47 protein-coding genes, 1 rRNA gene and 1 pseudogene (1 of these 49 running past the window's edge) are annotated in these 57,671 nt (G+C 43.4%); 15 read left to right on the top strand and 34 right to left on the bottom strand.

Annotation, left to right across the window (positions count from 1 at the left end; translation table 11 throughout):
- Positions 1-94, top strand: a 5S ribosomal RNA gene (gene rrf / locus BM329_RS02545); the annotation flags it as partial.
- Positions 95-257: 163 nt separating this feature from the next.
- Here rrf and BM329_RS02550 read toward each other — a convergent pair.
- Positions 258-923 (bottom strand): GntR family transcriptional regulator, encoded by a 666-nt coding sequence (locus BM329_RS02550; RefSeq protein WP_422643799.1) that lies wholly within the window; start codon positions 921-923, stop codon positions 258-260.
- Between the two features lie 533 nt (positions 924-1,456).
- Here BM329_RS02550 and BM329_RS02555 point away from each other — a divergent pair.
- From BM329_RS02555 to BM329_RS02570, 4 genes are all read left to right on the top strand, one after another.
- A complete protein-coding gene (locus BM329_RS02555; protein WP_092548462.1) occupies positions 1,457-2,224 on the top strand; it encodes a LamB/YcsF family protein in 768 nt (255 codons plus the stop codon).
- 43 nt (positions 2,225-2,267) lie between these two features.
- Complete coding sequence (locus tag BM329_RS02560; protein WP_092548465.1) at positions 2,268-3,866, top strand: 5-oxoprolinase subunit B/C family protein; 1,599 nt, start codon at positions 2,268-2,270, stop codon at positions 3,864-3,866.
- Positions 3,863-5,632: an ATP-binding protein gene (locus tag BM329_RS02565; protein WP_092548468.1), complete on the top strand. Its 1,770-nt coding sequence runs from the start codon at positions 3,863-3,865 to the stop codon at positions 5,630-5,632. Before BM329_RS02560 ends, BM329_RS02565 begins: the two co-directional genes overlap by 4 nt.
- Before the next feature lie 152 nt (positions 5,633-5,784).
- Positions 5,785-7,845: a TonB-dependent receptor domain-containing protein gene (locus BM329_RS02570; RefSeq protein WP_092548471.1), complete on the top strand. Its 2,061-nt coding sequence runs from the start codon at positions 5,785-5,787 to the stop codon at positions 7,843-7,845.
- Between the two features lie 80 nt (positions 7,846-7,925).
- On the opposite strand, the gene frdD is transcribed toward BM329_RS02570, so the two are convergent.
- The 4 genes from frdD to frdA are packed head-to-tail and all read right to left on the bottom strand — an operon-like array spanning position 7,926 to position 11,229.
- On the bottom strand, positions 7,926-8,279 hold the full coding sequence (frdD, locus tag BM329_RS02575) for a fumarate reductase subunit FrdD (RefSeq protein ID WP_092548473.1): 354 nt from the start codon (positions 8,277-8,279) through the stop codon (positions 7,926-7,928).
- Between the two features lie 16 nt (positions 8,280-8,295).
- Complete coding sequence (frdC, locus tag BM329_RS02580; protein ID WP_092548476.1) at positions 8,296-8,691, bottom strand: fumarate reductase subunit FrdC; 396 nt, start codon at positions 8,689-8,691, stop codon at positions 8,296-8,298.
- A gap of 14 nt (positions 8,692-8,705) precedes the next feature.
- Positions 8,706-9,440 carry a succinate dehydrogenase/fumarate reductase iron-sulfur subunit gene (locus BM329_RS02585; protein ID WP_092548480.1) on the bottom strand — a complete coding sequence of 245 codons (735 nt, stop codon included), beginning with the start codon at positions 9,438-9,440 and terminating at the stop codon, positions 8,706-8,708.
- Entirely contained in the window at positions 9,433-11,229 is a 1,797-nt protein-coding gene (gene frdA, locus BM329_RS02590) for a fumarate reductase (quinol) flavoprotein subunit (protein ID WP_092548483.1), read from the bottom strand. Before frdA ends, BM329_RS02585 begins: the two co-directional genes overlap by 8 nt.
- A 297-nt stretch (positions 11,230-11,526) precedes the next feature.
- On the opposite strand from frdA, the gene epmA reads away from it, so the two are divergent.
- Complete coding sequence (epmA, locus tag BM329_RS02595; protein WP_092548486.1) at positions 11,527-12,504, top strand: elongation factor P--(R)-beta-lysine ligase; 978 nt, start codon at positions 11,527-11,529, stop codon at positions 12,502-12,504.
- Between the two features lie 47 nt (positions 12,505-12,551).
- Here epmA and glpQ read toward each other — a convergent pair whose 3' ends face one another.
- From glpQ to galE, 4 genes are all read right to left on the bottom strand, one after another.
- Complete coding sequence (gene glpQ / locus BM329_RS02600) at positions 12,552-13,631, bottom strand: glycerophosphodiester phosphodiesterase (RefSeq protein WP_092548489.1); 1,080 nt, start codon at positions 13,629-13,631, stop codon at positions 12,552-12,554.
- Between the two features lie 27 nt (positions 13,632-13,658).
- Positions 13,659-13,829, bottom strand: a complete 171-nt coding sequence (locus tag BM329_RS15265) for a winged helix-turn-helix domain-containing protein (protein WP_422643801.1) — start codon at positions 13,827-13,829, stop codon at positions 13,659-13,661.
- Between the two features lie 110 nt (positions 13,830-13,939).
- Positions 13,940-14,173 (bottom strand): hypothetical protein, encoded by a 234-nt coding sequence (locus BM329_RS14950; protein ID WP_245758991.1) that lies wholly within the window; start codon positions 14,171-14,173, stop codon positions 13,940-13,942.
- Positions 14,174-14,492: 319 nt separating this feature from the next.
- Positions 14,493-15,512 (bottom strand): UDP-glucose 4-epimerase GalE, encoded by a 1,020-nt coding sequence (gene galE, locus BM329_RS02610; protein WP_092548492.1) that lies wholly within the window; start codon positions 15,510-15,512, stop codon positions 14,493-14,495.
- Positions 15,513-15,659: 147 nt separating this feature from the next.
- Here galE and BM329_RS02615 point away from each other — a divergent pair, with 147 nt between their 5' ends.
- The gene (locus tag BM329_RS02615) at positions 15,660-16,403 is read left to right on the top strand and encodes a 4'-phosphopantetheinyl transferase family protein (protein ID WP_245758992.1); all 744 of its coding nucleotides are present in this window, start codon (positions 15,660-15,662) and stop codon (positions 16,401-16,403) included.
- Between the two features lie 88 nt (positions 16,404-16,491).
- Here BM329_RS02615 and speB read toward each other — a convergent pair whose 3' ends face one another.
- From speB to BM329_RS02630, 3 genes are all read right to left on the bottom strand, one after another.
- Positions 16,492-17,418, bottom strand: a complete 927-nt coding sequence (speB, locus tag BM329_RS02620; RefSeq protein ID WP_092548495.1) for an agmatinase — start codon at positions 17,416-17,418, stop codon at positions 16,492-16,494.
- 94 nt (positions 17,419-17,512) lie between these two features.
- A complete protein-coding gene (locus BM329_RS02625; RefSeq protein WP_092548498.1) occupies positions 17,513-18,859 on the bottom strand; it encodes an NCS2 family permease in 1,347 nt (448 codons plus the stop codon).
- A gap of 121 nt (positions 18,860-18,980) precedes the next feature.
- The gene (locus BM329_RS02630; RefSeq protein WP_092548501.1) at positions 18,981-19,163 is read right to left on the bottom strand and encodes a hypothetical protein; all 183 of its coding nucleotides are present in this window, start codon (positions 19,161-19,163) and stop codon (positions 18,981-18,983) included.
- A 200-nt stretch (positions 19,164-19,363) separates the two neighbouring features.
- On the opposite strand from BM329_RS02630, the gene glk reads away from it, so the two are divergent.
- On the top strand, positions 19,364-20,332 hold the full coding sequence (gene glk / locus BM329_RS02635) for a glucokinase (RefSeq protein WP_092548504.1): 969 nt from the start codon (positions 19,364-19,366) through the stop codon (positions 20,330-20,332).
- A gap of 257 nt (positions 20,333-20,589) precedes the next feature.
- On the opposite strand, the gene BM329_RS02640 is transcribed toward glk, so the two are convergent.
- The 3 genes from BM329_RS02640 to BM329_RS02650 form a co-directional block, all read right to left on the bottom strand.
- Positions 20,590-21,780 (bottom strand): MFS transporter, encoded by a 1,191-nt coding sequence (locus BM329_RS02640; protein WP_092548507.1) that lies wholly within the window; start codon positions 21,778-21,780, stop codon positions 20,590-20,592.
- Positions 21,781-21,940: 160 nt separating this feature from the next.
- Positions 21,941-23,152 carry an L-tyrosine/L-tryptophan isonitrile synthase family protein gene (locus tag BM329_RS02645; RefSeq protein WP_092548510.1) on the bottom strand — a complete coding sequence of 404 codons (1,212 nt, stop codon included), beginning with the start codon at positions 23,150-23,152 and terminating at the stop codon, positions 21,941-21,943.
- 831 nt (positions 23,153-23,983) lie between these two features.
- The gene (locus BM329_RS02650; RefSeq protein ID WP_092548513.1) at positions 23,984-24,508 is read right to left on the bottom strand and encodes a single-stranded DNA-binding protein; all 525 of its coding nucleotides are present in this window, start codon (positions 24,506-24,508) and stop codon (positions 23,984-23,986) included.
- 251 nt (positions 24,509-24,759) lie between these two features.
- On the opposite strand from BM329_RS02650, the gene uvrA reads away from it, so the two are divergent.
- The 3 genes from uvrA to BM329_RS02660 all read left to right on the top strand — a co-directional run bounded on the left by uvrA (position 24,760) and on the right by BM329_RS02660 (position 28,708).
- Positions 24,760-27,591: an excinuclease ABC subunit UvrA gene (gene uvrA / locus BM329_RS02655; RefSeq protein WP_092548516.1), complete on the top strand. Its 2,832-nt coding sequence runs from the start codon at positions 24,760-24,762 to the stop codon at positions 27,589-27,591.
- Between the two features lie 385 nt (positions 27,592-27,976).
- Entirely contained in the window at positions 27,977-28,129 is a 153-nt protein-coding gene (locus BM329_RS14960) for a DUF5993 family protein (protein ID WP_422643803.1), read from the top strand.
- Positions 28,130-28,141: 12 nt separating this feature from the next.
- A complete protein-coding gene (locus BM329_RS02660; protein WP_092548519.1) occupies positions 28,142-28,708 on the top strand; it encodes a disulfide bond formation protein B in 567 nt (188 codons plus the stop codon).
- A gap of 198 nt (positions 28,709-28,906) precedes the next feature.
- Here BM329_RS02660 and BM329_RS02665 read toward each other — a convergent pair whose 3' ends face one another.
- From BM329_RS02665 to glpT, 5 genes and pseudogenes are all read right to left on the bottom strand, one after another.
- Entirely contained in the window at positions 28,907-30,100 is a 1,194-nt protein-coding gene (locus BM329_RS02665; RefSeq protein ID WP_092548522.1) for an amino acid aminotransferase, read from the bottom strand.
- A 65-nt stretch (positions 30,101-30,165) separates the two neighbouring features.
- On the bottom strand, positions 30,166-30,336 hold the full coding sequence (locus BM329_RS02670; protein WP_092548524.1) for an alanine racemase C-terminal domain-containing protein: 171 nt from the start codon (positions 30,334-30,336) through the stop codon (positions 30,166-30,168).
- Positions 30,337-30,340: 4 nt separating this feature from the next.
- Positions 30,341-30,520, bottom strand: a pseudogene (locus BM329_RS02675) (alanine racemase); the annotation flags it as partial.
- A gap of 108 nt (positions 30,521-30,628) precedes the next feature.
- Positions 30,629-32,038 (bottom strand): replicative DNA helicase, encoded by a 1,410-nt coding sequence (gene dnaB / locus BM329_RS02680; RefSeq protein WP_092548527.1) that lies wholly within the window; start codon positions 32,036-32,038, stop codon positions 30,629-30,631.
- Between the two features lie 373 nt (positions 32,039-32,411).
- Positions 32,412-33,764: a glycerol-3-phosphate transporter gene (glpT, locus tag BM329_RS02685; RefSeq protein WP_092548530.1), complete on the bottom strand. Its 1,353-nt coding sequence runs from the start codon at positions 33,762-33,764 to the stop codon at positions 32,412-32,414.
- A gap of 962 nt (positions 33,765-34,726) precedes the next feature.
- Here glpT and BM329_RS02690 point away from each other — a divergent pair.
- The 3 genes from BM329_RS02690 (at position 34,727) to proS (ending at position 40,209) form a co-directional block, all read left to right on the top strand.
- Positions 34,727-37,897: a thioester reductase domain-containing protein gene (locus BM329_RS02690; protein ID WP_245758995.1), complete on the top strand. Its 3,171-nt coding sequence runs from the start codon at positions 34,727-34,729 to the stop codon at positions 37,895-37,897.
- Positions 37,894-38,076: an MbtH family NRPS accessory protein gene (locus BM329_RS02695; protein WP_092548533.1), complete on the top strand. Its 183-nt coding sequence runs from the start codon at positions 37,894-37,896 to the stop codon at positions 38,074-38,076. The genes BM329_RS02690 and BM329_RS02695 overlap by 4 nt, the downstream gene beginning before the upstream one ends.
- Before the next feature lie 411 nt (positions 38,077-38,487).
- Positions 38,488-40,209: a proline--tRNA ligase gene (gene proS, locus BM329_RS02700; protein ID WP_092548536.1), complete on the top strand. Its 1,722-nt coding sequence runs from the start codon at positions 38,488-38,490 to the stop codon at positions 40,207-40,209.
- An 89-nt stretch (positions 40,210-40,298) separates the two neighbouring features.
- Here proS and nlpE read toward each other — a convergent pair whose 3' ends face one another.
- Complete coding sequence (gene nlpE / locus BM329_RS02705; protein ID WP_339351601.1) at positions 40,299-41,003, bottom strand: envelope stress response activation lipoprotein NlpE; 705 nt, start codon at positions 41,001-41,003, stop codon at positions 40,299-40,301.
- A 318-nt stretch (positions 41,004-41,321) separates the two neighbouring features.
- On the opposite strand from nlpE, the gene rof reads away from it, so the two are divergent.
- Positions 41,322-41,591: a Rho-binding antiterminator gene (rof, locus tag BM329_RS02710; protein WP_092548539.1), complete on the top strand. Its 270-nt coding sequence runs from the start codon at positions 41,322-41,324 to the stop codon at positions 41,589-41,591.
- A gap of 137 nt (positions 41,592-41,728) precedes the next feature.
- Here the strand turns inward: rof and tilS are convergent, their stop codons facing one another.
- The 13 genes from tilS to cdsA all read right to left on the bottom strand — a co-directional run.
- Positions 41,729-43,078, bottom strand: a complete 1,350-nt coding sequence (gene tilS, locus BM329_RS02715; protein ID WP_092548542.1) for a tRNA lysidine(34) synthetase TilS — start codon at positions 43,076-43,078, stop codon at positions 41,729-41,731.
- Between the two features lie 33 nt (positions 43,079-43,111).
- Positions 43,112-44,029 (bottom strand): DMT family transporter, encoded by a 918-nt coding sequence (locus BM329_RS02720; RefSeq protein WP_092548545.1) that lies wholly within the window; start codon positions 44,027-44,029, stop codon positions 43,112-43,114.
- A gap of 291 nt (positions 44,030-44,320) precedes the next feature.
- Positions 44,321-45,280: an acetyl-CoA carboxylase carboxyl transferase subunit alpha gene (accA, locus tag BM329_RS02725; protein WP_092548548.1), complete on the bottom strand. Its 960-nt coding sequence runs from the start codon at positions 45,278-45,280 to the stop codon at positions 44,321-44,323.
- A 12-nt stretch (positions 45,281-45,292) separates the two neighbouring features.
- Positions 45,293-48,775 (bottom strand): DNA polymerase III subunit alpha, encoded by a 3,483-nt coding sequence (gene dnaE / locus BM329_RS02730; RefSeq protein ID WP_092548551.1) that lies wholly within the window; start codon positions 48,773-48,775, stop codon positions 45,293-45,295.
- Between the two features lie 15 nt (positions 48,776-48,790).
- Positions 48,791-49,381: a ribonuclease HII gene (gene rnhB, locus BM329_RS02735; protein WP_092548554.1), complete on the bottom strand. Its 591-nt coding sequence runs from the start codon at positions 49,379-49,381 to the stop codon at positions 48,791-48,793.
- A complete protein-coding gene (gene lpxB / locus BM329_RS02740; protein WP_092548558.1) occupies positions 49,381-50,565 on the bottom strand; it encodes a lipid-A-disaccharide synthase in 1,185 nt (394 codons plus the stop codon). The genes rnhB and lpxB overlap by 1 nt, the downstream gene beginning before the upstream one ends.
- A 4-nt stretch (positions 50,566-50,569) precedes the next feature.
- Complete coding sequence (gene lpxA, locus BM329_RS02745) at positions 50,570-51,367, bottom strand: acyl-ACP--UDP-N-acetylglucosamine O-acyltransferase (RefSeq protein ID WP_092548561.1); 798 nt, start codon at positions 51,365-51,367, stop codon at positions 50,570-50,572.
- 3 nt (positions 51,368-51,370) lie between these two features.
- Positions 51,371-51,823 carry a 3-hydroxyacyl-ACP dehydratase FabZ gene (gene fabZ / locus BM329_RS02750; protein WP_092548564.1) on the bottom strand — a complete coding sequence of 151 codons (453 nt, stop codon included), beginning with the start codon at positions 51,821-51,823 and terminating at the stop codon, positions 51,371-51,373.
- Positions 51,824-51,960: 137 nt separating this feature from the next.
- Complete coding sequence (lpxD, locus tag BM329_RS02755; RefSeq protein ID WP_092548567.1) at positions 51,961-52,989, bottom strand: UDP-3-O-(3-hydroxymyristoyl)glucosamine N-acyltransferase; 1,029 nt, start codon at positions 52,987-52,989, stop codon at positions 51,961-51,963.
- Between the two features lie 4 nt (positions 52,990-52,993).
- The gene (skp, locus tag BM329_RS02760; protein ID WP_092548570.1) at positions 52,994-53,491 is read right to left on the bottom strand and encodes a molecular chaperone Skp; all 498 of its coding nucleotides are present in this window, start codon (positions 53,489-53,491) and stop codon (positions 52,994-52,996) included.
- Positions 53,492-53,596: 105 nt separating this feature from the next.
- Positions 53,597-55,978 (bottom strand): outer membrane protein assembly factor BamA, encoded by a 2,382-nt coding sequence (bamA, locus tag BM329_RS02765; protein WP_092548573.1) that lies wholly within the window; start codon positions 55,976-55,978, stop codon positions 53,597-53,599.
- Between the two features lie 34 nt (positions 55,979-56,012).
- Positions 56,013-57,368, bottom strand: a complete 1,356-nt coding sequence (rseP, locus tag BM329_RS02770) for a sigma E protease regulator RseP (protein WP_245758997.1) — start codon at positions 57,366-57,368, stop codon at positions 56,013-56,015.
- A 6-nt stretch (positions 57,369-57,374) separates the two neighbouring features.
- A protein-coding gene (gene cdsA, locus BM329_RS02775) for a phosphatidate cytidylyltransferase (RefSeq protein WP_092548579.1) crosses the window boundary here: on the bottom strand, positions 57,375-57,671 show its final stretch. 567 nt of this gene lie beyond the right edge of the window; the window shows 297 of its 864 coding nt (coding positions 568-864); its start codon lies beyond the right edge, outside the window; the stop codon is at positions 57,375-57,377.

The raw sequence follows: 57,671 nt of genomic DNA on the forward strand, positions 1-57,671 counted from the left end.
TCCCACCTGACCCCATGCCGAACTCAGCAGTGAAACGCCGTCGCGCCGATGGTAGTGTGGGGTCTCCCCATGCGAGAGTAGGGCACTGCCAGACAATTATTTGCCAGAGAAGCCATCCTTCACCGGATGGCTTTTTTGCGTTTTAGAACTTAACAGCCAATTAAACTACCGCCTCCCCACATTTCTTTAACCCTGCTTAGAAGTTTTTGCGAAAAAAACGCAAGTTAAAACATATAATCACTTGATTTAACTTGGTCTTATGATTTTTGACTATTTTTACGTGCATAAGCTGCCAATATTGTTCTTTCTGATAACTCCAGATAGTCTTTCATTTTTTTAGCAGCAAGTTCATTTTGCCCAGAATTAAGAAGTTCCAGAATATGGGTGTTTTTATCGATATAGGGTGCATATAAAAGTTCTGGATCGTTCAAAATACCAAAAGCCAGTCGAAGTTCCGCAGAGATATTGCGATAGAAGGCAATCAACCTTTCACTATCAGTTAATTCCACAATTGCGGCATGAAAACGCATATTGGCCGTTCCGGCACCAATCCAGTCTTTTTTATTACGGCATTGTTCGGCTGTTTCGACGGCTTTTGTCATCTTGGCAACACCGGGATGTATTGAATAAGCTTGAGCAAGTGCCTGACACTCAACCAGTTGTCGAACCCGATAGATATCAATAATTGATGCGATGTCGGGAGTCGCAACAAATACACCACGGTTAGGCTCATGTTTGAGCAGGCCCTCTTGAGTCAGCAGCCGAAATACTTCACGTAATGTATTCCGTGAAATTTCAAGCTGTTCGCTCAGAGTGGCTTCTGATAATCGCTGTCCCGGTAATAATTCCCCAGCAACCAACTTATTTCTTATAGTTTCGGCGATTCTGTTGCTCAAAATCTGGGGGAAATGGTTTTTTTTCATAGTCATCCATTAGGTTAGTTGCTGATAACGAACACCTTCGAAGCATAATAAACAAAAATCCTCACATATTCCTTGGAACCCAGCAAGTTATCGCTATTGAACCAATATAGGGCGATTTCACTGTATGCCTTGGACCTAGATTGTGCATCTTGGCAATAAATTCAACAATAAATGTTAATAAAGTGATCTCCATTGGACTTTTGCAATTGATAGCATAATTTTGTTTGCTTATTTACTCACCAGATATTATTTATTGTTCAACAATATGTTTTCTTTGATTAAACAATTCTCTAATTTTGTTCCAAAATGGTACGGATATTGCTTAGAAGATAATAAGTATAATAACGATGACAGGGGAGAATGAGCAATCTTTGTTTATGCTGACTGGAAACGCACTGATTTGATGGAAGGGTATGTTTACCCACGCTGGCTTCTGTGGTCAAGTGCAATGACTTGTGTGCTGACATGGTACATGGGTGTGATATCTATCGATTCAATCTTTGAGTTTTTGAAATCAGCTTAAGGGAATCATCATGATAAAAACAATCGATTTAAATAGTGATCTCGGTGAAAGTTTTGGTCAATGGTGTATGGGAAATGATGAAGCAATATTGGAGATTGTCAGTAGTGCTAACGTTGCCTGTGGTTTTCATGCGGGAGATCCGGTAGGAATTTTGCGTACCCTAAAGTTTGCCCAAAAAAATAATGTGGTGATTGGTGCTCATGTTTCTTACCCTGATTTGGTTGGTTTTGGACGGCGTAAAATGGATATCGCTGCACATGAACTTACAGCAGATGTTATTTACCAGATTGCTGCCTTGCAAGGATTGGCTAAAGTAGTAGATACAAGAGTGAGCTATGTCAAACCTCATGGTGCGCTTTATAACACAATTGCACATGATGAATATCAGGCGATTGCTGTTATTGAAGGTATTTTAGCGATTGATCCTAACCTTACTTTGGTTGGTTTGGCGGGATCAAGCATCTTAAGATTAGCTCAAGAAAGAGGGTTGAAAACCATCGCAGAAGCATTTGCTGATCGTGCCTATACTTCTAAGGGGGAATTAGTCTCCCGTCGTGAAACGGGTTCTGTTCTGCATGATGCAGATCTTGTCGCTCGACGCATGTTGCAATTGGTGACAGAAGGAGGTGTTGAATCGATTGATGGAAAATTCACATCCATTCAGGCGGATTCTATTTGCGTACATGGTGATAACCCTGATGCGGTAGAGATGGCAAAACAGGTCAAAACCGTTTTGCAACAGGCCGGAGTTACCATCCGATCATTTGTTCATCCATAAACATAGTTTGAACTGACACGGTTGATAATTTAGGGGGATAGCCTTGCGTTTTTTACCTGTTAATTTTAATACTATCATGGTTGAGCTAAGTGGGTTGCCAGAAACACTGGCGCTGTTAGATTCACTGAGTGTGTCTCCTATTTTTGGGATTGAAGAAATTATTCCGGCAGCGAGAACGTTGATGATTCGTTTTCGGCCGGCAAAAATATCAGCCCAGCAACTAGTGACAGAAATCAGTTGTCGTGATTTGCAGGCACGTGGTCATGCAATAGGAAAACAGATTGAAATCCCGGTGCACTATAACGGTGATGATCTTACAGCAGTTGCAGAAATATTGGGGATAACTGTTCAGGAAGTTGTTCGTCAACATACGGAAAATGAATATACTGTAGCCTTTACTGGGTTCGCTCCCGGCTTTGCTTATCTGGCATCGGATGCCTCGCAGTGGAATATTCCCCGCCGAAAAACACCAAGAACACGTATTCCGGCAGGTGCCGTTGCCTTGGCGGGAGAGTTCAGTAGTGTTTACCCACAAGCAAGTCCTGGAGGGTGGCAAATTATCGGTATTACAACCGAACGGATGTGGGATCTTTCCCGTTCATCCCCCGCCTTATTGCAACCGGGTTATCGTGTTAACTTTCGGGATACCGGGCATCTTCCTACAACAATAAGTTTGCCAGAAGTGCCTATCAAGCATGCAGTTTCATTACCAGAGTCCTCTTGTTATTTGGAAATTTTGTCTGTGGGATTACAAACCCTGTTCCAGGATTTGGGGCGCGTTGGTCAGTCAGGGTTAGGGATATCAGAATCTGGGGCGATGGATAAAAGTGCCTTGCGCAGTGCAAACCGCATTGTTGGCAATGTTTCTGACCAAGCTTGTCTGGAAATAGTACAGGGCGGGTTCAAGGCTATTGCACATGGACAAATAGTGATTGCGATCACGGGAGCACCATGCCCGATAGAGATTAAGACTCCAGAGGGTGAAACGCTCTATGTGAATACTTACCAACCTATTGATCTGAACGACGGCGATGAAATTTCGTTGGGGACTCCAGCTGCTGGCATGCGTTCTTATCTGGCTGTGAGAGGCGGTTTTGTTGTTCCGGCCATTTTATCCAGTCACTCATTTGATACACTTTCTAATATCGGGCCATCACCGCTAAATGTGAGGGATAAACTAGCCGTCAGAGGAACATCCCACTGCGCAGCGGTATCTTTTTCTGAAACTCCGGCTTTTGCTATGCCAAATAAAGATGATGTTGTGATATTGGATATCATTCTTGGTCCCCGCACAGATTGGTTTACCCAAGAAGCCATCGATTTATTGAGCGACCAAATTTGGCAGGTAACTCCTCAATCTAACCGTATTGGCTTGCGATTAAGCGGTAAGCGTTCACTATCACGCCTTAAGCAACAAGAACTACCCAGCGAAGGAACTTGTGCGGGAGCGATTCAAATTCCTGCCAGTGGGCAGCCTGTCTTATTTCTAGCTGATCATCCACTCACGGGCGGATATCCGGTTATTGCCTCAGTAGCCGATTATCATCTTGATCTTGCTGGTCAGGTGCCTGTCAACGCCAAAATTCGCTTTAACCCCATCAGCCAATTCCAAGAAATCCAAGGGAGCAAAGATTTTTCATGAGTACACTGAATAATAAACCGAAGAAAGTGTTGATTGCCAACCGTGGTGAAATTGCCGTCCGTATTATTCGCGCTTGTCGTGATTATGGCATACAGACAATCGCTGTGTATGCGGATGTTGACGTTAACGCACTACATGTGCAATTGGCTGATGAAGCTTATCGTTTAGGTGGAAATACGCCTGCGGAAACTTACCTTCATATTCCGCGTTTACTGGAGATAGCAAAGCAGTCGGGAGCGACAATGGTGCATCCGGGATACGGTTTCCTGTCTGAAAGAGCGGAATTTGCCCGTGCAGTGATTGATGCGGGATTAATTTGGATTGGCCCGCATCCTGAAACTATTGATGAACTGGGTGACAAGGTTAAGGCGCGTAGAATTGCTCAGAAAGTGGGAGCACCTTTGGTCATTGGCACAGCAGAACCGGTGAAGGATGTACAAGAAGTTGTCGCTTTTGCGGAAACTCACGGTTTGCCAATTGCGATTAAAGCGGCATTTGGTGGTGGTGGTCGGGGTTTGAAAGTCGCTTGGCGATTGGATGAAGTGGCAGAACTTTATCATTCGGCAGTGCGTGAGGCGACAGCTGCATTTGGGCGGGGCGAGTGTTTTATTGAGCAATTTTTGGATAAACCTCGTCATATAGAGGCGCAAGTGATTGCGGATAGACAGGGTAACGTTGTGGTGCTGGGAACCCGAGATTGTTCCTTGCAGCGTCGAAATCAAAAACTGGTGGAAGAAGCTCCGGCTCCATTTTTAACGCAGTCACAAAGAGAACGTATTCATCAGTCAGCAAAAGCCATTTGTGTGGAAGCCAATTATGTTGGGGCTGGCACAGTAGAGTTTTTACTCAGCGCAGATGGAACACTGTCTTTCCTGGAAGTCAATACTCGTTTACAAGTTGAGCATCCGGTGACAGAAGAAACAACGGGTATCGATCTGGTTATCGAACAGTTGCGAGTAGCGGAGGGTTATCCGTTGAGCATTCGGGAAACACCAGTACCAAGAGGACATTCGTTTGAATTTCGCATTAATGCGGAAGACGCAGGTAAAGGTTTCTTGCCGACATCTGGCATAATCAGCGAATTTATCCCGCCTTCTGGCCCCGGTATTCGTCTGGATTCAGGAGTGATAACGGATTCCACCATTCCTGCTACTTTTGACTCATTGATGGCTAAATTAATCGTCACGGGGGCGACCCGTGAACAGGCAATTTCCCGTGCTCGTCGTGCATTACGGGAATTTAAAATCAGTGGTGTGGCATCGGTATTGCCTTTCCATCAAGCGGTGATGGAACATCTTGATTTTATTTCCAGTGATGCGTTTCACGTCCATACCCGCTGGATAGAAACAGATTTTGCCAATGAACTGGAAAGCTCGCCACGTCAGGTTGTAACAGAAGATAAAAACATCACCCGCACATTTATCGAGATTGATGGCCGCAGGCACGAGTTGGGATTACCGTCGAATTTATTGACTGGATTGGCGCAGTTAGTCCCTGTGAGTAAGCAGTCATTTTTTCAGTCCCAATTTTCCACAAAGGAAAAAACACCGGCAGATCCCCATCAGGTAAAAGCACCTATATCCGGTATCTTGCATTCATGGCTAGTCACAGAGGGCGAGCAAGTCAGTGAGGGGGATGTGATCGCCGTGATGGAAGCGATGAAGATGGAAGTACAAATCAGTGCTCATCATTCGGGAAAAATCACATTCTGCGTACGAGTGGGTGATTATCATGATGCAGAAAGCATACTGGCTACTATTGAATAGTTGAACAACCGGGTAGTGAATTCATGCGGTCCCATAAGGCTGAACATTCTGATTTGAATTATTTTTTATTTACGCATCGTGAAAGTTATTTACATTTATCATCTAAATGGGAATAATAACGATTCTCATGGTATTTTTTTTATAAAAGAAAAATGGCAAAACTCACTAAAATTTCCGTAAGCTTGGCTAAAAATGGCTTGTGTGTTCCTTTGATGTCAGCATCTATGTTGACCGCTCTTATTTCCAGCAACGCACTCGCAACCACGGAAAACAAAATCCAAAAATCGAATACAACTGGCGACACGATTGTTGTTATTGCAAGTAATAATGCAGAACAAGAGAGTGGAAAAGTCGGTCGTAACGAAATCAAAGTCAAACAGGCACAAAGTGTCGGCGAAATTCTAAAGAATGTACCGGGTGTACAAGCAGGTCACCCTAGTGCTTTAGGTCAGCGTTTTAAAATTCGTGGCATGGATGATCAATTCATCAACGTAACAGTTGATGGTGCAAGGCAAGAAGGCTATCACTTCCATCATGCAGGAAACTACAGCATCGATCCTGAAATGCTGAAGCAAATTGATATTAATGTTGGGACTAACAGTATCACCTATGATACCGGTGCTCTGGGTGGAGCATTAAAATTTGAAACCGTTGATGCTGGTGATTTATTAGAACCGGGCCAATTATTTGGTGCAAAAGGCAAATTAAGCTATGTCAGTAATGGTTCTGAGTTCCAGCAATCTTTAGCAACTTATGGAAGATTGGGCGCGGTCGATTTATTAGGATACTTTAACCATCGCAATATGGATGATGCTAAAACGGGCAGAGATAACCTTGGAAGAGAGTCGATTTCTACCGATGGGAAATTGGTTAACTACTTATTAAAAGCAAAATTTAATCTGACTGATGATCAGTATATCAGTGTATCAAAGGAGCATTATAAGAATGATGCTGATACGAATTTAAGATTAAATTTTGGCCCTGATGTGAATAAAGGGAAAAAAGCCAAGTACGCTTCAGAGCGTGATGGCTATAATATTTCTTATCAATATGTACCTGTCGATAATGATTTAATTGATTTGAAAATTTCTGCTTATCATACAGAACAAAACTTCAATCATATGAGGGAAGTCAACGGTCCAGGAAAGGGATTTGACAGTATTGTTGAAACTCAGGGTATCAGGGCGCGTAATGTCTCTAATTTTGATACCCAGAAATTATCCCATGTTTTAACTTATGGGTATGAATATTTTGATACCAGAATGGCATACACTAAGGCAGCAAAAAATATACACAAAAAAGGCGTGGAAACAGGAAAATCATCATCTGTTTATTTGGAGGATGACATTCAATTTTCTGATTTTCATGTTATTCCGGGTGTCAGATGGGATCACTACCAATACAATACGATTAATAAAAATAATGAGCCTTTTGAGAGAACTTATGCCCATTTCTCCAAAGCACTGGGTTTGAAATACGAACTTGGCGCGTCAACAACATTATTTGCCAATTATACCGAACTTTTCAGAGGCCCATTGGGTAAAGAGATTGGTATGGGGCAAAGTAATCACAACGCTAACTTAAAAGCGACGACGGGTCACAACTTAGAAACGGGTGCAGCGGGAACATATTCTGATGTTTTTGCTGAAAATGACTCATTCACTGTCATTGGTAAGGTCTTCCAAACCAATTTCAAAAATCTGGCTACCACTTTAGCTAAGAGTGAGCTGAACAATATCCCTAAATCCAGATTGGAAGGGTTTGAATTATCGACCAAATATCAGTTGGATAACCTATCTTTAAGAGCGACTTATGCGAAAGTTGATAACAAAATCCTGACAGGCAGTGCGCTGTTTGACACAAGACGAGAGTTTACCCCAACTATAGGTGATGTTTTCACTATTGGCGGAAGCTACTTATTTGATAAAACTGACATTGAACTTGGTTGGAACTCTCGATTTGTTCGTGCCACGGATGCAAACGGAACTAATAAAGATAAGATTGTAAATATACATAAGTCTGGCTATGGTGTCAGTGATGTGTATATTTCCTGGGCACCGAAATCCGGCTCGTGGAAAAATACAGAAATCCAGCTTGGTATCGATAATGTCTTTGATAAACGTTACAACGAGCAGTCTTACTATCTGAATACTTATAAAGGGCAGGAAGAGAAAGGTCGTTCTTATAAAGCGACTGTTTCTTATAAGTTCTAAAGACAATGCCTTAATTTGTAGTACAAAGTCTGCGGGTAAGCCGCAGACTTTTTTCAAGATCATTCTTCCGATTATCACAATTACAGTGTAAACGTCCCAATCAAAGCGACAACACTCAAAATAGCTGCTGCACCATAGAACACCCATTTACTGGCTGGAATATGAATTTGCAGATCGTGCATTCCGTGATGGATTCGGTGCATGCCGCACCATAGAGGCAGGCAGATCATCAGCAGCAAAAAGATACGACCAATAAAGCTCTGGCAGAATGTCAGGATGCGTTCATAAGAGAGTGCTTCTGGCGCCAGACCGAGTGGCAGTAAAACACCCAGCAACAAAATAATCGCAGGGCCAACAATGGCACTCCACATCCCGCCGGCACCAAACAACCCCCAGAAAATCGGTTCGTCAGAACGCTTAGGTACTTGATTCATCAGATTCTCCTTGGGGTCAGAAAAATAGCGCAATGCCGAGAATCGCGGCAGTAGCAATAATCATGGTTGCCCATAACAGCTTGATTATGGGACCCGGGGCCATTTTTTCATTTTTTACGATGATATTGAGCGCTTTTGGTGCCAGCTCAAACCACGTTTTCGTATGCAGCAAGGTTGCCAGCAAGGTGATGATATTGATCAATAACACAGCCGGATGTTGCAGAAAAGAGACAAAACCCGCCCAGCTTTCTGGGCCATTTTTCAGGGCAAACAAACCGTAAAGCACAAGCAGGCTGAACCACACGGTAGGAATAGATGTGCCTTCGCGCAGCATATAAAAGCGATAAAATCCCAGCTTATGCCACCAATTAGGCTTCATGCTGCGCACATAAGGTTTACGTTTCGTTGTCATTACTTCCTCCTCCATTATTGTGGTTTCAGCATGGAGATAAGAAAATCTTTGGCACTTTCTGCCTTGCTTTGCTGAATGGCACCAGCCGGATCGACATGTTTCGGGCAGACTTCAGAGCAATAGCCAACGAAAGTACAAGACCAGACTCCATTGTTATTATTGATTTGCGGCATACGTTCTTTCTTACCGTTATCCCGGTTATCAAGGTTATAGCGATGTGCCAGTGTGACTGCGGCAGGCCCGATGAACTCAGGATTCAGGCCAAATTGAGGGCAGGCAGCATAACACAGGCCACAGTTAATACAGCCTGAAAACTGGTGATACTTTGCCATCTGTGCCGGAGTTTGCATATTCGGGCCATCAGCGGGCTTGCGTTCATTGCCGATGATATAAGGTTTGATGGCTTCGAGGCTCTCAATAAAGTGTGTCATGTCCACAACCAAGTCCCGTTCAATCGGGAAATTACCCAGTGCTTCGACTTTCATTCCTTGTGCATAATCACGCAGGAAAGTTTTACATGCCAGTTTTGGTACGCGGTTTACCATCATGCCGCAGGAACCACAAATTGCCATGCGGCAAGACCAGCGATAGGAAAGATCAGGTGCCAGATTATCCTTAATGTAGCCCAACGCATCCAGCAGTGAGATTTGATCATCGTAAGGCACTTCATACGTAACAAAATGAGGTTCATTGTCAGTTTCCGGGTTATAGCGCATGACTTCCATTTTCAGGTTTTTTAGCTCAGCCATTCGCCTGCTCCTTCTGTTTTTTCTCTTGTGCTGCCGCTTCGCCACCATATACTCGCTTCGCTGGCTGAGATTTGGTGATTTTCACATTACTGTATTCCAGACGGGGAGAACCTTCAGGGTTATAGAAAGCCAGCGTGTGCTTCAAGAAATTTTCATCATCACGTTCGGTACAGCCTTCATCAAGGCGCTGGTGGGCACCACGTGATTCTTTGCGATTCATCGCTGAATGTGCCATACATTCAGCAACATCAAGGCCGAATCCCAATTCGATGGTATAGAGCAGATCGGTATTGAATACGCTGGAACGATCGCTAATTTCGATATGCTTGAAACGCTCTTTGAGTTCGGCAATTTTGTCGATAGTTTTCTGCATCAACTCTGGTGTACGGTAAATGCCGCACCCTTCTTCCATTGAAGTCCCCAGTTCATCGCGGATTTTCGCCCAATTTTCACCACCTTTCTGATTCAGCAGTTTATTGAGCTTATCTTCGATATCACGGACTTGGACAGCCAGTGCGCTGTTATTAGCTGGTTTCACATGCTGAATATACTTGACCGCTTCTTCCGCTGCCAGATGCCCAAAAACAACCAATTCTGCCAGAGAATTAGAACCGAGGCGGTTTGCACCGTGAAGGCCGACAGATGAACATTCACCAATAGCGAATAGCCCTTTGATGCGGGTTTCACAACGCTGATCAGTTTCGATTCCACCCATAGTGTAATGCGCGGTTGGGCGAACGGGGATTGGTTCTTTGACAGGATCAACGCCGACATAGGCTTTTGCCAGTTCACAGATAAACGGCAGACGTTCGAGCAGTTTTTTCTCACCCAAATGGCGTAAATCCAGATAAACCACATCACCACGTGGCGTGGCGACAGTACGACCCGCCTGCCATTCATGCCAGAAAGCTTGCGATACTTTATCGCGTGGGCCTAATTCCATATACTTATTTTCAGGATGTCCGAGCGGGGTTTCTGGTCCCAAACCATAATCTTGCAGATAACGATAGCCATCTTTGTTCACAAGAATTCCGCCTTCACCACGGCAGCCTTCGGTCATCAAAATACCGGAACCCGGTAATCCCGTCGGGTGATATTGCACAAATTCCATATCACGCAATGGTACACCGTGGCGGAATGCCATACCCATACCATCACCGGTAACAATACCGCCATTGGTGTTGTAACGATATACACGCCCTGCACCACCTGTCGCCATAATGACCGCATTGGCACAGATCTGAACTTTCGTGCCTTCCATCATATTCAGTGCAACCAAGCCGCGAGCCTGTCCTTCATCTACCAGAATATCGAGTACAAAATACTCATCAAAACGCTGGATCTGAGGATATTTGAGGGATGTCTGGAACAGCGTATGGAGCATATGAAAGCCAGTTTTATCGGCGGCAAACCACGTGCGTTCAATTTTCATGCCACCAAAACGACGTACGTTCACGGAGCCATCTTCTTTACGGCTCCAGGGACAGCCCCATTGTTCCAGTTGGATCATTTCTGTCGGGCAATGTTTGACAAAATACTCAACCACATCTTGTTCACACAGCCAGTCACCACCGGATACGGTGTCATTGAAGTGAAAGTCATAGGAATCATGGGACTGAGTGACTGCAGCTGAACCACCTTCTGCAGCCACAGTGTGACTGCGCATGGGATACACTTTTGAGATCAGGGCGATCTTGAGCTGGGGATTGGCTTCAGCAGCAGCAATGGCTGCTCGCAGTCCTGCGCCACCAGCTCCGATAATCGCGAGGTCGACATTGACGGTTTGCACTGCGCTTCTCCATTGTTTAAGTGGGAGCAAACAAGGTAAAGAAAAATAACGATTTAGTTTTACTATCTGTTACTTTTTGTATGGTTTAATTATAACGAATAATCCGGTGGCCAAATTTGATTTGAATGCGGATTTTGTGGAGTTTTATCGGTAAAACGTGATCTGAGGCATGTTTTATCTATTTCATTTCCTGAATGAAAAGTTACTTATCAAACACCCAGTTAGTGTTGAAAATTTGTCTGGCGGCCTTGATATGAGTAAACTGCGCGTTTTGTTTGATCTTGGAGTCATTGGAATATGAACGAAATCGCGGATTGGCAGCCAACTTCCCCTATCGCCAATCTATTGAAAAGGGCAGAGATTCTGGCAGAAATACGGCGCTTTTTCGCAGATCGCGGGGTGTTGGAGGTTGAAACACCTGCCATGAGTCAAGCGACCGTCACTGATGTCCATTTTGTTCCTTTCCAGACACGATTTGTCGGGCCTGGTGCGGCGGATGGCTTGCCCCTGTACCTGATGACCAGCCCTGAATATCACATGAAACGTCTGTTGGCAGCAGGCAGTGGTTCCATTTATCAGATGGGAAAAAGTTTCCGTAATGAGGAAGCAGGTCGCCATCATAATCCGGAATTCACCATGCTGGAGTGGTATCGTCCACATTACGACATGTATCGCTTAATGAATGAAGTGGATGATCTGCTGCAACAGATTTTGGATTGTGAAAGTGCTGAATCACTTTCCTATCAACAGGCATTTATTCGCTATCTGAATATTGATCCACTAACTGCCAGTAAAGATAAACTGCGTGAAATTGCGGAGAAACTTGATCTCAGCAATATCGCTGCTCAGGAAGAAGATCGGGATACTTTACTGCAATTACTTTTCATGATGGGAGTGGAAACTCAGATAGGTATTGAAAAACCGACGTTTATCTATCACTTTCCTGCATCTCAAGCGTCACTGGCAAAAATCAGCAAAGAAGATCACCGGGTTGCGGAACGTTTTGAAGTCTATTTTAAGGGTATGGAACTGGCGAATGGTTTTCATGAACTGACTGATAGTGATGAACAGCGCCTGCGTTTTGATCAGGATAACCGTAAACGTGAAGCAATGGGGCTGACAGTTCAGCCGATAGATGAATACCTGCTTGCAGCTCTTACGCATGGTATGCCGGATTGTTCTGGTGTGGCATTAGGCGTGGATCGTCTGATTATGCTGGCGTTGGGTGCCGAGCGGATTAGTGAGGTGATTGCCTTTCCGGTAGGAATTTCTTAATCGCGATTGGGGCAGTTTTAGGCTGCCCCTTTGATGATTTATTCTGATTATTTGTGTTCGTGATGTTTTTCCAGAAATTTCACAGCTAAATCAGGGAAATCAGTGAACGCACCATCGACATTGGCTTTGTCGAAAATGATATCAAACAATTGGTTACCGTTGGTTGCATATTTTGGCAATTGATCGATACGAATGGTATACGGATGTACAGCCAGATGGCTTGCGTGAGCCTCTTTCACTATTCCGGTTAATTTAATGTTAGCTGGTGTAGAATCACTGGCGATCAACATATGGTAATCAGGGCCAATACCGTCAGCGTATTTTGCCACTTCTTTCATCGCACCTGGTTTAAACATCCAGTCATAACTGTAATTTTGCCATGTACCATCTGCTTTTTGTTCGTAGGTTTCATTCCAGTCAGTGTAAGCAATAAGCTGAACCAGTTTCAGATCCATGCCCAGTTTCGGCTCCAGTTCATTTTTGATGCGTTTCAGTTCATTGGCATCAAAACATTGTAAATAAGCTTTATCACTCTTTTTGGTATAGCCATATTGTTTCAGAACTTCCAGCACCTTGGCGGTGATATCCTTACCCTCTTGGCGATGGAACCACGGTGCTTTAATTTCAGGGTAAATACCAATATCCTTGCCAGTGGATTTATTCAGACCCTGAATAAACTCCAGCTCTTCCTGAAAAGTATGAATATGGAAATCCGATTCTCCCATTGGAAAACGTCCGGGATAGCTCTGTACTTTCTTGCCATCCTTGATATCAAAGCCTTCAGTAAATTTTAGTGACTTAATTTCTGGCAGAGTAAAGTCAATGGCGTAATAGCGACCGTCAGCACGGGCACGGTTTGGAAAACGTTCTGCGACATCCGTTACGCGATCGAGATAATGATCATGCAGTACAATGAGCTGGTCATCTTTAGTCATGACTAGATCTTGTTCCAGATAATCAGCACCTTGTGCATAAGCCATAGCTTTGGCGGGTAATGTGTGTTCAGGTAAATAACCACTCGCGCCACGATGGGCAATAACAATCTTATCTGCTGCTGCATGTACAATGCCTGACATTGATGATGCTAACAAAATAACTGCCATGATTGCCTTGATAGGGGTCTGCATGGGATTCTCCATTTATTCTATACGCAATTAACTTGAAGATGCAGGAATTAAAGTCTGGAAATTATCGGTCAACCGGGTAGCCAATTCCTGTCCTTTTTCGGGTAAGGTGACATGAAAAAAATCTTGACGGTGAAGCCATTTTGTCATTCCGGCGACAGTGAAAGTCACCTGCCAGCGCGTCCAGACATAATCGACAATTTATGGGCACAATCTTTATCTGATATGAATGAAAAATCAAGCATCTTTAATTACGATTTGTATATTTGTTTTAGCTACCGCGATTTGCGTTAACTTTTACCGTTGTCACATTATTTTGCACCGATATCAATAATCCGATCCTGTTTAGGATATTGAATTGGCGATTTTTCCGTAAAGTATTTAACTACGGCATCTACATCAAGTACGTTATATACCGGATCGGTGCCTTCTTTCTCTTTATCCAGATGGCTGACGTTCTCCAGTATTTTACCGGCCACGTCATTACAGGCGTTAACATCAATTTTCCCGCCGTCACGTTTCTTTGCCGCACCTTCGTGGATCAAAACCCCTATCGCTTTCCCGCTTTTTTCTGCAATTCTGGCACCAGCGCGTTGATGGTTTTCATTTCGTTGGAGAAAGTCAGCCCCTCTGTACTTTGCGGTGTCACAATGACAGGAGTACCTTCCAGTGTCAGCCCGATAAAGGCAAGCGGAACACCGTCAAATTCTTTGATAACGTATTCAGGGAACAGTGTTTTGCCTGTTGCGTTGACTGTGACATTGGAGACAGATATTGGAAATCCGCCCCCTTAAACGGTTTTGGTCCCTGACAGCCTGTCACATTTCTGCGATTTAAAAATTTAAAAGGATTAAAAAGTGCTTATTATTTCACTTGATAACCATTGGGATTCTGAGATTGCCAGCGCCACGCATCGGTGGTCATTTCCACTACCGTGCGATTTGCCTTCCAGCCCAATTCACGCTCTGCCTTTTCTGGGCTTGACCAACATTCGGCAATATCTCCCGGACGGCGGGGACATATTTCATAAGGAATAAGTTTGCCACAAGCATGACTGAAAGCGTTCACCATTTCTAATACACTTGTGCCTTTCCCTGTACCCAAATTGTAAATATGCAGACCTGATTTTTTGCCAACGGCATTCAATGCAGCAATATGTCCATCAGCTAAATCCATAACGTGGATATAGTCACGAACCCCCGTACCATCAGATGTCGGATAATCATTACCATAAACAGACAATTTTTCCCGGCGACCTACCGCAACCTGAGCGATATAAGGCATCAGATTATTGGGGATGCCCTGCGGATCTTCCCCCATTGTACCCGACGGATGAGCGCCAACCGGATTAAAATAACGCAGCAGCACGACTGACCAGTCATTTTCTGCATGATGGAAGTCAGAGAGGCAGCGCTCAACCATATATTTACTGGTGCCATAAGGGTTGGTGGTATTACCTACCATCGACTGTTCGGTAATGGGCACGACTTCCGGATCGCCATATACTGTCGCAGATGAACTAAAAATAATACTTTTTACACCCGCTTTATGCATGCTGCGTACTAACACCAATGTGCCGTTGACATTGTTGTCATAATATTCGATAGGTTTGGCGACAGATTCTCCGACCGCTTTTAAGCCCGCGAAATGAATAACCGACTGAATTTGATGGCGGAAGAAAATCGCATCAAGGAATGATTCATCCCTAATATCCCCTTCATAAAACAGTGGCTTCACGCCAGTTAGTGCCTCAATGCGAGCCAACACTTCACGATTGGCATTACACAGGTTATCAATGATAATCGGTGTCATTCCTGCTTCAATCATTTGAACACAAGTATGACTACCAATATACCCCATGCCACCTGTCACTAATATTTCCACATTAACCTCTTTTTAAAAATGATTACAACTGAGAGTATAAAAAGAGTCAGCACATTAGTGAACTAAAACTAAAATATGGCAGAATCAAGCAATAATCGTTTTTGAATAGCTCGCTACCCAATAATCACAATCAGTAATAAAATTCCAATGATGAAAAAAATCACCTTTACGTCTACCCAACCTACCGCCGAGAAAGCTCCTTTTTTCACAGTCCTGCAAACAGGTTCATTACCAGAACATCCTGATATTCAAATTACACTGGCATATTTTGATCCGGTTTTCTATCGGGATACCTTATTTGACGAACACAGCATCACGTTCCCGGACAAATTACACAGTGCAGTTAATAAACGGCGGGCAGAATATCTGGCAGCTCGCTACTGCACACAACAAGTGTTGAATAACCTGGACTATCATGACTTTCAGGTAACAAATGCCCCAGATCGCTCCCCAATCTGGCCTGACAAAGTTTGTGGCTCCATCTCCCATTCAATCAACTGTGCCATTGCCTTTGCTGCTTTTTGGGATAATTACCAGATAATTGGTGTGGATATTGAACAAGAGATTAAATCAGATACTATTGAAAACGTTTCAGCCAGCATCATCAATGATGCCGAAGCAGCATTACTGGAGAAATGTGCATTGCCCTACGGGCAGGCATTCACTCTTGCCTTTTCCATAAAAGAGAGCTTGTTTAAAGCACTTTATCCCCATGTAAAATGCTTTTTTGATTTTCATGCGGCTGAAATTACATCAATTGATTGCAATACTCACACGATGAGCATCAAACTGCTGCAAACATTATCCGATAAGTATCGAAACGGCTCGCAATTTAACGGACAGTTCGTTCTAATGCCGCAACAGCAAGTGCTGACGTATATTGTGGGGTGACAGATTTCGCTTGTAAAAAAGAGGTGCTTTTAAATAAGGGTTCACCTTTGGATGAGTCTTTAAAAAAGCAATTTACAAAATTAGTGCATTAAAAATCTTTCTTAGAAGCCTGCAAATAAAGCAATTCCAATCCAATTGTCGCTGCTGCCAGCGCCGTGATCTCAGATTGATCATACGCAGGAGCCACTTCCACCACATCCATTCCGACAATATTCAACGGTTGTAAGGCTCGTACTATTTTCAATGCGCGATCTGAAGTCAATCCCCCAATGACTGGCGTCCCTGTGCCCGGTGCAAATGCCGGATCAAGGCAATCAATATCGAAAGTCAGGTAAATCGGTAAATCATCAACCACAGTTTTAATCTGCTCAACAATGTCATTAACACCGCGATCATTGACCTGATCAGCATCCAGTACAGTGAAACCATTATCAGTTTCATGTTCAGTGCGGATGCCTATTTGTACTGAATGATCAGGATCTATCAATCCTTCATTTGGCGCATGATGAAACATCGTACCATGATCAAATTTGCTGCCATTTGGATAAGTATCTGTATGGGCATCAAAATGGATCAGCGCCATTTTGCCGAAATGTTTTGCATGGGCACGCAGCAATGGCAACGTGACAAAATGATCACCGCCAAAAGACAACATACGCTTGCCCGATGCCAGTACCTTTTCAGCATGTGCCTGCAACTTATCGCTCATATCCTGGGCATCACCGAAGTTAAATACCAGATCACCGCAATCCACCACATTCAGGCGATTACGTAAGCTAAAGTTCCATGGCCAACGGCTGCTTTCCCATGCCAGATTAGTCGATACCTGACGAATGGCAGCTGGCCCATGACGGCTACCCGCGCGTCCCGATGTTGCCATATCGAAAGGCACTCCAGTAATTACCCATTCAGCATCACCGGAATAAGGCTGAAAATTCAACGGGAAACGCAAGAAACCGAAGGCATTAGAAACCAAAGAGTTATCAACTTGGTTTCCTAAGGAGATAATACTCATGACATATCCTCAAAAGTTCGATACTGACTTATTACCAATATCCAATATCCAATATTTTCTATAAACCCCTTTATATTTGTCCATATTCGTTTAATCAAATGGCCCAATTTCCGGCATAAAATACAACCAATACGATAGCAAGAATCGTCGTGCCAATATTCAGCTTACGCCATTCGCCCGAAAAAACACGCCCGGCAACCAACGTACTGAAGCCCAACATAATGCCTGTCACAATGTTGCAAGTCAGTACAATAAACACTGCACACAGCAAGCTGGACATCGCACTGACAAAATCATTGAAGTCCAGTTTCCGTACATTACTCAACATCAATAACCCGACATACATCAAAGCAGGAGCCGTGGCATATGCAGGGACTAAATACGACAATGGTGACAAGAATAAAATCAATAGAAATAAAATACCAACGACAGAAGCAGTTAAACCCGTTCTGCCGCCAACAGCCGTTCCAGCGGCAGATTCAATGTAAACTCCAGCCGGAGAAGAGCCTATAGCTCCCGCGAAAATACTACAGGCAGAATCAGCGGTCAGAGCTTTACCACCACTGATAATCTGGCCTCTCTTATCCAACAGGTTCGCCTGACTGGCTACTGCCTGAATGGTTCCTGTGGCATCAAATATCGCCGTCATTACCAACGCCAGAAGGCTCGGCAACACAGCAGGTTGTAACGCGCCGATAATATCCATACTGAACATCAGGGACAAACCGTCTTCCCCTAAAGTCGGAACTTTAAAAAATCCTTGATATTTTACCGCCGGGTCAAAAATCAAACCGATAATTGAAATTGTGATAATCACCAACACAATACCGCCCGGTACTTTTCTCCGCTCCAATCCAATAGTTGCGGCTAACCCCAAGAGCGTCATAATCACGGGAAAAGTCGTCAATGAACCGAACGCAACAGGCAAACCGTCATGAGGATTCTTGATCACCAATCCAACACCATTGGCTGCAATCAGCAGTAGAAATAACCCGATACCAATCCCTGTTCCATGTGCAATATTCATGGGGATATTACGTAAAATCCACGCTCTTACGCCCGTCACCGAAATTAGTGTAAACAGGCATCCCATCAAGAAGACTGCGCCAAGCGCCACAGGAATACTTACCTGTTGTCCTAAAACCAAACTGAACGCAGTAAATGTACACAATGAAAGCGCACAACCAATTGCCATTGGCAGATTAACCCACAATCCCATCAATAATGAGCCAACACCGGTTACCAGACAGACAGAAATAAATACGGCAGCATGAGGGAATCCGGCTTGTCCAAGCATGCCCGGCACCACAATAACGGAATAAACCATCGCCAAAAATGTCGTCAACCCAGCAAGAATTTCCTGACGCACAGTCGATCCACGTTCAGTAATCTTAAAATACTTATCGAGCTTGCATTGAGTTGGTACCTGCATACCAGACATGTGTTTCCCCTGCTTTCTGTTGAATATTTTGCATTGAAAATGTCTCACTATCTTCCCCGTCCTCATCCAACGAAAACGATTACGTCTCTAAATAATAAAGATCAGTGCCGTACTCGTTGGTTCAGGCATTCACTTGCGCAATCGTTTGGCTTTTCAGGTAAAAAAATAGTGAGGAAATTTGAGGCGAACGATTATCCAGTGGATCGGGGATGAGAATCAAGCGGTAATCACAAAAAGCTGAAGATTTTCCTATTCCACTACCCAACAAAGCAGGTTTTGATAAAGGAATCTGGTTTATGCGCATAAGCCAGCCATATCGCTTAAAAATGGCACATCTCCGGCTGATTTTCCTCGCGAAGATTATGAAAAGAACTGGAAAAACCGCTTTACTCCTGCTGAATAAATAACGGCTTTTACCAGACTAATGATACATTTTATACGCCTTTACGCCTGATCTTGTGTAAAATCCCCTCAATTCGGCTTTAAGACTTAAGGAGATAAAACATGACAACTTATGCTCTGGTAGGCGATATCGGCGGTACAAATGCACGGCTGGCATTATGTGATGTAGATACCGGGCAACTGAGCGCAATCGAATTCTATCCCTGTGCGCATTATGCATCGCTTGAAATTGTTATCCGCCAGTATCTGAAACAGCAAAACTGTGCCGTCAAATATAGCTGCATCGCAATTGCTTGTCCGGTGACAGAGGATGTTATCAGCATGACCAATCACAGTTGGCGTTTTTCGGTCAGCCAAATGAAAACATCTCTGGGATGGGAACGTTTTGAGGTCATTAATGATTTTACCGCTGTCTCCCTTGCCATTCCGGTTCTGGGTGCAGATGACATGATAAAGATTGGCGGAAAACAACCTCAGTCCAAGCGACCAATCGCAGTTTATGGTGCGGGTACAGGTTTGGGAGTCGCACATCTTGTTCATACGGGAAACCAGTGGATGAGCCTGCCCGGTGAAGGTGGTCATGTCGATTTTGCGCCCGATAGTGTGGACGAAGATCATATGCTGAATGTATTGCGGGAAGAATATGGTCATGTTTCAGCAGAGCGTGTCCTTTCAGGGCCTGGATTAGTCAATATCTATCGTTCTCTGATGAAACTGAACGGTCAGCCAATAGAAGAAATTACCCCTCGTGATATTTCAGATCGCGCGCTGAGTGGCAACTGTCCTATCTGCAAGCGTACACTGGAAATTTTCTGTGCCGCATTAGGGCGTTTTGGCGGGAATTTAGCACTGAATATGGGTGCATTTGGTGGTGTTTACATTGCAGGTGGAATTGTCCCGCGCTTCCTTGATTTCTTCCAAAAATCGGGGTTTCGCAAGGGATTTGAGAGCAAAGGCCGATTTACAAATTATTTACAAGATATTCCTGTCTATCTGATTACCTATGATAAACCGGGATTATTGGGTGCGGGTTCTTATATCCGCCAATCGCTGGGAAAATCGATTGGGTAAATAAGTTCATTTTATACTTGCTCATGCTATTTATTTGTTTAGTTTGTTGGTAACAGATTTAAGTGTATTTAGCATGAGCAGTCTATCCAGCTTTCACGTCAGGAGATAAAATCACCGGGCTTCAAACATCCCATAAAAATGCCCGCTGCAGAAGAGTTCAGTGCGTTCTTGTGAGTGAGACTTCACCCCTGAAAATGAAAGTGGGAGTAAAAATAAAAGTGGAAAGCCTCACAACAGTGGGGCTTCAAGAGAAAAAGTCAATCCGGTTTATCGGCAACTTTCGATGTTAAAAGTATCCGAATAAAAAGTAATGCAATAGTCAGCAACGTCATCACTGTTACAACAAAAACTAACCCTTTCCAACCCAGTGATTCGTAAATTCCCCCAGACGCAAGCGCAAACACCATTGATGCAGCAGCCAAAAGCGTTTCACTTGCTCCTTGAACACGAACTTTATTTATACCATCAGACATGCTGTTGATAAGATGAGTTCCGCCCAAGAACATGAAGTTCCACCCTATTCCAGCAAAGATCAATGGCGCTCCGAGAATAACTATTTTTGTTTCATTGGTCAGCCCAACCAGAAAACCGATAAGATTCAAGAAAGCTCCCAAGAGAATAATATTATTCGCTCCCATTTTTGATATAAGCATACCAGTGATGACACCGGGTGCGAACATAGCGATAAGATGGACACCAACTAACATACCTGTTTCTGAATCATTCATACCGTAGCCTACCGAGGCAATTGAGGCAGGTGACATGACTATCATCATAATTGCATGACCCAGTACCATCGCCGTAATGCCAAACAATAAAGGCCGATTTTTAGCAATAAAAGAGAATCCTGATGATTTACCGGCATTATCTTCTGTTGAACTGGCTGAATATCCAAGACCCGCTTCAAGTGCTGCAAATGCAAGAACCGCGACCCCTCCAATAACGGACACAATCACGTATATTCCGATAAATGGAAGATCAAAACCCAGCCCATCTCCTTTCCCGTAAAGTTCGCTACCAATAACAACACCAATTATCCCTGAAGCCAGCAATAAGGAGCTTGCTGTTGCAGCCCGGTTCTTGGGAACACTTTCTGCTGCGGCATATCGTAGAAAATTAATGCCAATCATCGCGATGCCAATCAAGAAATGCCCTCCAAGCAGAAGCAGAAAGCTGTTTAAATAAATCGAAACCGCTGAAGCCCCTCCACCAAATACCATTGCTATACTGGCCAGAATAAATCCGCTTCTCCGCCCATAACGTGCCATGAAGTTCGAAAATGGAATTGAACAAACACTTCCGGCTGCCATTTGTATAGCAATAGGCAAAGTCGCAAGCCAGGCCAATGGAGCAAGATGCAGGCCAGCCAACCCTCCTACAGTGAAAAGTAGCGGTACCGCACTCTCTAATGCGATATTTCCCAAAATAATTAAGATAAGATTACGCATGAATAATCCTCTGGAGATACTAACAAATACAACACATATATTACTAATGACCTGAACTGCTTTTACCGTAACGGAAGATTTTCTTATAAATCCTCATTATTTGATTATCTTCCGTATTGATATATCAGGTCATAGAGTAACAATCTTATCCTGATGTTTATTAAGAGTTCGATTCCTGCAATAAAGTCGTCATATTCTCCAACGTATCAGCATCTACATAAAAGTCACTTACCCCCCGATGATTAATAATTCTCATTCTCTTACCATGTTGGTGGATTTCTTGTTCAATACTCATTCGCCAAATATTTTTCCGGTGTTCAATAACGGCAATACCGTGATAAGGAAGATAAGGTGAATGACTCTTATAATCAGGATATATCCTGACACCAATTAATGGTAACGTCTTGTGATGAATAGTGGCTCGGATCGCATTAGGAAACAAAAGCTTTTCCCATCGAATACTCGCCATTGCTTCTTTCATCGCTCTGTAATGAATGAAAGCAGTATGAACTCTATTCATAACTTCATTCTTTGTTTCCAAATCAGGAAAAATGGAATCACAAAACATAGCCTTCTTTTGATTATATGTCAGAGATAAATCTGATATGTTAACAGTACTCCCAACACTTGCGTGGAAACGGATTGCCTCCTCATGACTAATTCCAAAAGATGGATTTGATGTGAATGTTTTCAAATGGTTTGATAAAGCACTGTCATAATCATCCTGAAGTAATGCGACTATATTAGATATATCAAAAATGTTAACAATCTCATTTACTTTTCTTATTTTAGTGAATTCTTTTAGATCCCTGATATATTTTTCTGCTGCATCCATTGGGTCACCAAAAATCCCCGCATAAAATGTAGCATCCGAAAGAATGGTAAAACGAATTTTTATTCCTGTATTTTCTTCAAGATATGTTGAAACTTTCGCAAGGTGTAATAAAGACACCTCTTCAGCCATAGTCAAAGAAGTAATATCATGTCTTTTTTGCCAATTACTAATAACACAAAAGACAGGAAGGATGATATCAATTTCTCCTCTCTCATTTATACTAGATTTGATTTTCGATAATGTCTCCAGACAGGATGAAAAAATAGTTTTCGAATTAAACTGGATAACCGGATGATTGAGATAATCCCGAACCATAACGTGCAAAGGGATATCTTTTTTTCTTTTCTCTTTCCACCACTGCTCAGAGGGTAACTCTTTAGAAATAGAGCATTTATTAAGTAATTCCTCACGTAAATCTGCTGCAATTAAATTGCCATTAGACATCATATCAGGTTCAGACTCCGGCCATCCAAATTGACCAAACATAAGTGAATCTTCAATGATTGAACCATTTGTGCTAACAGATACATTTTTCAATTTATCCTCCTAAATAATTATAGGTACATCCCGTAAAATGTATGGATTCTTGAATAACTCTGTATTTAGCTTCTAGATCTCTTTTATCATCTGTAAAGGCGTGTTATCCCCAATATAGATTGGAGTATTGCTGACTATATAGTCAGACACATCTGCTAGTCAGACACATCTGCACAATGCTTTCTCAGACTCTTCTCTTCTCCCGGATAGGAATGATGACTCCTAAGCTAAGAAGCAGAATAAAGAAGCAAAAGAAGAATAACGAATAATAACTAAAAAGAGCTATATCATTATCTGAAAGGTGACGATTATCATTTGTGTGTTTTCTTTATTCATTAATATATTTTCTCATTTTCATGACGATTACAAATTAAAATATATAAAAAAATATTTATTTAAAATAAAATAGGATTGAAAAATAATAGTACTTTTAAGGGAACTTAATTCTGTTTTTATAATATAATAGATTCCTCCGAACGGTAGCTTTGCAAGTGATTTACTTCAGGAATTTTTACGCCAGAATTGTTAACTAACTTCCCTTTTTGTTATATTCTGACATTATCAGTGGATTAAATTATTTGCTATTTCATTCACTATCTGTAAAAAAATCAAGGTAATTAATAAAAACTTTATATACCCAATGGATTTCAAGATGCAGCGCGACGGCAAGGGAATGAACCCCCAGGAGCATAGCTAACTATGTGACTGGGGTGAGTGAGCGCAGCCAACAAAGCTGCAACTTGAAAGACGACAGGTATAGTTACATAAAATAAAAACCCCGTATAAACGGGGTGTTAGATTCAATTATTTACCGAATTTCCGAAATCAAATCTAAAATGGAATATCATCATCGAAATCCATAGGTGGCTCATTACTCTGTGGTGCAGAAGACTGAGACTGAGCCGGACGAGATGGCGCACCGCTACCGCTGAATTGCTGAGATGCCTGTGGCTGTTGTGGTTGCCCCCAACCGCTTTGTGCCGGAGCAGTTTCTTGCCCTGCACCACCACGGCTGCCCAGCATTTGCATGGTACCACCAACATTTACGACAATTTCAGTGGTATAACGATCCTGACCACTCTGATCCTGCCACTTACGGGTCTGCAAAGAACCTTCGATATAGACCTGAGAACCTTTGCGCAGATATTCACCTGCAACTTCTGCCAGTTTACCGAAGAGCACTACACGGTGCCATTCAGTTTTTTCCCTCATCTCACCGGTTTGCTTGTCACGCCAGCTCTCAGACGTTGCCAGAGTAATGTTGGCGACTGCACCTCCGTTCGGCATATAGCGAACTTCCGGGTCCTGCCCCAAATTACCCACTAAAATAACTTTGTTTACGCCTCTGCTGGCCATTGGAAATACTCCTGATGAAATGAATTTTGCTAAAAACGGACTTCTCTAATTATAAGCAAAGTAGTTTAGCATGCGAGAGCTAAGTTTAAAGATATACCCGTTATATTATACTTTGCGAAGCGCATCGTACTTTACATTGCAGTGGTTGCAGCATGATTTCCCATCTAATACTGTATATCTATTCAGCAATGTTTGTGCGATAATAACGCGTTTACATATTTTTGCTCTATCAATAATCTGAGAAGTGGTATATGGATAACATCGAAGTTCGGGGCGCCCGCACCCATAATCTCAAGAATATCAATTTGGTAATTCCCCGTGACAAACTAATCGTTATTACTGGGCTGTCCGGCTCCGGTAAATCATCCCTGGCTTTCGATACTCTTTATGCAGAGGGTCAGCGGCGCTATGTGGAATCGCTCTCTGCATATGCCCGCCAGTTTTTATCATTGATGGAAAAACCGGATGTCGATCATATCGAAGGGCTATCCCCAGCGATTTCCATTGAGCAAAAGTCTACTTCCCATAATCCGCGCTCTACGGTCGGGACAATTACTGAAATTCACGATTATCTTCGCCTGCTGTTTGCGCGCGTGGGTGAACCGCGCTGCCCCGAGCACGATATCACTCTGGCAGTGCAAACGATAAGCCAGATGGTGGATAATGTACTGGCATTGCCGGAAAGCCAACGCCTGATGTTGCTGGCCCCTGTCGTCAAGGAGCGCAAGGGTGAGCACACCAAACTGCTGGATAACCTCGCTGCACAAGGCTATATCCGCGCCCGTATTGATGGTGAAGTCTGTGACCTTTCTGATCCACCTAAACTTGAATTGCAGAAAAAACATACCATTGAAGTGGTTATAGATCGTTTCAAGGTACGAGCCGATCTCTCCCAACGGCTGGCAGAATCATTTGAAACCGCACTGGAGCTTTCCGGCGGTACAGCAGTCATTGCTAATATGGATGATGAGCAGGCCGAAGAACTGATCTTCTCCGCCAATTTTGCCTGTTCAATCTGTGGCTATAGTATGAGTGAACTGGAACCACGCCTGTTTTCCTTCAACAATCCTGCCGGTGCCTGCCCGACTTGTGACGGTTTAGGCGTTCAGCAATTTTTCGATCCTGTGCAAGTTGTTCAGAATGGTGATATATCCCTTGCTGGTGGCGCAATACGTGGCTGGGATCGCCGTAATTTTTATTACTTCCAGATGCTGAGATCACTGGCAGAACATTATAAATTCGATATCGAAGTGCCATTTAATCAGTTAAGTTCTGTGATTAGGAAAGTAGTTTTATATGGCTCAGGAAAAGAATCCGTCGAATTTAAATATACCAATGATCGCGGCGATGTGACCGTTCGTAACCACCCGTTCGAAGGTGTCTTGCACAATATAGAGCGCCGCTATAAAGAAACGGAATCTACTGCGGTACGGGAAGATCTGGCAAAATATATCAGCAATCGTTCCTGCGTCTCTTGTGACGGAACCCGACTGCGCAAAGAAGCCCGCTATGTCTTTATTGAAAGCACCACGCTGCCCCAGATTTCTGATTTCAGCATCGGTCATGCGATGGAATTTTTCCAAAATATTAGGCTGAGTGGGCAACGCGCCAAAATTGCTGAAAAAGTTTTGAAAGAGATCCGTGATCGCCTGAAATTTCTGGTTAATGTTGGATTGAATTACCTGACTCTCTCCCGTTCAGCAGAAACACTTTCGGGCGGTGAAGCCCAGCGTATTCGTTTAGCCAGCCAAATTGGTGCAGGTCTTGTCGGCGTAATGTATGTGCTGGATGAACCTTCCATCGGCCTGCATCAGCGGGATAATGAACGTTTGTTGGAAACGTTGCTGCATCTGCGTAATCTGGGTAATACCGTTATTGTGGTCGAACACGATGAAGATGCCATCCGTGCGGCTGATCATATTATCGATATCGGGCCTGGCGCGGGTGTACATGGCGGTGAGATTGTTGCCGAAGGGGTTCTTTCCAATATTATGGAAAGTGAAAAATCTCTCACCGGAAAATTCCTGAGTGGTGAACGCAAAATTGCCATTCCAGAGCAGCGTGTGCCTGCCAATCCTGACAAGATACTAAAATTGATTGGAGCAAAAGGCAATAATCTGAAAAAGGTAACACTAAAACTGCCAGTCGGCTTGTTTACCTGTATCACCGGCGTTTCTGGTTCCGGTAAATCGACGCTGATCAACGATACACTCTTCCCTATCGCCCAGCGTCAGCTAAACGGGGCAACAAACATTAATCCTGCCTCTTATATCGATGTCGAAGGGCTGGAGTATTTTGATAAGGTCATTGATATAGACCAAAGCCCTATTGGCAGAACCCCTCGTTCAAACCCCGCTACTTATACTGGTATATTTACGCCTGTAAGAGAATTATTTTCAGGTGTTCCTGAATCTCGTACCCGTGGCTATACACCGGGACGTTTCAGTTTCAACGTAAAAGGTGGACGCTGTGAAGCCTGTCAGGGCGATGGTGTGATTAAGGTTGAAATGCACTTTCTGCCTGATGTTTATGTACCTTGCGATCAGTGTAAGAGCAAACGTTATAACCGTGAAACGCTGGAAATCAAATATAAAGGCAAGAATATTAATGAAGTGCTGAATATGACCATTGAAGAGGCACGGGAGTTTTTCGATGCTGTCCCTGCCCTCTCCCGTAAGCTGCAAACCTTGATAGATGTTGGTCTTTCCTATATTCGTCTGGGGCAATCGGCAACAACACTGTCAGGCGGGGAAGCACAACGGGTAAAACTGGCACGGGAACTCTCTAAGCGAGGTACAGGCCAGACACTGTATATCCTTGATGAACCGACGACCGGCCTGCATTTTGCGGATATTCAGCAGTTACTGTCTGTCCTGCATCAACTTCGGGATCAGGGAAACACGATTGTTGTGATCGAGCATAATCTGGATGTGATTAAAACGGCTGACTGGATTGTCGATCTCGGCCCTGAAGGAGGGAGCGGTGGTGGTGAAATACTGGTATCGGGAACACCAGAAGAAGTGACCCAGTGTCAGGAATCACATACGGCTCGTTTTTTGAAACCGATACTTGAGCGTGACTAACCTACTGTAGTCACTAAACGTGTCCTGTCTATATTACCCTCCCCCACACAATGGGGAGGATTTCACCTATACACCTCGTCTTTCAAACTGCCTCTTTGTTGGCTGCGCTCGCTCACCCCGGTCACATAGTTATCTATGCTCCCGGGGATTTGCTCTCTTGCCGTCGCGATGCAATTTGAAATCCATTGTGTATATTTTTTAATCAATTACTGACCAAATGCATTGTTATACGTACAAAAAAGCATTTTTCTACAGCCATTTTTAATAAAATAACCTTTCGTAAATTAGTATCGTATTGTTGATCTAATATTAATACTGATCACATTTTTCACGCACTAATGACATAATATATGTCTCATACTTATAATGGAGATTAAATATGTATATGTTTTTACCGTTTTTAATTGCGTTGGTTATAATTATCTCAGTAATTACACGCAAGAAAAAGCTGACATACTCACTTTGGTTTGCTTTATTAATCATCACGGTATTTTGGTTTCAATATCATGCCACTGATGCACTGAATCTTTCTTTCTGATCGGAGGCTGTAATGCATAATACAATATCAACACAACGTGATATTAATCTCGCGACGAGCTTAAATATTCTCGGTCTATTCGGTATCAGTGTTATTTTGATAGTCGCATTTTATTATCAATTAGCACGTTTTGAACTTCCCTGCCCATTATGTCTATTGCAACGTGCCGGCATTATCATGATCGGGTTCGGCTTTTTGTTTAATATTTACTTTGGTATAAAAAATACCCATTACAGTATTTCAATTATTGGCTGTATTGTAACTGGCTTCGTTGCCATGCGTCATGTTTCTCTTCATATCCTGCCAGGTGATACAGGATATGGTTCAACTTTCTTCGGGTTACACTTTTATACTTGGGCTGCAATCGTATCAATTCTGACCATTATTGCCATTGCGGTAATTATGCCTCTGAAAACAGGCAATACCGACTCTGCAAGATACACTCCACCAATGTTGGGCAAAATTGCCATGGGGTTATTCGCATTTTTGATCGCTGCCAATTTGATTTCTACCATTCTGGAATGTGGCGGTGGGCAGTGTGATGATAACCCAACGTTCTATGAGTTGTTGAAAAAGTAACACTTCATATTATTAATAATAGAGCAGGAAGGCTAACTTATTTCCTCAGCCTTCCACTTTCAACAAAAATCTATGGAATGATATTCTGTCATTATCGATTCAATAATACCGAATCAATGAAATAACAGACTTCATGTGTTTCTTCAGGTGTACATCATTAGAACAGGGGGAATGTTTAATTCTATAGGTGGTAAGCCACTAATTTACCGCAGCAAATGCCTCTGCAATGCGTAGCACGTTATAATGGTTCACGCCAGCCATACAAACACGGCCAGAACCAACCAGATAAACGCCAAACTCTTCACGCAATCGATCAACCTGTTCCTGACTGAATCCGGTATAGCTGAACATACCACGCTGTTTCAGTAGATAGTCAAAATTTTTCTCTGGCAAGGATTTTTTCAGGGTATTGACTAAAACTGCCCGCATTTCCCGAATGCGTAAACGCATTTGTTCAACTTCTTCCAGCCACTGTTTTTTTAATTCAGGATCACATAATACTCTGGCAACGACCTGAGCACCAAAATTAGGTGGGCTAGAATAGATGCGACGCACACTCGCTTTCAATTGTTCCAAGACATGTTCTGCTACTTTTGTATCATCACAAACAACGGATAATCCACCGACGCGCTCACCATATAGTGAAAAGATTTTCGAAAATGAATTACTAATCAGACAAGGTAATTCCGCATTTGCCATTGCGCGAATTGCATAAGTATCATCTTCCATGCCATCTGCAAATCCCTGATAGGCGATATCAAGGAAAGGAAGCAATTCCCGCTCTTGGGCAATCTGAATCACCTGATCCCATTGGTCATTAGTTAGATCTGAGCCTGTTGGGTTATGGCAACAAGGGTGCATCAAAATAATACTTTTTGTCGGCAGCTGTTTGAATGTAGACAGCATTTCATCAAATTTTACCCCTTTGGTCTTGTCATCAAAATAAGGGTAATAATTCACCTTAATTCCTGCCCCAGCAAAAATGGAAGTATGGTTTTCCCAGGTTGGATCACTGCACCATACTTCAGAATCAGGGAAATAACGGTGTAAGAAATCTGCACCCACTTTCAATGCTCCTGATCCCCCCACTGTTTGAATGGTTGCGATGTGTTTCTGATTTAACAATGGATGATCTTTGCCAAATAGCAATTCCTGAATTGCCACGCGATAGGCAAATAATCCTTCCATCGGAAGATAAAGAGAAGCAGACTGAGGCAGAGTGCTCATTTGTTTTTTTGCGTTTGCAACAGCCTGTAATTGAGGAGTGATACCTTGTGCATCGTAGTAAAGGCCGATGCTCAAATTAATTTTTTCTTCTCTGGGATCGTTATTAAATGCTTCCATTAACGACAGGATAGGATCACCTGCGTATGAATCAATATGCTGGAACACGATATTATACTCCCTGCTGCTGAGTTATATGAAAAACACATTAGCAGACAATATAACTTAGTGAATTACGCGTCTAGATATTCCATTGCAACACGTGAAGTCAATTTAGTCATTAACTCGTAAGCACTGACGCCAGAGTGTTCCGCAATTTTTTCTACAGGCAGGGCGCTGCCCCAAAGGATCACCTCGTCCCCGACTTTGTCCTGACACGCAGGCCCTAAATCCACCATAATCATATCCAATCCGGGCAACACCGAAACAGTCAGCGTCTTCCATTGTGTGCGCAGTTTCTAATAAACCATGTCCATAGGCGTTTGCTTTCACAACTGCAATCACGTTACTGCCAGGAGCTTGTACCCTGACTTGTTGCAGGTTATGTCGCAGAGCGCGGCGGTCTATAACAGCAGTTGCCGCTTTCATTTTGTCCCCTTCTTTTATAATGTTCCTGTCCGGTTTAGTCAATACGGCCTATCCTCATAGGCACCGATGATTACAAATCATTTGGAATATGGGAAATAGGCGCTAAGTTTATTCATCACTATAGCTCGGGCATGCGTAGTTATCGAAGCGTGACCATTGACCATTAAAAGTCAACCTTACCGTACCGATAGGGCCATTACGCTGTTTACCAAGGATAATTTCTGCCACACCTTTCAGTTCACTATTGTCGTGATATACCTCGTCACGATAGATAAACATGATCAAGTCGGCATCCTGCTCAATGGAGCCTGATTCACGCAGGTCGGAGTTAACCGGACGCTTATCGGCCCGCTGTTCCAAACTACGGTTAAGCTGGGATAATGCAACAATCGGAACTTGAAGTTCTTTTGCCAGTGCTTTCAAAGAACGGGATATTTCGGCAATTTCCAGTGTCCGGTTATCAGATAGCGAAGGTACCCGCATCAATTGCAGATAGTCGATCATAATCAAGCTAAGTCCGCCATGTTCGCGGAAAACCCGTCTCGCACGGGAACGCACTTCTGTTGGAGTCAGGCCAGATGAATCATCAATATACATATTACGTTTTTCCAGCAATATCCCCATAGTGCTGGAAATACGAGCCCAGTCTTCATCATCAAGCTGACCGGTACGAATACGCGTTTGATCCACTCGGGAAAGGGATGCCAGCATACGCATCATGATCTGATTGCCGGGCATCTCAAGGCTGAAAATCAGAACAGGTTTATCCTGCATCATCGCTGCGTTTTCACACAGGTTCATCGCAAAAGTGGTTTTTCCCATTGAGGGACGTGCTGCGACAATGATTAAGTCTGATTTTTGCAACCCTGAGGTCTTTTTATCCAGATTTTGATACCCTGTAGAAACACCTGTCACACCATCGTGCGGACGCTGGTAGAGCAGTTCAATTCGCTCAACGGTTTCTTCAAGGATCTGCTCAATGCCTTTCGGACCTTCATCTTTATTTGCCCGATTTTCTGCAATCTGGAATACCCGTGATTCTGCCAAATCCAGCAGCTCTTCACTGGTTCTCCCTTGCGGATCATAACCCGCATCCGCAATTTCATTTGCCACGGCTATCATGTCACGAACGACGGCTCGCTCACGGACAATATCAGCATACGCATTGATATTCGCGGCACTTGGTGTGTTTTTTGACAGTTCAGCCAGATAGGAAAACCCGCCGACATTATCGAGTTCACCATTCAGTTCAAGAGATTCCGATAATGTAATTAAGTCAATAGGTTTACCCGTTTCGAGTAAACGCTGCATTTCGGAGAAAATACGCCTGTGTGGTCGGCTGAAAAAATCATTGCTGTTGACCCGTTCGGAAACATTATCCCAACGTTCGTTATCCAGCATCAAACCGCCCAACACGGATTGCTCTGCTTCCAAAGAGTGTGGTGGAAGTTTCAGCCCTTCCACTTGGCGATCTTTTGGTTCAGCCATACTGTTGTTAGTTGGTTTTTTTCCAGCCATGTATACCGCATCAATCCACTAAACAAGAACAAAATAGGGAATCAGTATACGCCATGAAAACAGCCTTGAGTAATTATATATACCCAATGGATTTCAAGTTGCATTGCAACGGCAAGAGAGCAAATCCCCGGGAGCATAGATAACTATGTGGCCGGGGTGAGAGAGCGCAGCCAAATAAAGAGGCAGTTTGAAAGACGAAGTGTATACTCTCTTCTTTATAAAGAAAAACAGATAGCATATTGAGAGTCTTGCTATTGGCAAATTTTTTAGAGTTACTCCATATTCCATAAAATCAGCGTTAAATCTATTTAATGAAATCGCAGTACAATAAACTGTACTGCGATTAATATTAAGCAGTATTTTTGTCTCAAACTTACTGACTCAAGTGAGATATTTCCTGTTTATGTTTGTTTTCACTTAACATAACAAACAGCAATAAAACAACAGACAATGCACTACCGCCGATCATGATCATAAAACCACCATTCCAGCCAAAGTAGTCAACGGTGTAACCAACGATGGCGCTGGCAGCCACTGAACCACCCAGATAGCCAAACAGACCGGTAAAGCCCGCCGCTGTTCCGGCTGCTTTTTTCGGTGCCAGTTCAAGGGCATGCAAGCCAATCAGCATAACAGGGCCGTAAATCAGGAAACCGATAACCAGCATACAAAGCGTATCGATAGTCGGGTTACCTGCTGGGTTCATCCAGAATATAATAGTGGCAATAGTCACCAATATCATAAAGAATACACCGGTTGCCCCACGGTTGCCCTTAAATACTTTGTCAGACATCCAGCCGCACAACAGCGTACCCGGAATACCCGCATACTCATACAGGAAGTAGGCCCAGGAAGATTTATCCAGCGTAAAGTGTTTCACTTCTCTTAAGTAAGTTGGTGACCAGTCAAGGATGCCGTAACGCAACAGGTATACAAATACGTTGGCAATCGCGATCATCCACAGCAACTTGTTGGGTAGAACATACTGCACGAAAATTTCTTTTGCAGTCAGTTCTTTTTCATCTTTTTCAGTGTAATCAGGTGGGTAATCATCTTTGTACTCTTCGATTGGTGGCAGACCACAAGATTGTGGTGTATCACGCATCAAGGCGAAACTCATGATAGCCACGAGGATAGCTGCAAATGCAGGCATATATAGAGCAGCTTTCCAATCATTGAACCAAGCCATACCTAAAAGGAACAATAATGGCGGTAAACCACCACCAACGTTATGGGCACAATTCCATATAGAAACAATTCCGCCACGTTCTTTCTGTGACCACCAGTGAACCATTGTGCGTCCACAAGGAGGCCAACCCATGCCTTGGAACCAACCACAGAAGAACAGTAATACAAACATAATAGCAATGCTGGATGTTGCCCACGGTACAAATCCCATAAACAGCATGACGGCCGCGGCCATTATCAGACCAGCAGGTAAGAAAACACGTGGATTCGAACGATCGGAAATAGAACCCATGATGAATTTTGAGAATCCGTATGCAATTGAAATTCCCGAGAGAGCGAAGCCAAGATCTCCTTTGGAAAAGCCTTGCTCTACTAAATAAGGCATCGCCAGAGTAAAGTTTTTTCTTACCAGGTAGTAGGCAGCATAGCCAAAGAAGATCCCTATAAAAATTTGCCAGCGCAAGCGACGATAGAGTGGATCTATCTCTTGCGCAGGTAATTGGGCTTTATGGGGAGCCGGTTTAAAAATACTTAACATGTCTGTCTCCACGTGACTTCTGTATGAGCGAATCACCACTATTGAGCAATGATGGCATTAAACAAAAAAACTTAACAAGATATTTTCTATATCGAAGGAAATATTAGCCAAGATAACCTAATATGACAGTGAGGTATTGCTAGCATATAGATATAATTTCGTAAAGTGGATGATTTTGAGTGATTTAGAGGGTTTTTAAAATAGAATTTATTCGTTTTATTGTGATCTACGTCACAATAAAACGCTTTTCTTATTTGTTTTTGTACGTTTCAAGTTCGTTTATGTTCTTTATCCTACAAAAACTCATTATTATTAGGGACATTTTTCTCACTAATCATAAACCTATAACAAAATAGTCTATGTAAATACAAATATTATAAGTTTAATTTAATAATGAATGGTGGCATTCTTTTGTCTGTAGGTTAGTAAAATATACTGTTTATCTAATAGTATTATTTAAATAATGTGTTTGTTTATTCCTCGGTATTTATTTTTTATTTACATGTTTTGCGTTTTTTATAACAGGATTACAAATAAAATTATTGAAATTAAAATTCAAAATAATAGATATTACCACAAATAGTTATTCGTACTCATGATCCAGTGTTTATGTAGTATAGGATAGCTGTTTTAAGGATATAATTATAATTATATCAGTAAGTTGAATGAGTTTGGCGGCAGATTGTATAGGCGTAATACACTCTGTTTCCGATAAACAAGTAGCTTTATATAAGTTGATTATTTGATTAACTAAGTATCACAAAATAATACTAATTAATATGTTTATTGAATTCATACTAAACTTTTGCAGTTTATTTTATTTGATTCAGTTACAGTCAACATAAGGCATTTAAAAATGCCGAATGTAGACCAAGGCTGAAAGATAACGACTACCAGCATTGATGTCTCCATTCATCATGAAAAATGATGAGAACAATGGAGCCCAAAATGAGAGCATTATTATGAATACTTACACACACAAGGCAATATTACACACAGCATTTACTGGGCAAAAATTCTCTCCTGCTATTGATATTGAAACTAAAACTAATAGTGATATCAGTCAAATGACAGAAGACCTAGAACCGTGGTTTAAAAATGTCCCCTCTCGCTTAGCTGAGCTGGCAAATGTGATACCGAATGATATCGCCGTTTCTGATCCACATGAAACGCTGACATTTGGTGAATTGCATCAACGAATTGAAAATGCGGCATATGTCTTGCGCCACCAAGGTGTAAAAATGGGCAGCAATGTTGCTATTGCTGCCCGGCGGGGAATTGCATGGTTTGTTACCATGCAGGCAATTTGGCGGCTTGGAGCGGTGTATATCCCCCTGAACACCATGATGCCTGAAAAACGTCTGAACGATATTCTCGCCAGCCTGCCGGAAAGTATTCTGGTATCTGATGATACGGTGTCGTCGGGGCTGAAGGCAGCAACCTTAATCCCGATGGATATGGTATTAAATAATGTTAATGAGATGACAGAAGCAGAAATTGTAGGAAATATTGATATCCCTGTGCTGGGGAATCACCCAGCTTATGTGATGTTTACCTCTGGCTCCACTGGGTTGCCAAAGTCAGTGCAAGTACAGCATGAAAATCTGGTTGCCTGCTTATGCGGGTTTGGCAAACTGCTGTCAGTCAGTCAACATGACCATATGTTGGCACTGTCCACATTCTCTTTTGATATCTCAGTTTTAGAATTGCTGCTGACCGTGGTGCATGGTGGCAGTATCTATATCGCTTCAATTGATACCCAACGTGACGCGACAGCCTTGTCTGAAACGTTGTCAAATCCACAATTTACCTTTGCTCAAGCGACACCTGTGACTTGGTCAATGGCTCTGAATGCAGGTTGGAAACCCCGCTCTGAAATGGTCATGCTTTGCGGTGGAGAGGCGCTGTCACAAGATCTGGCAGATCAACTAATGGCCACAGGTGGTACGTTATGGAACGTTTATGGCCCGACAGAAACAACTATCTGGTCAACGGCATTCCGCATGAAAAAAGGAGATAAAGTTCAATTGGGTGGTCCCATTCCTGGTACGAGTATTACGATTGTAGATCAGTACCTGCGTCCTGTTCCGAAAGGAACCGTGGGGGAAATTCTCATCGGAGGGATGGGTGTGACTGCGGGGTATCGCAATAACCCGACTGAAACTGCGAAAAGATATGTTCCCGATATGACCCAAAAAGGAAAAAGAGCATATCTGACGGGCGATATGGCGCGTATGCTGGAAGATGGTTCCTTTATTTATATGGGTAGACAGGATGATCAGGTAAAAGTGCGTGGATATCGGATAGAATTGGGTGAGATAGAAATTGCATTAAGAAAACAAGACAGTGTACAGGATGCGATTATCCGGGTAGCTGGTAATGGAGATCTTGCCAAGATTCAAGCGTTTATCCTGTTCAATCCGAATATGGTTGTGCCAGAAGAGTGGGTACGCGAAACACAATTAGCGCTCAGGGAAATGCTGCATGAAGCCTGGATACCGACTGAATATTACCGTATTCCTTATATTCCGCTGACAAGCAGTGGCAAAAGAGATAAAAAGCGGTTGGAAGAAGTTGCGGAACGAATGAACGCCAGTTATGACGTGGTACAGCCACAGACAGAAACTGAAAAACGCGTTTATGCCATTTGGCGTGATTTACTGTCAACAGATGTATTTGGGATCACTGATGATTTCTTCCAGATAGGGGGGCACTCCATCCTGGTCGCCCGCATGGTAGAGAACATTGAAAAGGCATTTTTATTGAGGATACCGATTTCTGGTATCTATGTGGAGCCGACAGTTGCCAGAATCTCAGCCATTTTGGATGAAATGATAGTCGCACGTCAGATGCATCCCGCTCGGATTGTGGGAACTTATCATAGTGAAGCGTTGATTCGCCAACATGCCGAGACCCTCAGGAATGATGTCTATCTGAAAGAGGGTGTTCGCCCTGATGGATTGCCTCATGCCAACTGGTATCAGCCAGATGCAGTTTTGCTGACTGGTGCTACCGGATATCTCGGGCTACATCTGCTGGAGCAACTGTTGAAACAGACCTCAGCCAAAGTTATCTGTCTGTGCCGTGCATCCGATGAAGAACATGCCCTCAATAGAATCAAGGCCGGATTCACCAATTACCAGATTGATGTTGGTAATGGGCTGGACCGTGTGGAATTCGTGATTGGTGATTTGGGGCAGCCACGTTTTGGCCTGTTACCGGAAACATGGGAGCAACTTGCAGAAACTGTCGATGTTATTTATCACAACGGAGCACTGGTTAATTTTATCTACCCTTATAGTGCACTGAAAAGTATCAATGTTGATGGAACCAGAACAGCGCTGGAGCTGGCTTGTACCACACGCCTGAAACATTTCCATTATGTTTCTTCCGTTAATGCACTGTTTGCTACCGAATCACCTCGTCCTTATATGGAAGATGATCGTGCCATGAGTGAATCGGTACGTGATCCTTCCGGTTATTCTGGCAGTAAGTGGGTATCAGAAGGGATCATAAATATTGCCCGCAATAGAAATGTTCCCGTAAGTATTTATCGTCCGGGCCTGATTCTGGGACACACCCGTACAGGGGCTGCACAGGGTAATGATTATCTGGTTGCGTCTTTGAAAGGTTATTTGTCAATGGGCTTCTATCCAAATCATGCTTTACTGCTTGATATCGTACCCGTTGATTATGTGGCTGCATCGCTGGTTCATATCTCCAGAAAACCGGAATCAAATGGGAAATTTTTCAATTTGTTCAATCCAGAACAAGTTTCCATCCGGCAATTTTTCGACTGGGTACAGGATTTTGGCTATATCCTCAACCCTGTGCCATTTGATGAGGGGAAAGAGAAGATCCTTGCATTAAATGATACTCACCCTCTGTACCCATTAATTCCGCTGATCAGGGATATGACAGAAAGGCCTTATCGGGCATTGGATCCTGCTTATATCGACGAAATACATCCCGAATTGGAGCTGAAAAATACGTTGTCAGGGCTAACTGGAAGTGACATTCGTTGTCCAACAATTACGGCTGGATATGTCCATCAGGTATTGCGTTATTTGATTGGTACTGGGTTCTTGCCCGCTCTTCTGACAAAGAATTTCAAACAGGAGGCTGTAGCATGAAACAGTTAACCGGAAGTAATACCATGAATTGGATGGTGGTCATCAATGTCAAGAAACAGTATTCGGTCTGGCCGACGGAGTATGAAATTCCGATGGGGTGGATAGCAACGGGAAGAATGGGATCTAAAGAAGAGTGTTTGGATCATGTTGCCAACATTTGGTCTGAGCCGACAAAATAGACCAAAGGTAGATATTCACAGGTTGTATACCCAATGGATTTCAAGTTGCATCGCGACGGCAAGAGAGCAAATCCCCGGGAGCATAGCTAACTATGTGACCGGGGTGAGTGAGCGCAGCCAAAAAAGAGGCAGTTTGAAAGACGAAGTGTATAATAGATAATTATTAATCATCATTTAACCATAATCATGGGTATGTTCCTGCGGGGCATGCCCATTTTTATGGTGCGCTGATGTGACACACTAATTTTGGTCACCATGACAGAAGTGGTTTCTATCGAACTCCGTTAAAACCCTTTTGGACATCGTAAGCTCACTGGTAAACTAGCGGTTTATTTTATTTTATTTTATTTTCTGGGTTGGGTGGTATATCTTGCCGCCCAGAAGCAATTTGCTATCCAATGGAAACTTACTATGCGTACTAGCCAATATCTGCTCTCTACTTTAAAAGAGACGCCTGCTGATGCAGAAGTAGTCAGTCATAAACTGATGCTTCGTGCCGGAATGATCCGTAAACTTGCTTCTGGTCTATACAACTGGATGCCGACAGGTGTTCGTGTGTTGAGAAAAGTTGAAAACATTGTTCGTGAAGAGATGAATAATGCGGGAGCGGTTGAGGTTTCCATGCCGATAGTTCAGCCAGCAGATTTGTGGCAGGAAAGCGGTCGTTGGGAACAATATGGTGCTGAATTGCTTCGTTTTGTTGATCGTGGTGAGCGTCCTTTTGTTTTGGGACCAACTCATGAAGAAGTTATCACTGATTTGGTTCGCAATGAAATCACTTCATACAAACAGCTTCCATTGAATTTGTTCCAGATCCAGACCAAATTCCGTGACGAAGTTCGTCCACGCTTTGGCGTTATGCGTTCACGTGAATTTATCATGAAAGATGCTTACTCTTTCCATACCAGCCAAGAGTCTCTGCAAGAGACTTACGACAAAATGTACGATGCCTACAGCAAAATCTTTACCCGTATCGGGCTGGATTTCCGCGCGGTTCTGGCAGATACCGGTTCAATCGGTGGAAGTGCTTCCCACGAATTCCAAGTTCTGGCAGCCAGCGGTGAAGATGATATCGTGTTCTCTACCGAATCTAACTACGCAGCTAATATCGAATTGGCAGAAGCTATCATGCCATCTCATGAACGCGCAGCTCCATCTGAGGAAATGCGTCTGGTCGATACACCAAATGCAAAAACCATTACTGAGCTGGTTGAACAATTCAGCCTGCCTATTGAAAAAACCGTCAAGACCTTGATTGTTCACGCCACAGAAGAAAGCGGACACAAATTGGTTGCTCTGCTGGTACGTGGTGACCATGAACTGAACGAAATAAAAGCAGAAAAATTGCCTTTGGTAGCCAGCCCGTTGAATTTTGCTACTGAAGAAGAAATCCGTACCATTGTGAATGCAGGACCGGGTTCTTTAGGCCCAGTCAATCTGCCAATGCCTGTTATTATTGATCGTAGTGTATCCGTCATGAGTGATTTCGGTGCCGGTGCCAATATCGATGACAAACATTACTTCGGCATTAACTGGGAGCGTGACTTAGCTCTGCCAGAAATTGCAGATATCCGTAATGTCATTGAAGGTGATACCAGCCCAGACGGTAAGGGAACACTGTTAATCAAACGTGGTATTGAAGTGGGGCATATCTTCCAGCTAGGTACTAAATACTCCGAAGCGCTGAAAGCAACCGTACAAAACGAGGATGGCCATAATCAAGTTGTCACTATGGGGTGTTATGGTATCGGTGTAACCCGTATCGTTGCTGCTGCCATTGAACAGAACCACGACGATCGTGGCATTATCTGGCCAAGTGCTATTGCTCCGTTCCAAGTAGCAATTCTGCCAATGAACATGCACAAATCTTACCGGGTGAAAGAAGTTACTGAGAAACTGTATGTTGACTTACGTACCAACGGTATTGATGTGATTTTTGATGATCGTAAAGAACGCCCGGGAGTCATGTTTGCTGATATGGAGCTGATCGGCGTACCACATACTCTGGTCATCGGTGATCGCAATCTGGACAACGATGAAATTGAATATAAATCCCGCCATACTGGTGATAAGCAGATGCTGAAACTGGAAAACATTGTTGAATTTCTGAAAGAGCAAATTCAGCAAGCTTAATCTTGCTTGAGAATATCAACTCAAATTGACAAAAACCTGCGTACTCGTGGCGCAGGTTTTTTATATGTACGATTATAGCCTATTGTTGACTACTTCTTAGTACAGGAAGCTTTCTTATCAAAGCGAATTTTACCTGTTTGGATCACGGCATTATCAAATAATCCGTCTTCCATTGAAGGACGAAGCGTATAGTAGCCTTCTATTTCCACATAAGCCGGAGTCCCTGCTTCTATTCCTGTCTTGCTGTAGCCACGCTCCAAGTCGATATTTTCAGAAGCATCATAGAGTTTGCCAGTACGACATTCGGTAAAAATTGCAGAATCAGCAAAATAGCTATATTCTCCAACGAGTTTTTTTGGAATAACCTTTTCTAATTCATAATTAAATTGTGATTGGATTGGCTGGCCATTGATATCCAGCATGACCAGATTGTCGTCCTTCATCTGATAATAAGATTTTTTACCATCTTGATTAGTCAAAACGACCTTTTTCCCCTGTATTACCCAATTTCCGGTATCAAAGAAAGTATTTTCCTCACTTTTGGCTTCCAGATAAGTCTGCCCTAATATATATGCCCCATCTTTACCAAGTTGTAAGGTGGTCTCAATACCTGAGCAATCTGCGCAAGGTACAATGCCGTTAAACACTTTCTCAGTTGGCAAAATCGTACCAAGAGAGACAGTGTTGTTTTGTGCGCCAGAACCATCCTGTAACAAAGGATAGTTCTGGCAACCAACCGCAGTGAGTACTCCTGCAGTTAGCAATGCAAACAATACTTTTTTATTCATCATCATTTTGATCCAGTAAATTCAACAAATAACCCATTTCTATAACGTCCACTATCTATAAAACATGAGCGTTAAGTAACAAGATTGACGTTACTTTACCGTATCCCAAAATACACGGGGAGAAAAATCAAATATTATGGCTTCATTTCACACTGAAAATCACAGGATTAACCTGCATCCCAATATTGAGGGAATTTTCACAAATTTATTCAGTAATCACGGAAAGTTTACTGTGCTATAGTCGTAGATAGCATTTTTTTGTGTTTGAATTTTGGTCAATCACGGGCGGCACAATCACCGCCACTAACATAGTGGTGAGCAAATATGTCTATAGATAACGAAGAATATCAACCAATTAACTGTGACGATTACGATAACCTTGAGCTAGCTTGCCAACGTCAACTGTATTTACATGTTCAATTGCGAGGTGATGAAGTATTTGAAGGGAAAGCGTATAGATTGATTTTACGAAAAAAGGTTGAATATCTTCTCGCTGAGTCAAATGAAGGAACCCGTGAATTAAGGTTGGATCACATTATCAGTTTCAGCAATCCAGAAATTGGAACGATTGTTATTGAGCACTCTTCATTATGATAACAAATAACGGCTAGAACGCTTCGATTCAGGAAAAACCCTTGCAGAACAAGGGGTTTTCCTTAAAAACAGTTTACTTTGACTATAAATTAAACAATTCCGTAATCCAGATTTATATTAATGAGCGGTTAACCCCATCATTCACCATGAGGCGAGATTTTCTTCCATTGCACTGAAAGTCCCGCATCATCAACCAAACTTTGACCTTCTTTCGTGACAAAAACGCCCAATGCCGCAATCAGTTTCTCATCATAATAGAGCAGTGGTGTTCTCTCTCTGAGCCAAGGCGCAACGCCCAATTCCTGCCACAATTTTTTACTGTGACGGGAATGCTGTCGCCCCACAATGCTAATATTACCTTGAACACCAAAACGAATAGTCACTTTCTCATTTTTATCTGGCATCCTGACTATAATGCCGTTTTCTTCAGAAAATATTAACACTCCCAAACCATCTGGCAATACCAGTTTCTGCTCTATATCCCATTCAAGAACAGTATCCGCCAAAAGCTGATGCTGAGGAACCAGCCAAAGTTGCTGCCGATAGCGACGAATATCATATTGCCCTAATCTAAAGCGAGGCTCTGCATCTTGCCGAGCGAGCGCCACTTCCGACCAGATTCGTTGGAGCTGGGCTCGCTCAGGCATTTTTACACCGCGTTGATTGAACCAGCGACGTAACAACGCATTTCTTTTAGCTTCTGAATAACTTTCTAAAGGAGGAATAGATATCGTACCTTCCAATGTGGTCAATGAACTTAATGACTCGCTCAGTAATTCATCCAGTAATTGCTCTTGTTCCCCGCACAAGCTGGCACTGCGGGAAACTGCTTGTGGGAAATAAGACCAACGCTGATTAAGCAACGGCATAATATGCAAGCGCAAAAAATTGCGATCATAGCGATCATCTTGGTTGCTATCATCTTCAACCCATTTCAATCCCTGTTCCTGTGCGTACTCTTCTAACTCCGCACGATTGGCATTCAGCAATGGCCGGATTAATGTCGTTCTGGCAAATGGCATACAAGAAGGCATAGAAGATAATCCCGCAGGACCACTCCCACGTTTCAATGCCAATAAAAAAGTTTCAGCCTGATCATCAAGATGTTGTGCTGTTATTAAAATTTCATCCTGCTGTAATGCTTGCTGGAAAGATTGATATCGAGCCTCTCGAGCCGCAGCTTCAATACCATTCTGGCGAATATCCAGATTCACTTTTTCAGTACAAAAATCAACTTTCCAATCAGCACACACCTGACGACAATGATCAACCCAAAAATCCGCCTTGACGTTTAAACCATGATGAATATGCATTGCCCTCAACACTATCAGATTACGATCTGTTTGCAGGTATTCGTCACGTAAGCGAACCAGCAAATGCAGCAATACGGTGGAATCCAACCCGCCACTAAAACCAACCAAAATCTTTTTATGCCGTCCGATTTGTTCTGTCAGTGCCGTCAGAAGTGGCTCATAAGTATTTGCCATTATGGAATTGAACCTTTCTTCATGTTTACCAAATCAATCCTCAACCAAATCATCTTGCAGCTCATTCAGCTCAGAACCGTTCTTCTTAACTCTGAGACAAAGCATTCCAGAGATGATAACCAGACCCAAACCAATAATATAAGCAGGAACAAACGCATCACCAAAAAACAGAATAATCCACATCATGGATAAGATAGGTGATAAAAATAGTATTGATGCGATCTTATGGGAATCCGGGCTACTCATTGCTTTGAACCAAATGATATAAGAGACTCCATTGAGTATGATGCCGTTAAGCAACGTTGGTATCAGTGAATCACCAACAGATAAGTTGATGCTGCTGAACGCTAATACAAACACGGCAGAAACTAATGTGGAAAAAGCAAACATCCAGAACGTACTGAGATAGGGATCAATAGCAAATTGTCTCGATAATACAGACATCAGAGCAAAACAGAAGGCCCCACTAAATACCAGCAGCAATGCTTGGGGGTGCTCTACTGCAATCTCCGTAATATTACCTTTTGTAAAGGTAATCACGACAGCCATGAATCCTATTGCAATACCAATCATTTGTCTGATTGACAATCTTTCTTTGAATATAAAGAACGATAATCCAATAATCATTAACGGCCAACTATATTGAATCACCAAAACAGCAACACCATTCTCAATGGAATAGCCATAGTACAGCAATAAATAGAAGAAGCAGTCTAAAGCACCTAAAATTGACACCTTAATCATAACCGGGAAAGGGATATATAATAATTGTTTCCAGCTTCTGCCCATGATAAGAGCGACTACAAATACCGCTAAAACTGACAGGACATTTGACCAGAATAAATACTGGAAGTGATCCATCTCTTTCTGCCCAAAGCGCGCTATAGAAGGAATAAAACTCCAGATAAACACACAAGAAAATGCATAAATAATATATTTATATTTGGCCATAGAAAACTCAATTTATTATTTTAAAGTCTAGCCGATGAGGCACCCTATATCATCCTACTGTCATCATTCCACTGTCATCCCCCATAAATAATAAAACAGGCGGAAATACTGAGGAATTATGTCTCCTCAGTGCTTTCCACCTGTTATTAACATCATTGAAGATGGCATTGCATTTATACCCGTCGCCTTTCAACTTGCGGCTTTGTTAGCTGCATCTCGCAATCCATTAATCCATTGGGTATATAAAAAATGGTTATCAATAAAACAGCCTTTAGAATTTACTTTCAAGAATTAGCAGTAACCGTATTGCATTAAGCGCTCATAACGACGATTCACTAATTCTTCATCATTCAGTTCACTCAACTCTGCAAGGTCAGCCAACAATTGAGTTTTCAATGATTCTGCTACTTTCTCATAGTTACGGTGTGCCCCACCTAAAGGTTCTGGGATAACCATATCAATCAGCTTCAATTCTAGCAGTCGGGGAGCTGTATTTCCCATCGCTTCAGCAGCCAATGGTGCTTTATCAGCACTCTTCCATAAGATAGAAGCGCAGCCCTCTGGGGAAATAGTAGAAAACGTGCTGTATTGCAGCATATTTATTTTATCACCAACACTGAGTGCCAACGCACCACCGGAACCACCTTCACCGATAACAGTACAAATAATCGGTACAGAAAGACGGGACATTTCACGCAGGTTACGCGCAATCGCCTCTGACTGGCCACGCTCCTCAGCACCCACGCCCGGGTACGCACCGGGAGTATCGATGAAAGTAATGATTGGCAATTTGAAACGCTCTGCCATTTCCATTAATCTCAAAGCCTTGCGATAACCTTCAGGCGATGGCATACCAAAGTTACGACGGATCTTCTCTTTTGTTTCACGCCCTTTCTGGTGACCAATAATCATGACTGGACGACCATCAATGCGAGCTAACCCACCCACTATCGCCTTGTCATCAGCATAGGCACGATCACCAGCCAATTCTTCAAAGTCAGTAAAAATGAGCTTAATATAATCCAGCGTATAGGGACGAAGAGGATGACGAGATAGCTGGGATATTTGCCATGCCCCTAAATCAGAGAAAATCTTGCGAGTCAGCTCCTGGCTTTTTTCCCGCAAATTCTGGACTGCTTCATCCAGATTGATATCTAGCTTTTCATCTTGACGGCTAACTGCGGTGAGCGAATCAATTTTCGCTTCCAGCTCGGCAATCGGCTGTTCAAAATCCAGAAAATTCAGACTCATAACGTTCCTATTTTAGTCAAATTCTAATTCTACCTGCTCGTTACCCAGCAGAGTTCGCAGATCTGTCAAAAGGGTATCCGTTGGTGTTACCCGCCATGTTGCACCGAATCGTAAACGGGCACGGGCATCTACCCGCTGATAATAAAGATGAACCGGTATCGTCCCCGAACGATGTGGCTCCAATGCACCACGAAGACGGTTCAATAATTGTTCATCAATTTGCCTGTCTGACAACGAGATAGCAAGCCCACGTGCGAATTTTTCACGAGCCTCGCTGATATCCATTAATTCACGGACTGTCATTTTAAGCCCACCATTGAAGTCATCAAAACTGACTTGTCCGGTAGCAATCAAAATTTTGTCCTGTTCCAGTAAATGCTGATACCTTTCCAATGCATCAGAAAACAGCATGATTTCCAGCCGTCCTGAACGATCATCAAGCGTACTGATACCAATCCGGTTGCCGCGCTTGGTCGTCAGTATCTTAGAAGCCAGTACCAAACCTACCACAGTTGTTGTCTGACCACGAGGTGTCGGGTTCACATCTTTTAGACGCATCCCATTTGTATATCGTTCAATCTCTTTTAAATAGCCGGTAATCGGGTGACCGGTTAAATACAGCCCCAGTGTTTCCCGTTCACCATCCAGAACAACCTTATCAGGCCATTTCGGTGTACTGGCATACGAAAGTTCAACCTGTTCTGGTTTTTCAGCTAACACACCAAACATATCTGTTTGACCAATGGCTTCAGCCTTGGCATGTTGGTCTGCTGCTTTTAATGCATCTTCCAGAGAAGACATCAGCGCTGCACGATGTGGCCCCAGTCTGTCGAAAGCACCAGACATAATCAGCTTTTCCATCACACGGCGGTTTATCTTTTTGATATCAACCCGTGCGCACAAGTCGAAGAGTTCCTTGAAATGCCCTCCTTTCTTGCGCGCTTCAATCATGGCTTCAATTGGCCCTTCGCCCACGCCCTTGATAGCACCAATGCCGTAAACTATTTCACCTTCGTCATTGACGTGAAAATGATATAAGCCACTGTTGATATCTGGCGGTAATACTTTAAGCCTCATACGCCAGCATTCATCCACCAGACCAACCACTTTTTCAGTGTTATCCATATCCGCCGTCATTACGGCTGCCATGAATTCTGCTGGATAGTGGGCTTTCAGCCATAAAGTCTGATACGAAACCAGCGCGTATGCTGCGGAGTGCGATTTATTGAAGCCATAACCCGCGAATTTCTCCACCAAATCGAAGATTTTCATCGAAAGTTCGCCATCAATCCCTTGTTTTATCGAACCCTCTTCAAATACTGAGCGCTGTTTGGCCATCTCTTCGGGCTTTTTCTTACCCATTGCACGACGAAGCATATCTGCGCCGCCGAGAGTATAGCCGGCCAAAACCTGCGCAATCTGCATCACCTGCTCCTGATACAAAATGATGCCGTACGTCGGTTCCAATACAGGTTTTAGGGACTCATGCTGCCACTCAACATCAGGGTAAGAAATCTCTTCCCATCCATGTTTACGGTCAATAAAGTTATCCACCATGCCTGATTGCAACGGCCCGGGGCGGAACAATGCCACCAAAGCGATCATATCTTCAAAGCAGTCAGGACGCAGACGCTTGATCAGATCTTTCATTCCACGCGATTCGAGCTGAAATACGGCGGTGGTTTCAGAGCGTTGCAGCATATCGAAACTTCTCTGATCATCCAGAGGAATAGCCGCGATATCGATAGGCTCCAGATCTTTCGTGGTACGACGCACATTAACCATCTCAAGTGCCCAGTTTATGATGGTTAAAGTTCTCAGGCCAAGGAAGTCAAATTTAACCAGACCCGCGTATTCCACGTCGTTCTTATCGAACTGGGTAACTGGGTTTTGCCCTTCGGGATCGCAATAGATGGGCGCAAAGTCGGTGATTTTAGTGGGTGCAATAACAACACCACCAGCATGTTTACCGGCATTACGGGTAACCCCTTCCAGCTTGCGCGCCATGTCAATCAGCGCTTTGACCTCTTCATCCGCCTCGTAAATTTCAGGCAGTTGGGGTTCGGCTGCGAAAGCTTTTTCCAGCGTCATACCGGGATCAGGCGGCACCAGCTTTGATATCCGGTCAACAAACCCGTACGGATGGCCCAATACACGTCCAACGTCACGGATAACCGCCTTCGCAGCCATTGTACCGAAAGTAATGATCTGCGATACCGCATCTCGCCCGTACATATCTGCTACATGATCAATCACCTGATCACGTTTCTCCATGCAGAAATCGACGTCAAAGTCAGGCATGGATACACGTTCAGGGTTAAGGAAACGTTCAAACAGCAGGTCGAATTCCAGAGGATCGAGATCAGTGATTTTTAAAGCGTAAGCAACTAAGGAGCCTGCACCTGAGCCACGCCCCGGCCCTACGGGAACACCGTTATCTTTTGACCACTGAATAAACTCCATCACGATCAGGAAGTAACCGGGGAATCCCATCTGATTGATAACTTTCAACTCAACATCCAGACGCTCATCATATTTCGATCGCTTTTGCGCCCGAATTTCCGAATCGGGATAAAGAAATTTCAGACGTTCTTCCAAACCTTGTTGGGATTTTTCAACCAGGAAATCTTCCGTGCTCATATCTCCCGTTGGAAACTGCGGAAGAAAATATTCACCGAGACGGATTGTGACATTACAGCGTTTAGCAATTTCTACGCTATTTTGCAGCGCTTCAGGAATATCGGAGAAAAGCTCACACATCTCCTGTTCACTGCGCAGATATTGCTGAGAACTGTAGTTTTTAGGGCGTTTCGGATCAACCAGTGTATAACCATCATGGATGGCAACTCTAATCTCATGCGCGTCAAAGTCTTCGCTTTCCAGAAAACAGACATCATTCGTTGCCACAACGGGCAGATTTTTTTCTGCCGCTAGATCTACCGCAGCATGAAGATAATTTTCTTCATCCTGACGACCCGTACGAATGAGTTCAAGGTAATAGCTATCCGGGAAATGTTCTTGGTAAAAATTGAGGCACTGCTCCACCATCGCACGATTACCACGCAGCAGGAATTTCCCTACATCCCCCATGCGCCCACCGGATAACAGGATTAAGCCACCTTTGTATTTCTCCAGCCATTCCCGTTTGATGGTCGGCCCGACTGCACCATAGCCTTTTTGGTAGGCCTCTGAGATCAACAAGGCCAGATTTTGATAACCTTCATTATTACGTGCAAGAACCGTCAGATGGGCATACTCATCCCCCAACAAATCGCTTTCCACATAAAAATCAGCCCCAACAATCGGCTTGATGCCAGCGCCGTGGGCACTGCTATAAAATTTCACCAACCCGCACAGGTTGGTAAAATCGGTAATCGCAAAAGCTGGCATACCCAATCTGGCCACTTTTTTCACCAGTGGGCCAGTTTTAGCTAAGCCATCAATCATTGAATAATCGCTGTGAATACGTAAGTGCACAAAACGTGGTTCTGTCATAGTCTGCCCAGATTTTTATCCAAGACCTAACGCTCGTTTAACCGGCGCAAAACTTTTACGGTAATGTTCCGTGGCACCAAACAAAGCGAGCTTTTCGAGATGTAAGGCCGTCGGATAACCTTTATGTTTCGCAAAACCGTAATCAGGGAACTGTTTATCCAGTTCTGTCATTTCTCTGTCACGCGTGACTTTGGCAAGGATAGAAGCTGCACTTATTTCGGCAACCAGACTATCACCTTTAACCACCGCTTGCGCAGGCATCGCTAATGCAGGGCAGCGATTGCCATCAATCAATACATAATCAGGCGTGATGACTAAACCAGCCACTGCCCGTTGCATGGCAAGCATCGTAGCGTGAAGAATATTGAGATGATCGATTTCTTCCGATTCTGCCCGACCAAGACTCCAGCACAGTGCTTTTTCTTTAATTTCCAAGTACAACGCTTCACGGCGTTTCTCCGTCAATTTTTTCGAATCCATCAAGCCTGTAATTGGTTTAGCAGGATCGAGAATTACCGCCGCCGTGACGACGGCCCCTACTAATGGACCACGCCCGACTTCATCAACACCGGCAATCAAATTCGCCTGAGGATAAACAAAATTCATTATCTTCTCGCTAATTTCAGAACGGCTTGAGCAGCCTGTTCATCGGCATCACAGCGAATGCTTTCATGCAAATGCATAAACGTTTTTTTCAACGCCTCCACACCATCGCCACCTTGCAGAAGAGGTAACAACGCCTCCGACAATGCCTGAGGTTCACATTCATTCTGTAATAACTCTTTGACTAATTCTTTCCCTGCCAGCAAGTTAGGCAGAGAAACATACGGCGTTTTCACTAAACGTTTTGCCAGCCAGAATGTAAACGGTTTCATTCTATAGCCCACCACCATTGGGCTTTTAGCTAACATACACTCCAATGCTGCTGTACCGGATGCCAATAAAGTCGCATCACTGGCAATCATAGCCTCACGGGCTTTACCATCCAGTAAGTGAATGGGTAAATTCGGCGCAATTTCATCTTTGATTTTCTGAAACTGTTCATGTCGTTTAGCATTTACCAGAGGAACCAATACGTGCAGGTCTGGTAATTCATCTCGCAATAATTGTGCTGTTTTTAAGAAATCAGCACTTAGCATCTCTACTTCAGTATGACGACTACCGGGCAGTATCGCCAGACAATGGCCATCCAACGGCACTCCCAGAACCTTTCTGGCGGCTGCTTTATCCGTCCGCAGAGGCATCGCATCTGCCATAGTATGGCCAATGAACCGACATGGTACGTTAAACTGATCGTAAAATGCTTTTTCAAATGGCAAAAATGCTAATACCAAATCTGTAGCCTGACCGATTTTAAATACCCGCTTCTGACGCCATGCCCATACCGATGGACTGACATAATGGATCGTTTTGATCCCTTGCCGTTTAAGCCGGCCTTCTAAAGTGATGTTAAAATCAGGCGCATCAATGCCAATAAATACATCCGGCTTCAACTCAGTAAAGCGCGCTGTTAAATTTTTGCGTATTTTCAACAGACGGGGCAAGCGCCCAAGCACTTCAACAATTCCCATAACAGCCAGCTCTTCCATCTCATACCAGGCTTCACAACCTTCCGCCTGCATAAGAGGACCGGCGACACCCACAAAACGGGCATCCGGAATTTTTGCTTTTAATGTGCGAATCAGCCCTGCCCCAAGAATATCGCCGGATGTTTCTCCAGCAACCAAACCAATTGTAAGCGGCCGCTGATTGTTAATAGAAGAAATGGTAGCCAAAGGAGTATCCTTCATCTACTTAACGAATAATGCCACGGCTGGATTTTGCGGAATTCACCAGAAAATCACTGAATAATTTCACATGCAAGTTATCTTCCGCCAAGATATCGATCTCTTTTCTGGCTTCTTCTAATGATTTGCCACTGCGATAAAGCATTTTATAAGCATTGCGGATTGCGTGCAGAGACTCTTTATTAAATCCACGACGCTTTAAGCCTTCAATGTTCAAACCAAAAGGAGTAGCGTGATTCCCTTGGGCAATAACGTAAGGGGGGACATCTTGAGCAACACCAGAACAACCGCCGATCATAACATGAGAACCAATCTGGCAGAATTGATGGACAGCCGTCATGCCACCGATAATGACATAATCACCCAGGATCACATGCCCACCCAATGTGCCATTATTTGCAATGATACAATGATCACCAACAATACAATCATGCGCAATATGAACATTGATCATCAACAAATTATCACTACCAACTTTGGTCAAGCTACCACCCTGAACAGTACCACGATGGATAGAAACACTTTCACGAATGCGGTTACGATCACCAATTTCAACCCGGGTCGGTTCACCCTGATATTTGAGATCCTGATTGACTTCACCGATGGAAGCAAACTGGTAGATCTGGTTATCGCAGCCAATTTTGGTAATGCCATTAACCACAACATGGGATTTCAGTTCAGTCCCTTCACCAATTTCAACTTGAGAACCGATATAACAAAATGGGCCAATGTGAACATTGGCACCAATAACTGCACCTTCTTCAACAATAGAAGAATGATGGATAACTGCGGTCTGATCAATCATGAATTAAGCCTCACGACGGCGAGCACACATCATTTCAGCTTCACAAGCCAATTCTCCATCGACTTTCGCCACACCCTTGAAACGTGCAACGCCTTGACGTTCTTTAATAAATTCAACTTCCATAATCATTTGATCACCGGGTAACACCGGACGCTTAAAGCGAGCCCTATCAATTGCAGCAAAATAATACAATTCATCCGGCTTTAGTGACCCAGCACTTTTAAATGCCAGAATACCAGTAGCCTGGGCCATTGCTTCGAGGATAAGTACACCTGGGAAAATTGGCTTGCCAGGAAAATGCCCCTGAAAGAACGGTTCATTAAATGTGACGTTCTTAACTGCACGCAGAAATTTACCTTCCTTAAAATCCAGAACACGGTCTACCAATAAAAATGGGTAGCGGTGAGGAAGTAAATTCAAAATTTCTTCAATTTGTAGAGTATGATTATTACTCATCTAAATACTCTTCCTGTCTATATAAGAATCATAGTATTAACGACACGGCCTGCTTTAACCCCAAATTCAGAGTTATCAGGCAGGCCGCAAAAATTAAAAACATAACCAAAAATGCTTAACCAAAATTGTTAGTGAAATTACTTTCCTTCACTTCTCAATTGACGTTCCAGTGACTTCAATCGCTTATTCATTTCATTGATATTCATGACTAAAGCCGCAGTCTTACGCCAGGTTTTGTTCGGTTGTAATGGGGAACCCGACGAGTATACACCTGGCTCTGTAATTGAGCGTATTACCATACTCATCCCCGTTATGGTTACTTTATCACAGATTTCTATGTGCCCATTGATGACGCTCGCCCCGCCGATCATACAATAACGACCAATTTTTAGGCTACCCGCCATAATTACACCACCAGCTATTGCTGTATGGTCACCAATCGTTATGTTATGGGCGATCTGGCATTGGTTGTCTATGATAACACCATTACCAATAACTGTGTTATCCAACGCGCCACGGTCAATGGTTGTGCAAGCACCTATTTCAACTCGATCCCCGATGATTACAGTACCCAACTGTGGGATTTTAATCCAATTTCCACGATCGTTGGCATAACCAAAACCATCTGACCCTATAACACTTCCTGATTGGATTAAGCACGATTTACCGATTTCAACGTTATGGTATACCGATATGTTGGCCCAGAGATGAGTATCTGCACCAATCCGTGCATTTTTGCCAATAAAGCAACCTGCACCAATGATGACATTATCACCAAGAATAACACCAGATTCGATAACAGCATTTGCGCCAATCGCCACATCTTTGCCCAGAACCACATCGGGAGAAATGACTGCTGATAAATGGATATCTTGTGCGGGTTGTGGTGTTGTATCCATGATTTGCGCCATGCGTGCATACGCAAGATAGGGATTATCAACAATCAACGCTGTAACCTTACAGTGAGGAAGGTCTGCTTCACGCAATACAATAGCCGCAGCCTGACACTCAGCGAGTCTGTCATTATAGCGACTATCGGATAAAAATGTAATTTGCCCACTATTTGCTGAATGCATTGGCGCAATGCCGGTGATGACAATATCGCCATCACCTTGCAGCTGCGCATTCAACTGCTGAGCAAGGTCAGCCAATCGAATTGAAAACATCTACTTATTTAGCCTGCTTCAATACTTCTGCGGTGATATCTTTACCAGACGCAGAATACACAGCGGCATTCGCATCAAGAACAAGATCGTAACCCTCTTTACCTGCAACCACTTTAACAGCATCCTGAATGCGGCTCAGGATTTTATTGCGTTCTTCCATCTGACGACGACGATTATCGTTCTCAAAAGCCTGTGCTTTCTGAGCAAATTCATCACGTTTTGCCACAACTTCTTTTTCTGATTTTTCGCGCTCGCTGGCTTTCATTGTTGACCCATCGCGCTGCAATTTTTGAATCTTGGTTTGCAAATCAGATTCCATGCGCTGCAATTCGGATGCACGGCCTTTAAATTCGTTATCCAACTGTTTTGCCACTGCTTCACGAGCTGGTAACTGTTGGAAAACTTCAGCAACGTTCACTAAAGCAATTTTATCTGCCGCCTGAGCACCCGCAGAGAACGCTAATGCCATACCCAAGCTTGCAGCACACAATACTTTTTTCACTATAAACTCCTTTGACCCACGCTATTTTTACAGATTAGAAGACTTAATATCGCCCTACCTAATAATAGATAATAGGACGCTTTTTTTACCAAGAACGGTTAATAATTACCACGTTTTTCCGATATTGAACTGGAATTGCTCCGATCTATCACCCGCATATTCCTTGATTGGCTTCGCATAAGAGAAGCTCAATGGCCCTAACGGTGACAACCATTGCAGAGCAATACCGGCTGAAACACGGATATTATTTGGCTTGCTGTAGTCGGGCATCCCAGCGTAAGTCTTACTCCAATTGGTATCCCATACCGTTCCCGCATCCACAAAAAATGAAGTCCGAACTGAATTAGAATATTTAGCATCAAGGAATGGAGTTGGCACAATCAGCTCAAAACTAGCAACCGCCACCGCGTTCCCGCCCACGGCATCACGAGATGGGCTATTTTTCGTTGGTTCTCCTCCTTTGTCCAAATAAATAGCCTTAGGCCCGATATTATTCGAACGGAAGCCACGAACGCTGCTGGAACCACCAGCGTAGAAGTTTTCATAGAATGGCATTTCTTTGCCACCTAAACCACCACCATAGCCCAGACGAGTACGTCCCGCCAGCACCCATGAACGGTCGTCATCCAGAGGATAGTAACCTGCTGAGTTCCAGGTGACTTTATAGAATTGGTTCTTTGAACCAGGAATTGTCACTTTCGTATCCAGCGATGATCTTAAGCCAGAAGTCGGGAAGAAACCACGATCGAGATTGTTGTAATTCCATCCCACTGTCATCGTGAAATCGTTGGAATCAAATTTGGCTTTATCATCAAATCCCGGATTTTTGCCCATTTTATATAAATAACGCCACATTGCAGCCTGTGGGCGCATGTTAGACAGGGAGTTATGCACATAACCCAGTCTCAAATTCAAGGCATTATTTTGATTCAATGGGAAACCAAACGATCCCTCAGCACCATATCCTTTGTTGGTATAGTCGGAAAGATCAGCACCATCGGCACGGAAGTCATTATAGAATACCCGGCCTCCCAAACTGACACCGTTGACAGTGAAGTAAGGGTTAGTTACGGATATATCAGCCGATTTTGAATAGTCATTCTTAGTAGCATTGATAGCCACGGAATTGCCCGTTCCTAGCCAGTTTTCCTGTTGGACACCAACCTGGAAACTCATGCCACTTTCTGTACTAAAACCAATGCCAAAGTTCATGGAACCGGTATTGCGCTCTTTAACTTTATAGACCACATCAACTTGGTCTGGGCTACCCGATACACGTTCGATGTCCACATCAACAGATTCAAAATAACCGAGTCGATTTAAGCGTTCTTTACCCTGTTCAACCAGATCACTACCCAGCCACGCCCCTTCCATCTGGCGCATTTCACGGCGTAGTACCATATCCTTACTGACATCGTTTCCTGAAAAACGAATTTTACGCACATAGAAACGGTTGCCAGCATCGACACTCACATGCAGTTTAACCGTTTTATCAGCATCGTTAATTTCAGGTTGTGTCATCACCCGGGGATAAGCATAACCATAACGACCGAGCCGATTTTTGATGGCGGCTTCCATCCTTGTCACTTCAGCACCGTTATAAAATGAACCCGGCTCAATTTTGGTCAGTTCTTCTATTTGTGACTGATAGCCTGCTAAATTACCGTTCAAATCAACACCTGCAATTTTATATTGATCGCCTTCGGTGATATTAACGGTGATATAGATGCCTTTTTTGCCCGGTGTCAGATTCACTTGAGTCGAATCTATGCTGAAACGGGCATAGCCTCGATCAAGATAGAAACTGCGCAGGGTTTCAAGATCACCTGCTAATTTTTGTTTCTGGTATTTCTGGTCAGCCGCCATGTTCCACCAAGGAACGTCGTCCCTGAGTTGGAAATGATTAAGCAGCTCATTGGTAGAAAAGGCTTTATTGCCAACAATATTAATTTGCTGGATCTTGGCAGAAACCCCTTCTGAAAAAACAAGCTTTAAGTCAACACGGTTGCGAGGCAGTGGAGTAACAACTGCTTTCACTGTTGCGTTGTATTTACCGACGCTGTAGTAAAAATCTTCCAGCCCTTTTTCAATATTCGACAGCATGGTGCGGTCAAGGGCTTCACCAACACGAACACGAGAGGCCTCAAGGTTCTGCTTGAGCATGTCATCTTTCACCGATTTGTTACCGGAGAAAGTGATGTTGGCTATAGTTGGTCGTTCTTTTACCTGAACAACAAGTGAATTTCCATCACGCAGGACACGAACATCTTCGAAATTTCTAGTCGCAAATAGTGCGTGGATCGTGCGACTAACATCTTCATCACTGACTGAATCACCTATGCGAATTGGCATGTTCAGTAATGCTGCACCAACGGTGACACGTTGAAGCCCCTCGAAATAAATGTCCTGAACCACGAATCCGTCTGAACTGTATGCAGTGGCGCTGCCGAACAGCAGCGACGCTATGAACAACTTTTTCATCGCCATCGTTGTTATGCGTTTTCCTAACCGGTCCCCCACCTTAAAAGCGGGAGAAATCATTGAAAAGTGCAAGCCCCATTAATAACACCAGTAATATAGCACCGATGCGATAACTGAAGTCTTGTACACGCTCGGAGACCGGCCCTCCCTTTATCTTCTCGATAGCAAGGAAAAGCAAGTGTCCACCATCTAGTACAGGTAATGGGAACAAATTAATGATCCCAAGATTGACGCTAATCAGCGCCAAAAACATTAAATAATACACCAAGCCAAAATCAGCTGATACTCCAGCACCTTTGGCTATAGAAATCGGGCCGCTCAAGTTATCGAGCTTCACATCCCCCACAATTAATTTACCGATCATATTGACGGTCAGTTTCATTAATTGCCAAGTTTTGTTTCCTGCCTCGTAAATGGCGGAGAAAGGCCCGTATTGCTGAATAATCTTATATTCATCCGACAGTGGAATAAATTTAAGTTCAACACCGGCAAAACCTTCTTCACGGTCATTGGACAACTTTTTGATTTCAGGAATCAGAGACAGGGGAATTATTTCTCCCGCCCTCGCAACGTCCAATTTTAGAGGAATATTGGGATTCTTCCTGACAAAAGATGAAAAAGTGTGCCAAACATCTACATCTTGACCATCGACTTTAACGATCCTGTCCCCACTTTGTAAACCTGCTTTTTCAGCGGCTGAATCAGGATAAACTTTTTCCACTTGCGAACTAATCCGAGGAACAACGGGCATAATTCCCAGAGACAGCAAAACATCCTGCTTAGCCGGGTCGAATTCCCATTCACGCAAATCTAACGTCTTTTGAATGCCATCTGTGGTATCCAAAGGCGTGAAATCTACGGTTACGGATGTTTCACCAACTTGGCTGACCATAGCAAGACGTACCGCATTCCAATCAGGAGTTTCGATACCATCAACCGCTTTTAGTTCCATTCCAGGCAAAATATTTGCCTGAGCGGCAATGGAATCCGGTTTAACATCTAACACTACCGGGCGCACAGACGGCACGCCAATGACAAAAACCAGCCAATAAGCTATAACAGCCAGAATGAAGTTTGCAATTGGCCCAGCGCTGATTACTACTGCACGCTGGCCAATAGTTTTATTGTTGAAAGCCATATGGCGACGCCCAGGAGAAACTTCTTCTACCCGTTCATCAAGCATTTTGACATATCCACCAAGAGGGATAAGGGCAATGACGTATTCTGTTCCCTGTTTATCTGTACGACGCCAAAGTGCTTTCCCAAAACCAATGGAAAAGCGTTCAACATAAATACCACACCGTCTGGCAACCCAAAAATGACCAAACTCATGTACAGTGACAAGAACGCCCAATGCAACAATAAATGCAGCCAGATTCCAGAGAATATCCATTATTTACCTTCAGAGAGCAAATCCAGAAGAAATCAACATTACCAATCCTGAAAACACAGGAATTGCCGCTGTTAAGCTATCTACCCTGTCCAGAACGCCACCATGCCCTGGAATTAATTGACTGCTGTCTTTGATCCCTGATTCCCGCTTGAACATACTCTCTGTCAAATCGCCAAAAACCGAAGCAATAACCACTACCGTGGAAATCAACAGCAAATGTTCCGGCATTGCAGGAACAGGGGCAAATTTACCGAACAGCCACGAAATCAGTGCTGCGGTCAGCAACCCTCCGGCAAGCCCTTCAAG

Origin of the sequence: Xenorhabdus koppenhoeferi, from assembly GCF_900116635.1 — a bacterium.
Lineage (GTDB): Bacteria > Pseudomonadota > Gammaproteobacteria > Enterobacterales > Enterobacteriaceae > Xenorhabdus > Xenorhabdus koppenhoeferi.

Coding starts and splice junctions, on each gene's coding strand:
- BM329_RS02550 (WP_422643799.1), bottom strand. CDS start 923: ATGAAAAAAAACCATTTCCCCCAGATTTTGAGCAACAGAATCGCCGAA.
- BM329_RS02555 (WP_092548462.1), top strand. CDS start 1,457: ATGATAAAAACAATCGATTTAAATAGTGATCTCGGTGAAAGTTTTGGT.
- BM329_RS02565 (WP_092548468.1), top strand. CDS start 3,863: ATGAGTACACTGAATAATAAACCGAAGAAAGTGTTGATTGCCAACCGT.
- BM329_RS02570 (WP_092548471.1), top strand. CDS start 5,785: ATGGCAAAACTCACTAAAATTTCCGTAAGCTTGGCTAAAAATGGCTTG.
- frdD (WP_092548473.1), bottom strand. CDS start 8,279: ATGAATCAAGTACCTAAGCGTTCTGACGAACCGATTTTCTGGGGGTTG.
- frdC (WP_092548476.1), bottom strand. CDS start 8,691: ATGACAACGAAACGTAAACCTTATGTGCGCAGCATGAAGCCTAATTGG.
- BM329_RS02585 (WP_092548480.1), bottom strand. CDS start 9,440: ATGGCTGAGCTAAAAAACCTGAAAATGGAAGTCATGCGCTATAACCCG.
- epmA (WP_092548486.1), top strand. CDS start 11,527: ATGAACGAAATCGCGGATTGGCAGCCAACTTCCCCTATCGCCAATCTA.
- glpQ (WP_092548489.1), bottom strand. CDS start 13,631: ATGCAGACCCCTATCAAGGCAATCATGGCAGTTATTTTGTTAGCATCA.
- BM329_RS02615 (WP_245758992.1), top strand. CDS start 15,660: ATGATGAAAAAAATCACCTTTACGTCTACCCAACCTACCGCCGAGAAA.
- speB (WP_092548495.1), bottom strand. CDS start 17,418: ATGAGTATTATCTCCTTAGGAAACCAAGTTGATAACTCTTTGGTTTCT.
- BM329_RS02625 (WP_092548498.1), bottom strand. CDS start 18,859: ATGTCTGGTATGCAGGTACCAACTCAATGCAAGCTCGATAAGTATTTT.
- BM329_RS02630 (WP_092548501.1), bottom strand. CDS start 19,163: ATGCGCATAAACCAGATTCCTTTATCAAAACCTGCTTTGTTGGGTAGT.
- glk (WP_092548504.1), top strand. CDS start 19,364: ATGACAACTTATGCTCTGGTAGGCGATATCGGCGGTACAAATGCACGG.
- BM329_RS02640 (WP_092548507.1), bottom strand. CDS start 21,780: ATGCGTAATCTTATCTTAATTATTTTGGGAAATATCGCATTAGAGAGT.
- BM329_RS02650 (WP_092548513.1), bottom strand. CDS start 24,508: ATGGCCAGCAGAGGCGTAAACAAAGTTATTTTAGTGGGTAATTTGGGG.
- uvrA (WP_092548516.1), top strand. CDS start 24,760: ATGGATAACATCGAAGTTCGGGGCGCCCGCACCCATAATCTCAAGAAT.
- BM329_RS14960 (WP_422643803.1), top strand. CDS start 27,977: ATGTTTTTACCGTTTTTAATTGCGTTGGTTATAATTATCTCAGTAATT.
- BM329_RS02660 (WP_092548519.1), top strand. CDS start 28,142: ATGCATAATACAATATCAACACAACGTGATATTAATCTCGCGACGAGC.
- BM329_RS02670 (WP_092548524.1), bottom strand. CDS start 30,336: ATGATTATGGTGGATTTAGGGCCTGCGTGTCAGGACAAAGTCGGGGAC.
- dnaB (WP_092548527.1), bottom strand. CDS start 32,038: ATGGCTGGAAAAAAACCAACTAACAACAGTATGGCTGAACCAAAAGAT.
- glpT (WP_092548530.1), bottom strand. CDS start 33,764: ATGTTAAGTATTTTTAAACCGGCTCCCCATAAAGCCCAATTACCTGCG.
- BM329_RS02690 (WP_245758995.1), top strand. CDS start 34,727: ATGAATACTTACACACACAAGGCAATATTACACACAGCATTTACTGGG.
- BM329_RS02695 (WP_092548533.1), top strand. CDS start 37,894: ATGAAACAGTTAACCGGAAGTAATACCATGAATTGGATGGTGGTCATC.
- proS (WP_092548536.1), top strand. CDS start 38,488: ATGCGTACTAGCCAATATCTGCTCTCTACTTTAAAAGAGACGCCTGCT.
- nlpE (WP_339351601.1), bottom strand. CDS start 41,003: ATGATGATGAATAAAAAAGTATTGTTTGCATTGCTAACTGCAGGAGTA.
- rof (WP_092548539.1), top strand. CDS start 41,322: ATGTCTATAGATAACGAAGAATATCAACCAATTAACTGTGACGATTAC.
- tilS (WP_092548542.1), bottom strand. CDS start 43,078: ATGGCAAATACTTATGAGCCACTTCTGACGGCACTGACAGAACAAATC.
- BM329_RS02720 (WP_092548545.1), bottom strand. CDS start 44,029: ATGGCCAAATATAAATATATTATTTATGCATTTTCTTGTGTGTTTATC.
- accA (WP_092548548.1), bottom strand. CDS start 45,280: ATGAGTCTGAATTTTCTGGATTTTGAACAGCCGATTGCCGAGCTGGAA.
- dnaE (WP_092548551.1), bottom strand. CDS start 48,775: ATGACAGAACCACGTTTTGTGCACTTACGTATTCACAGCGATTATTCA.
- rnhB (WP_092548554.1), bottom strand. CDS start 49,381: ATGAATTTTGTTTATCCTCAGGCGAATTTGATTGCCGGTGTTGATGAA.
- lpxB (WP_092548558.1), bottom strand. CDS start 50,565: ATGAAGGATACTCCTTTGGCTACCATTTCTTCTATTAACAATCAGCGG.
- lpxA (WP_092548561.1), bottom strand. CDS start 51,367: ATGATTGATCAGACCGCAGTTATCCATCATTCTTCTATTGTTGAAGAA.
- fabZ (WP_092548564.1), bottom strand. CDS start 51,823: ATGAGTAATAATCATACTCTACAAATTGAAGAAATTTTGAATTTACTT.
- lpxD (WP_092548567.1), bottom strand. CDS start 52,989: ATGTTTTCAATTCGATTGGCTGACCTTGCTCAGCAGTTGAATGCGCAG.
- bamA (WP_092548573.1), bottom strand. CDS start 55,978: ATGGCGATGAAAAAGTTGTTCATAGCGTCGCTGCTGTTCGGCAGCGCC.